Genomic DNA, 52,458 nt, shown 5'->3' on the forward strand with positions numbered 1-52,458 from the left:
TCGCATGATCCTGGGACCACTGACAACGCGCTCTCTGAGCGCGCCGTCGTCATTCGGAAATATCCGCGCTACGGCGTGCAACTTCCGATTTCATTCTCGGTCGGGAACGTCGAAGGCGACGGCACGATCTCGAACCTTTCGTTGGGCGGGTGCCGGTTCGAAAGCGACATCGAGCTGGCGCGAGGTGATTATGCGCGATTGCGGATCTATATCGCGATGATCGAACCGCCGGTCATCGTGGAGAGTGCGGCGGTGCGATGGGCGTCGGGCAAGGATTGCGGGGTCGAGTTTCTTGCCATCGCCCCGGGCGAGAAGGAGCGCTTGCGTCGGTTTTTGGACTCCCAAGGAGGGTGGTGATGCCACGACCGAGAATCCTGATCATCGACGACGATCTCGACACCGTCGCCCTGCTCAAGAGCAGTCTGGTGCGGGAGGGCTTCGAGATTCAGGCGGCGCCCGATCCGCGCACCGGCTGCGACATGGTGGATGCGCTCCGACCGAATCTCGTCATCGCCGACCTGCTCTTCCCGGGCTCCGACGGACACGTGATCCTGGAGCATCTCAAATCGCACCCCGACATTCCGGTCATCGTCTTGTCGGCGGCGATCACGGAATCGCAGGGCGCCGAGCCGGGGGCCGCTCACCACATCATGTACGTTCGAAAGCCGATTCGCCTGGCTGATGTCCATCAACTGGTGAAGCAAACGGTGGCGGCAAGCCGGCCATGACGCCCGCCGTGCTCGTTCGTCTGATGTTGGTGCTGTTGCAGTCGCTCCTGCTCCTCGTCGTGGTGCAGGCCGCTCCCCTCTTGCCCTCCGGTCAGGAGAGGCTTCTGGCCCTGATCGCTCTCGTCACGCTCATCGCTGCGGTCGGCACCGCTCCCGTGCGCCTGCTGCAGTCCCCGGCCTTGCTGACCGCCCTCGTCCTGATCGATACGGCGATCGCGGCGCTGTCCGCTCACCGCCACGCGGCGCTCGAGCTCACAGGGCTCGCATACCTGGTCCCCGTCCTCGTCGCCGGCGTTGGACTCCGCGCCGGCCCGGCCGTCGGGTGTGCCGTCGTCGTGGCAGCCGCCTTCGGTCTCTTCGAATGGCGGCACGCGGGGCTGGAGGCGCAGTGGCCGGTGATTCCCGTCCTGATCGCCACCGCCTTGGTGTTCGTGGGCAAGACTCGGGTCAACGAGACCGAGCTCAAGCGTCTAGCCGAAGCCAGTGAAAAAGAGCGCCACGAGAGCATGTGCGATACGCTCACTGGCCTCCCCAACCGGGCTCAGTTCATCGAACGGGTGTGGCGGTCGGTGAAATGGGCCAAGCAGAACGAAGAATTTCTCTTCGCCGTACTGTTCGTGGATCTGGACGGATTCAAACCGATCAACGACAAGCTCGGACACAAGGCGGGGGATGCCGTTCTGATCGAGACCGCGAAACGGCTGCAGTCATGCCTGCGCCGCGGCGACATCGTGGCGCGGTACGGCGGCGATGAGTTCACGTTGTTGGTCAACCACATCACCAGCCGCGCGGACGTGGTCAGAATCGCCGAACGCATTTTGGCCAAGGTGAAGGAGCCGATTCTCGTGGGGCAGCGCGTCCACGTCGGCGCCAGCATCGGGATTGCGGTCAGCACGAATCTCCATGAGCGGCCCGAGGACCTCATCCGCGATGCCGATCTGGCCATGTACCGTGCGAAGGCCAAGGGAAAGGGGCAGTACGAAGTCAGCTGCCAATTGCGCGATGCGGCCGGGATACCGCGCGGAAGCCGCCGGGATGAGCCGGAAAACGCCCTTCGTCAGGGCTGATGCACGATGGAGAGGGCCATGAAAGCCGAGCCGAACCGTGTGCTGCCGGGTGACACGCAGGACGCCGCAAAGGGAGCGTGGATGGTCCGGTCCAACTTCCTGCAGTTGCAGGCGCTCGTGAGCATCGTCCTGGCCTATCAACTCCTCCTCTCGCCGACATCGAAGCCTTCACACGATTTCGAGCTGCTCATCATCCTCGGGCTCATGTCCGCCTGCGGCCTCATCATGGTCATCCCGTTGCGCTTGCTCACGACGGAATGGTTCCCGGGAGCGCTCGCGGTCTTCGACACCGCGGTCACCACGACCATGATGTACGGGTCGGGAACGGCCGGATCGGACCTCTATCTCGCCTTCTTCGTGATCATCCTCATCGTCACCGCCACGCGCACGGCCCTGACGATGACGATCTTCTTGGCGCTCGTGACCGTTATCTACGGGTTCGTGCTCTATCAGGAGGTCAAGGCGACCGGACAGGTGCTCGAGCACCACCTCATCCGCATTCCCTTTCTCCTGATCATGGCGATCTTCTATCGCCGCACCGCCGAGACCGCGCGCATGCTGACCTATTACGACCAGTTGACGGGGTTGCCGAACCGCCGCCACTTCGTGCGCTTGGCGGCCCAGCACCTGCGTTCACGCCTCGCGGGCGCCCGCGCGAGCGCGATCCTGGCGGTGGATCTGGACGGGTTCAAGCGGATCAACGAGACGCTGGGCCATGTGATGGGGGATCAATTGCTGAAAGCGGCCGCGCTCAGATTGAAGGAATCCTTGCGCGCCAGCGACACCATCGCACGGTTCGGGGCGGATGAGTTCGTCATCCTGCTGCAGAAGGTCGGCTCCGCCGAGACGGCGGGGCGTTTGGCGGAGCGGCTGTTGACGACCCTCCGGCGTCCGTTCCTCATCGGGGGGCATGAGGTCTTCGTGACGGCCAGCATCGGGATCGCGCTGACCGAACCGGACGCCGCCGATCCCGGGAATTTGCTCAAGCACGCCGATGCGGCCATGTACCGTGCGAAAGAGCGCGGGAAGAATACCTACGAGTTCTACTCGCCGGAGTTGAACGATCGCGCCTATCAGCGGCTGGTTCTGGAGTCTCGGCTGCACAAGGCCATCGAGCGGGGCGAGATCGTGGTCCACTATCAGCCGCAGATCAACTTTGTGACGAACGAGATCATCGGCGTGGAAGCCTTGGCGCGCTGGAAGGACCCGGAAGCCGGTCTCATCCCGCCGGGAGACTTCATCCCGCTCGCCGAAGAAACGGGCCTGATCGTCGAGATCGGCACGAACGTGCTGCGGCAAGCATGCGTGCAACTCAGCGCCTGGCATGATGCCGGATTCGTCCCGCTGCGGTTGGCCGTGAACATTTCAGCCAAGCAGTTCAGGGACGCGCACCTGGTCGCGAAAGTGTCCCACGTGCTCAAGGAGACGAAGGTCGCCGCGCAGAACCTCGAAATAGAGTTGACGGAAACGAGCATCATGCACGATGCGGAAGTCGCGCTGAAAACCTTGCAGGAGTTGAAGACGATGGGCGCGCAGTTGTCGATCGACGATTTCGGCACCGGCTACTCGTCGTTGGTGTATCTCCGCCGGTTCCCGATCGATACGCTCAAGATCGACCGCGCGTTCACGCATGATTTGAGCGCCAGTCCCGACGCCCAAGCGATCGTGCATGCCATCATCGCCATGGCGCAATCGCTGAAGCTCCGCGTGATCGCCGAAGGCATCGAAACGCAGGAGCAAATGGATCTGTTGCAGCGTTACGGGTGTCACTGCGGGCAAGGCTTTGCCTTCAGCCGTCCATTGCCCGCCGAGGAGGTCACCGCCTTCCTGCAGCAGTGGTCGGCGGCTCCGCGGGGGGAGATCGGAGCGGTGCGATGACGGGCAGGCCCCTCAGCGCTCCGAACGTCCCCGCGCTCGCGCCGGACCCCGAGATTGCCGAGCTGATTCCCGAGTACGTCCGTCGGCGTCGAGACGAGCTGCCGGTATTACGCCGGGCCATCGATGCACGCGACTGGTCCACCGTCCGCCTGATCGGACACCGCTCCGCCGGCCACGGAGTCTCTTTCGGCTTCGATGAAATCAGCCGAATTGGCCGTGCCCTGGAGCGGGCGGCCCTGGAAGGTCGAGCAGAGGAGGCCCTCCGCCTCGTGGACGAGTTGGAAGGATATGTCCGGAGCGTTCAAGACGACGATCGGCCGCGCGTGGGCATGAACCCCTTCGGCTGATTCGTCCGCTCCATCGGCCGAGCGGACGCTGAACCCTCGAAGCTTCCCCCGAATCATGCGCCTCGATGCAGTCCCGCGACGCTTCACGGCATAGGGGGTCGTTGCCGGAACCCGCCGGGTCTTGGAAGCAGTGCTCGGTTGTCTGCGTCAGCGGATCGGGTCACCACTGCTCGGTTCCGTGGGAGTGTAGATTCGCACGTGATAGTGCTCCAGCAGAAAAGCGCGGGCCTGTTGATCGCCCCGTCTCGCGCGGGCCAGCAGGTCTCGTCGGGTTTCGAGCTCTTCCTGATCTTCGATCGGCATGAACATGCGTGCTCCTCCTTGGAGATGTCGAGCGCGGGTGGATGAGTCAAACGGCCGGTGATCCTACGGAACCGCAGCGGCTGGATGCAAGTGGGGTTTCTACGAATGCCGTGCTCCGCCGCCTTCTGCTTCCGGCTGACGGTCGGGGAGCCCCCCATCCGACAGCGGATACAACGCGGCGGCATGGTAGGCTGCGTGGAAGAGGAGAGGAAACGATGCCACCCAAGACACGCAGCGGCAAATCAGCGTCGGGCGGTACGCGCCGGCAAGAGTCCGGCCGCGGACTGTCGACGACGGATGCACCGACTTTCCGGATGCGGACGACCGAGGGCATGCCGATGGGCGTCGACGTGTCGACCGAGATCACGGGCAACCCGAGCGCCACGCCGAACGCCGATGCCGGTGGGCCGAGCTCGACCGAGAACATCGGCGACCATCGATCGAGGAGCACAGAGCCGGAGAAGGGGCGACCAGGACGCCGGCCGGCAAGGGAGGAGCGGTAGGAACGACGGCCGTCAGAGGGGCTTGTCGGCGCCCACCGGCTGTTCCACGGGGTCGACGGCCCGTGCACAGTTCCGCCCTTCGTGCTTGGCCTGATACAGCGCACGGTCGGCGGCCACGGTGAGACTCGACGGCTGAAGGTGGCGGTCTGGGCTGCAGGAGGCGACGCCGAGGCTGATCGTAATGCCGATGGCCAGCGCCTCGACCTTCGCGCGAAGGGTTTCGGCGACCTGAAGCGCCCCGTCCTTTGACGTGCCCGGCAATGCCACGACGAATTCGTCTCCCCCATAGCGCGCCAGCAGGTCGCCGGGGCGGTGTAGCGCGCCGCGAACCGTCTGGACGACTTGGCGCAAACATTCGTCGCCCGCCAAGTGCCCGTACGTGTCGTTGTAGGCCTTGAAAAAGTCGATATCGAAGAAGATCAGTGAGAAGGGGAGTGCATCCCGCGTCGCACGCCGCCACTCTTGATCGAAGAATTCGTCGAACCGCCGGCGATTCGCCACCTCGGTCAAGCCGTCGAGGCTGGAGAGCTGTCGGAGACGCTCGTTGGCATCTTCGAGCCGCTGCATGACCTGGAGGAGCTCTTGCTCGCGCGCCTTTCGCCGACTGATCTCCTGGGCCAGCCGCAAGACCGACCGGACGCGTGCCAACAGCTCCACTTTGATCAACGGCTTACGGATGTAGTCGATGGCACCTTCGGCAAAGGCCAACTGGAGATCGACGGGATCCGTCTGCACCGTCACGATGATGATGGGGATGTCGCGGAGCCGTTCGATCGATTTGATACGGCGGCAGACTTGAATGCCGTTGGTTGCAGGCATGAGGACATCCAGCAGGATCAGGTCGATTTTGGGGGTGACCTGTGTCGGATCTTTGACTCCCAGGATCTGGTACGCGCTGTCGGCGGATTCGGCGGTCAGGACGTCCCGATATCCGGCGCCCTCCAGCATCGCCTTCAAGAGTTGGGTGTCGTCACGGGAGTCATCCACGATCAGAATGCTCATGCTCTTCGCGCCTCGATGTCCGGATAGGAGAAAGAATTCGTGTCAAAAAGATAGCAGTGGCAGGGGGTTCGGTCAAATCCCGCCGGAGAGTGGAGAGAGAAGAGCCTGGCGGAAAGAGTAGGCTAGAGTTTGGAACGAACGAGGTCGCTGAGCTGTTTGCCGTCGACGTGCTGGCCGGTCAGCCTGGCCAAGGCGGCCTTCATCACCGTGCCCATGTCCTTCGGGCCCTTGGCGCCTGTCTCCCGAATCACGGCATCGACGAGCTCTTCCAGCTCTTGCGGCGACGGGGCCTTGGGCAGATATTGCTCGATGATCTCGATTTCCCGTAATTCCTTTCCGGCCAGGTCCGCCCGGTTGGCTTTTTGATACTGTTCGACCGCTTCACGCCGTTGCTTGACCAGCGTCGACATGACCCGGCTCATCTCTGCGTCGTCCAGCTCTTTCTTGAGCTCGATTTCCTTGTTGAGAATCGCGGCCTTGACCATCCGGATCACGTCCATCCGGAGCTGGTCTTTGCTTTTCATGGCCTGTTTGAGGTCGTCCTCGAGACGATCGCGCAACGACATGGGTGGCTCCTTGTGAGCGAGCATAGTCGTCTGTACATGGCCAGTCAAGGAGCGGCGAGCCAGGATCTTCTTGTAGTCTTTCCCCAACCGGTGCAGTAAGATACGCATAGATGTCGCGCCAGGAGGTGCTGATGAGAAAGCTGACGGCATGGCTCGTGGGCCACGCGATCCTGTTCACCTCATTGTCGCTCACGGCGTGTGGCTCAAGCTCCAAGCCGGCGACGCCGCCCCCGCCATCGCAGACGCGATCCGACTCCGACCGGTTCTTCGAGAAAATGAAGCAGGAGGAGCGGGAACGCGGGAGATCGTCGGATCCCTCCACCCGGTGAAGCCCGGCCTTGCCTCGGCAGTTGCGCCCTCCTGCTCGCTCGAGTGACGTGGAGTAAAGAGTTGCTGTTGAATCGAACGCAGAGGTGCGTTATGAATCGCATGATCGGACAGAGCCGAGTCGGGCGGAAGATGTCGGCCGTGCTCGCCGTTCTCCTGCTGTCGCAACTCGCGGTTGGTGCAGCCCAGGCCAGAGATCTTCTGCCTCCCAAGGAACAACAGGAAACCGAGTTCGGAGAAACGCGTGCGCCGTCGTTCGACGAGCAGCGGCGGGGCGTGCCGCAGTCGATTTTCATCTCGATTCAGATGGCCCGCGGTTATGAAGTCGAATGGGACAGCTTTGGCCGTCAGGGTTGGTACACGCAGGATCCGAGAATCAAGCCCGTCGACCCCGGCACCTCGGTGTTCACGCCGGACACCCCGGCCATCTACGTGGTGTTCGAGGTGGCCCCGCTCGAGGATCCTGCGCAGTTTTCGGCTCAGTGGTTCCTCGAGGATGCGAGCGGAAAGACCTCCGACAAACCGGTCGGCCGCGATGTGCTCGAGGTGCCCGGCCATAGCCGATGGGGGTTCCTGGAGTTGAAGAGCCCGCCGGGCGGGTGGCCCAAGGGACAATATTTGGTCAAGTTGTACGTCACGCCGCAAGGCCAACAGCCGTTCCATGCCGTGAACCAGGTGGGGACGATGCGCTTCAAGATCGTCGACCAGCCGCCGGTTGCCGGTGCCACGGCGCCATCGCCATGAGTCGGTGCGATCATGCCGATCTATGAGTACATGGCGGAGCGGTGTTTGCGCGACCCCGCCTGTAACCGGCGCAAGGAGTACCTCCAATCGCTCCGTGACGCACCGCTGACCCTCTGCCCGGACTGCGGCGCCGGTCTTCGCCGGGTGATGTCCGCGTTTGCCGCCAGATCCGGCGAATTCGGCGTCTCCACGCCGGATCCCACACCGTTGAACATCACCAACATCCCCGCACCCAGGGACATGCCGGCAGGCGAAGGCGGCTGCAGCGGGGGGCACAGCCATGATCCGTGACCAGGAAGTTGTGTGACGCCACGACTCGAGGGAAGGAAGGCATGAAGGAAACCGATCCGGAAAAGCTCGCGCTGCTCTACGAACGATTCCGAGACGTCTGCTTGGTGGAAAAGGAAGTGTGGTACGAAATCTTCATGCCGCGGGACCAAGGCAAAGGTCTCGTCCTCACGCGCCTGCAGGATCGATACGAGGTCGTGATCGATGACAAAGAAGTGGAGGCGACGCTCGAAGCCAATATCCCGCTGGGCGCCAAAGCCCTGGACGCGGCCATCAGGGAGTACCGCGATCACATCAGCTTCATCAAGAAGACGTGACGGCGCCTTCCGGTCTTGCCGCTCGGGATCACCGACCCTTCACGTTAGGGTAGGGTGAGCGTCCGTTCGATGTCCCGGACGATCTCGTCGGCCAGGGGCTTCATCCGGTGGGGATAGCGACCGACGATTTCTCCACGCCGATCGACGAGGTACTTCTGGAAGTTCCATTCCACTTCACCCGGGAACGGACTCTGCTCGGTGAGATAGCGATAGAGCGGGTGCTTGTCGGGTCCTTTCACGCTGATCTTGCTGAACAGCGGGAACGTCAGGCTGTACTTGGTGTAGCAGAAACTCTTGATCTCTTCATTCGTCCCCGGTTCCTGCTGTCCGAAGTTGTTGGCAGGGAACGCGAGGATTTCGAGCCCCGCCTCGTGGTACCGCTCGTAGAGGCTCTGGAGGTCGGCATACTGCGGCGTGTTCCCGCAAAAACTTGCGGTGTTGACGAGCAAGAGGGCCTTGCCGCGGAACTGGCTCAGTGAGACCGGCTTACCGTCGATATCATCCAGCGTGAACTCATAAATGCGGCTCGAAGGCATCAGGTCCCCCCTCGGCAGCCTCCCGCTTCCGGCGAACACGGGGTCGGCGAACAAGACGTAGCCGGGTGAACACCCGGCGACGAGCAGGACGGCGAGCCAAAACGCGCCCCCGGTTCTTCTCACGACTCCCCTTCCCCTAAAACGGCAAGCGCTGGAGCGCCGCCACCCGCTCTTCCACCGTCGGGTGCGAGGCGAACAGACGCATCACCCCGCTGGTCTTTCCCGAGATCTTGAACGTGACCAGCGGATCCTGGGTGCTGTACTCGGGCTGAGCCCGGTCCACCCAACGCTGGATTGCCCGGAGCGCGGAGATCATCGCATCCTTGCCGTAGACTTTTGCCGAGAAGGCGTCCGCTCCGAACTCCCGCCGGCGGGAATGCCACATGATCGGGATCATCGCGAGGAAGCCCAGGACGATCTGGAGCACGATCGAGAGCGCGAAGCCGAGCATCGCCTGGTCTCGCTCCGCGAAGATCCGGCGGATCCACATGGCAATGAAGTAGACGAAGGTGTTCATCAATCCGGCCAGTACGGTGGTCGTGAACATGTCGCCGTTGTACACGTGGCCCATCTCGTGGGCCAAGACGGCGCGGACTTCCTGCTCGTTGAGGTTGTTCAGCAGCCCGGTCGAGACCGCCACCATCGAGTTGTTCTTGCTCGGCCCGGTCGCGAACGCGTTGGGGTCCGGCGACTCATAGACCCAGACTTCGGGCATGCGAATATGGAGACGCTGGGCGATCTCCTGAACGGCGCCGTAGATCACCTGCTCGGCGTGGGTTCGCGGCTGCGTGATCGGATAGCAATCGAGCATCGCCCGGGCCATCTGCTTGGACATCGCCAAGCTGATAAAGGCGCCGCCGAACCCGATGACCAGGGCCCACAGCAGATCCTGCTGGTGAACGGCCCCACGCAGGTCGATCCCGAAGGCCGGCAGGATGAATTCGGTGAGGACCGTGAACGTGATCGACAAGGCGACGAAGATGAGGACGTTTGCGATGAGCAGCAACGCGATCCCCTTCAGCGATTTCAACATGGCATCTCCTTTTCCACTTGGATCACCGCGGACGGTGATCCTCAATACTGCGGCCCTATTATACAACCCTGCCGCGCGAAAATCATCGCGCCCGTGCGGCGTCAGCCGTGCAAGTACGCAAGAGATAGGGTCGTTTGGGACGATGTCAAGCGCCGGCTGCGTTGACCGGCCGGCACCGATGTGTGATAGAAGAATCCATGCCGAAGGGTCCCGCCTTGCGAGGAGCCATTCTCATCGCCTGCGTCGCCGCGGCGATCGTCCTGCCCTCATATGCCCGAACGCAACCCCCTGGCTCACAGCCCCCCTTTTCTGTACCATTGGACCCGGACGGCGTCCAACGGGCGACGATCATCCTGGACAGTTACTCCTACGATCCGCCGCATCTCATCGTCCAGGCCGGGAAGCCCGTCGAGCTCGTGCTTCGCAGTGTGACGACGTTGACGCCGCATAACTTCATCCTGAAGGAGCCTCAGGCCGGCCTCGTCGTCGAGGCCGATGTGGGGGCCGGCAAGACCATGACGGTGCGCTTCACGCCGACGGAGCCCGGAGTCTATCCCTTCTACTGCGACAAGAAGCTCCTCTTCTTCCCCAGTCACCGGGCCAAAGGGATGGAAGGGCTGCTGGAAGTCCGCTAGTGACGCTCGCCGACGATACGCAGGACTCCCTGCTCCGGACGATCCTCGCGCAGGTCTCGCGCTCGTTCTACTTGACCCTCGCCGTCGTGCCTCGGGCCATGCGACCCCAGATCGGGCTCGCCTATCTCTTCGCCCGTGCAGCGGATACGATCGCCGACACGGACCTCATCGAACGTAGCCGGCGGCTGATCCTCCTCAAGGAATTCAAGAGCCAGTTCGCGAGCGAGGCGGTCGATTGGGCGGTGCTCCGCTCGATCCAGTCGGCGCTGGTCCCGCACCAAGCCTTGCCCGGAGAACGGGCGCTGCTCGCGCGCCTGGACGACTGCTTCAGGCTCTACCGGGCCCTTTCCAGCGACGACCGTGCGCGCATTGCGTCACTGATGCTGGTCCTGACGAACGGGATGGAGATGGATCTGACGGTCTTCCCGGGCGACTCCGCACACGACCTCGCCGCGCTGGCGACCGTCGAGGATCTCGATCGGTACACCTATTACGTAGCCGGATGCGTCGGCGAATTCTGGACACGGATGGCATGCGCCCATGTTCCGGCTCTCCGGAGCTGGGACGGCGTTCGAATGGCCGCGGTGGGGGTGCGTTTCGGAAAGGGTCTCCAGTTGACGAACATCGTCAAAGACGTGGCACGCGACCTTCAGCGCGGCCGGTGCTACGTTCCCGAGGTGCTGCTGCAGGAGGCCGGGCTCGAGCCGCGTGACCTGCTCCCACGGGAAGCGCTGCCCCGATTCAGGCCGGTTCTCGGGCGATTGATCGCGACGGCGCGCGATCATCTCGACCACGGCTGGCTGTACACGATGGCGATTCCGCGCCGGGTCGTGCGGCTCCGCCTGGCCTGCATGTGGCCGATCCTCTTTGCCGGAGAAACGCTGCACCGGGTCGCCCAGTCCCCGGACTTGCTCGATCCAGAGGTCAACGTCAAGATGCCGAAACGCAGAGTCTACGGGATCATGGCCTTGACGGCCGGGACGTTGGGCTGCGGGTACGTCGGCACCGCCTATTGGGGGCGCCTTCGAAAGCGACTAGGCTGAGGCCGGGGGGATTCCCAGGTGAGACTCGACGAGACTCGAGAGGAGGCCAGCGGCTCCGGGAAATCCTATGCGCCCTGCTGCTTCGGCGGCTCGAGCACTTTGTCGCCTTTTCGGAAGACGGCGTAGATCGCCTGTGAAGGGCAGGCGTCCAGGCACAGGCGGCAGGACTCGAGGCAGCGCGAGGCGTCGAATTTGTACGGGGGCGTGGAGAGCCAGGCGCCGGTCGGACACACGGGGATGCAGATCGCCTGATGCCGGCAGCGGTCGGGGTGGCGGACCAAATGGTTTCGGACGACCATCATCGGTTTGACTCCCTCGAATAGGGCTTGAGAGAACATTTCCAGCATGTTCATGGGGGCGACGCCTCACTTCCAGTCTTTGACGAGCTCGCGCAGGCGGTCCTTCAACTCGGGGATCTGCTCGAGGTTGTTCTGGATGGCGCCAAGGATTTTTTCCAGTCGCGCCGTCCGCAAGGCTTCTTTGTCGGCCCGTACCAGTCGATCATACTCGGCGAACGCCTCGCCATGCCGAGGCTCGAGCACGGCCCGGGCCGCGGTCAACGCTTCAGTCAATTCCCATGGCTCGGGGGCCAACGGGGGGACGACCGTGAACGAGCCGTCCTGGAACACGAGGACGGCCGCGCCGGGTTTGGACGGCAACGGCGTGACGGACTGAACGGTCTTGCCCGCGAGCGCATCCCACGTCAAGGTCAAGCCGGGAAATCGCTTCATGAAGGCGACCTTTGCCTGATTGGCCTTCCACTTTTCCTCAACGGGCATCGCCGCCTCCCGGGCGAGAGGGAGTCATGAGCGCGGCCTGAGCCGAGCGCGGCGGGTGGTCGGGCATCAGCAACCGCTCCACGATCTCGCCTTTGACGATGTGGCGCTCGACGATCTCGGTGACGTCCGCTTCGGTCCCCACCCAATACCAGGTTCCCTCCGGGTAGATGACGACGCTGGGGCCATATTCACAGTGGTCGAGGCAGCCGGCCTTGTTGGCCCGCACCCGTCCTTTCAGCCCCAGCCGCTCCACCTCCTTCTTGAAGAACGCGTGGAGTCGCTCCGAGCCTTGGTTGGCGCAGCATCCGCGCGGATCGTCCTTCGGACGTTGATTGATGCAGACGAAGATGTGATGGGTGAAGATGGACACGGCCTACGCTGAGGAGACGGCGGCGTGGGCGTGCAGCCGTTCACTGAGTGCCAGGACTTCGGCTGCGTTCAGGAGCCGGGAGCCGTTTCCCTCGCTCTGGAGGATCGTCGAGATCTCATGGAGGCGCAGCCGCGCCCGCTGCATCTGCTCGGAGACGGCCAATTCGGAATGCTGGCCGGCGGCCAGTTTGTCCATCTCCGACCGGATATCCCGGACGTCTCGCTGGAGGTTCTTGTGCATCGAGCAGGATTCGCAATACCACTTCGGGCTATGGTCCGCGGACGGCGAGAGCCGATCATAGGCTCGGCCGAAGAAATCCTTTCCCATTGAAAGCTTGAGAAAAGGACCGTGCTCGGTCTCGCATCCGTCGCAGCGACCGACCGGCATCGTTGTCTCGCCTTCCATCATCGCTCGCCTCGGAGAAAGGCCGAATCTTACACCAAGGTTTCAGGACGTGTCCAGCGAGCGTCCGTCCATTGACGGCGCTCTCCCGGCCCTCGGCTACCGGCGAGCGTACCTTGGTCTTCAAGAAACGATCACGACGCGGGTATAATGCGCCCGCGACTGGTTCAAACTGATCCGGCGAAATGATCATCGGGGTCCCCAAAGAGATCAAAGACCATGAATACCGGGTCAGTGTGACTCCGGACGGTGTGCGGGTGTTGGCGCAGGCCGGTCACCGGGTCTGGGTCGAGTCCTCGGCGGGAGCCGGCAGCGGCTTTCCCGACGATGAGTACCGCCGGGCGGGAGCGGAAATTTCGACCTCGAAGGAGCACCTTTTCAAAGAAGCGGATCTCGTCGTCAAAGTCAAAGAACCGCAGCCCAGCGAGTACACGCTGTTCCGGCCGGGGCAAATCCTGTTCGCGTTTCTCCACCTTGCCGCCTCGGCCGAGTTGACGCGCGCCCTCCTGGACGCCGGCGTGACGGCGATCGCCTACGAGACGACCGAAGCTGAGGACCACACCTTCCCGATGCTCGGCCCCATGAGCGAGATCGCCGGCCGTATGGCCGTCCAGATCGGAGCGCATTATCTGGAGCGGCTACACGGAGGGCGGGGCGTGTTGCTCTCCGGTGTCCCGGGGGTCGCACCGGCGCGCGTGGTGATTCTCGGGGCCGGCGTCGTCGGTACGGCCGCCACGCGGATTGCCGTCGGGATGGGGGCTCAAGTGACCGTGTTCAATTTGGATCTCCAGCGGCTCCGGCACCTCGACGAGCTGTACCAAGGTCGGATCGTGACGCGCGCGTCCAACCAAGCGTGGATCGACCGTGACGTCGAGCATGCCGATCTCGTGATCGGGGCCGTCATGGTTCCCGGCGCTCGTGCGCCCCGGCTCGTGTCCCGAAGCGTGGTGTCGCGCATGCGGGCCGGATCGGTCGTCGTCGACGTGTCGGTCGATCAAGGAGGATGCTTCGAGACGACCAGGCCGACCTCACATTCGGACCCGGTGTATTCGGTGGACGGTATTCTTCACTACTGCGTGCCGAACATGCCGGGAATCGTCCCGCGAACGTCGACTTTTGCCTTGACCAACGCAACGCTACCCTTTATAGTCCAGCTTGCCTCTGCGGGGGTCGAGGCGGCCGTGCGATCGCATCGAGGCTTGGCGCAGGGCGTCAATGTGATGCGTGGAACGGTCGCCTGTCGGGGCGTTGCCGAAGCGCACGGCATGCGGTTTCAGCCGCTGTCCTGATTGAGCACGAGCGAATCCCAAGGATCGGGGCGTAGCGCAGCCTGGTAGCGCACCGCGTTCGGGACGCGGGAGTCGGAGGTTCAAATCCTCTCGCCCCGACCATTCATCGGCCGGCAGCTCACGGACAGACGTCAAATCAAGTAGGCCGATCAAGAGCCAGTTGAAATTCCCTCGAATGCCCGAGATCAAGTCGCCATCTACTGATACTGAACGACGAGCAGGCACGCGCGCGAGGAGGCCCTCCGGTCTTCTTTTCGGCTTTCCCTGCCGGGTCGTTCTGAGTCTGGATGTGGGAACATCGGGATGACCGTGGGAACCGGCCGCCCTCCCGCCCGTTCATTCATTCCATCATCACTTCATTCAGTCCTCTCTTTCACCTCGGCACTGATTTCAATGGGTCGGCAACGGGTCAGTCTATGGAGCGGGCCTCGTGGATCAGGGCGCATGTAAGCGTCCGCGGTGACGTGCAAGGCGTGGGGTATCGCGCGTACGCCCACCGGATGGCCAGGGAAGCCGGCCTGTGCGGGGGTGTTCGGAATCTGCCGGACGGACGCGTGGAAGTGCAGGTCGAGGGCGAGGCGCAGGCCGTCGAGCGGTTTTTAGACGCGCTGCGGATCGGGCCGCCGCTTGCACGTGTCGACCAGGTGGAGGTAGAGAGGCAAGCGCCGACCGGAAGTTGGTCAGACTTTCGGATCTGGTATTGAATACACCGTCCAGAGGAGCGCCACATGGGGCACGATGACGAGGATGTAACGGAATCCGTCGAAGCGGAAGAGGAGGAAGGCGAACAGGAAGAGGAGGCCGAGCTGCTCGCCGAATCGAAACGCCGCCGCCGCGCGGGGGCCGTCAAGGAGGAGCGGGATTACGAAGGCCTGGACGCGGTCAAGAGCTATTTGAAGGACATCCGCAAGTCCACGCTCCTCAACTTCGAACAGGAACAGGAGTTGGGCAAGCGGATCAGCGAGGGGGACTTCAAAGCACGGGAGAAGATGATCGAGTCCAATCTCCGCCTGGTGGTGAGCATCGGCAAGCGATACATGAACCGAGGGCTGCCCTTCTCCGACATCGTCGAAGAAGGCAACATCGGTCTGATCAAAGCCGTCGAGAAGTTCAATTACGCCCGCGGCTTTCGGTTCAGCACGTACGCCTCGTGGTGGATCCGACAGTTCATCGAGCGCGCGATCATCAACCAGTCGAAGATCATCCGCCTGCCCGTCCACGTCGTCGAGCGGCTGAATCGCTACCTCTCCGGGCTCGAAGAATTGGTTCAGGAGTTGGGCCGCGAGCCCAAGATCCACGAGATCGCCGAGCGCTTGAAGATGTCCGAGCAGGAGGTCACCGATCTGAAGCAGCTCATCCGCACGACGTACTCGCTCGACAGCCCGATCAACGAGCGGACGGGCACGTTCCTGCGCGACGTCATCGAAGATCCGGTCAGCGTCTCGCCGGCCACCACGGCGGAGGGCGTGCGGCGGCGCGAGAGCCTGATGGCGTGGATCGAAGAGTTGCCGGAGAAGGAAAAGACCGTCGTGATCCTCCGGTTCGGCCTGGACGGCGGCGAATCGCATACGCTGGAAGAGATCGGACAACGACTAGGGCTTACCCGCGAGCGCGTACGGCAAATCGAGACGGCGGCCCTGGTGAAGCTCCGGGCGACGATCGAGCGAAAAACCATGACACAGGAGGATCTCTTGTGAAGCGGCCCGCCATGGATTACAAGCGGTTCATCCGCGAGGTTCCGGACTTCCCGAAGCCGGGCATTCTCTTTTACGACATCACCACGCTCCTGAAGGATGCCGAGGCGCTGCGGCACATCATCGATGACCTCACGGAGCGCTATCGAGATCGGAAGGTCTCGAAAATCATCGGCATCGAGTCGCGGGGGTTCATCTTCGGCGCACCGCTCGCCTATCACTTGGGCGCCGGCTTCGTCCCGGTGCGCAAGCCCGGTAAACTGCCCGCCGATTCGTTCGAGGTCAAATACAACCTCGAGTACGGCTCGAATTCCCTCGCCATTCATCGCGATGCCATCGGGATCGGCGAGCGGGTGCTGATCGTCGATGATCTGCTGGCGACGGGGGGAACGGCCGCGGCCACGGTCAACCTCGTTCGGCAGCTCGGCGGCGATATCGTCGGACTGGCTTTCTTGATCGAACTTACCTCTCTCCGGGGACGGGAGCGGCTCGATGGCTGCGATGTGCACGCCATGATCACGTACGCCTGATCCTCCAGCCGGGTGACATCCGCGACCCGCGCGTGCCGCTCTCGGCCTTGTCAAAGGGACAGGGGCGTGTTAAGAATACGCCTCTTTTTCACAAGAGGGACCTTCCCTATGGCCGAGAAGACCAAGAAGAGCCTTTCGCCTCCCGGGAAGCCGAAAGGCGACAAGAGCGATGGAATGGAAGCCGGGAAAGGGTCGGACGGCGATCACGCGGGCGGCCGGCGCGTCGCGGAGGCGGAAGAACAGCGTCGCGCCAACCTCCACCGGATGTTGATGGCAAAGCGCCAGGAGATCCTGGACGAGATCAAAGGCAGCATCGGGCAGTCGCTGACGGAGGACCAGCAACGCCGGTTGGAAGCGGCCATGGACGTCGGAGACCATGCCTTGATGGATCTCCAGCGGGAACTGGGCATCTCCTTGTTGGAAATGCGCAACCGCAAGCGGCAGCTCATCGACGAAGCGCTGGTGCGGCTCGCCGAAGGGATGTACGGAATTTGCGCGGAGTGCGGCGTCGAGATCAGCGAAAAGCGCCTTGCCGCGGTCCCCTTCGCGAAGCTCTGCGTGGAGTGTCAAGCCCAACAGGAGCTGTTGGAGAAGATCTCCAGAGAAGAAGAACGGGACTAGCGAGAGGGGTGGTCCGGCGACGTCCGCTGACGACCCGGGCGGAAGGCTCGGCGTCCGCGGAGTCATGCCGCCACCCCTTGCCGTTTGAGAAGAGGTCATGAGAGCCGTCGTGCTCGCCAGCGGCGGGTTGGATTCGACGGTCGCCGCCGCCGTGGCCAGGCAGGAAGGTCATGTGCTTCACTTCCTGACCATCCGATACGGCCAGCGGCATCGGGTCGAAGTCGAGCGCGCAACCGACCTCGCACGGGCCCTTGGCGCATCGGCGCATCTCGTCCTGAACGTCGACCTCGGTCCGATCGGCGGCTCGGCGCTCACGTCGGACCTGGCGGTCCCGAAGGATCGCAGGCTCGATCCGGCGGTGCCCGAGATTCCGAGCACCTATGTCCCGGCCCGCAATACGATCTTCCTCGCCTTGGCGGTCGCGTACGCCGAGCGCGTAGAGGCGACGTTGATCTTCATCGGGGCCAATGTTGTAGACTACTCCGGTTATCCGGATTGCCGGCCGGAGTTCTTGCGAGCCTTCGAAACCGTCGCCCGGCTCGGTACGCGGGCGGGCGTGTCCGGTGCGCGGTTCGAGATCCGTGCGCCGCTTCTGTCGCTCACGAAAGCCGAAATCATCAAGCTCGGGGCGTCCCTCGGCGTGCCGTTCGAACTGACCCATAGCTGCTATGACCCGTTGCCGGACGGCACGGCGTGCGGTCGGTGTGACAGTTGCCGGATCAGACTGGCGGGATTCCAAGCGGCCGGCCTCGAGGATCCCATCCGGTACGTGGAGGCCTAGTGTCGCCCGAAGAGTTCTTCATGTATCTGACGATCGCCCTGATCGTCCTCGTGCCGCTGACGGCACGGCTCTACCGGTACTTCACGGTCAGGCAGACGAAGCGGATGCTCCACGAGCAATTCGGAGCCGGGGAAGACAAGCGGGCGCCGACGGACAAGGCAGCGAGGTGAGCATGAGCCAGCGGAGCAGGCGGACATGGGGCGCCGGGTTGGCGGCGGCGGCGCTGTTGGTCCCGCTCGCCGGGTCCGGCGCCGGCAAGTCGGATCCGTCGAAAGTGCCAGCCGAATTCCAAGCGGGGGAGGGCAAGTTCAACGCGCATTGCGCCCGCTGTCATGGGCCGGGCGGCACGGGGACCGACCACGGCCCCCCGCTCGTGCACAAAATCTATGAGCCGAGCCATCACGGAGATGCGGCATTTCACCGGGCGGCGGCGGCCGGCGTACGAGCCCATCACTGGCGCTTCGGCGACATGCCGAAGATCGAAGGGGTAACGCCAGAGGACGTGGAGCAGATCATCAAGTACGTCCGGTGGCTCCAGCGCCAGGCGGGTATCATGTAGCCGTCTCACGGAGCCGCCGCCCCGTCCCCGCTCTTGCTTTCCCCCTAGCGTACTCCTACACTCTGATCATGCCGGATCTTCCGCGATCTGTTCCGCGAACGATCGGGGAGTCTCGTGTCCCGCCTCTCATCCGCCCGCCTTGATCCGGCTTCCAGTGCGGCCTTTTTGGACCTGCGCCCGAACCACCCGCCAGAAGATAGACGAAGGAGGACCTATGGATTCGCTTGCAAGATCAGTCGGCGGCCTCATCGGCTCTGCGCTGTTCCTTCTGACAGGCTGTATCATGCCCGCCATCGATGCCGGCCATGAGGGCGTTCTCGTGGCGAAGCCGCTCTTGTTCGGGCATGGCGGCGTCGATCCGGTCCCGGCGACGACGGGACGGGTCTTCGTCGCGCCGACGACCGAAATGATCGATGTGGATGTACGCCCGATTCAGCATTCGGAGCACTTCGACATCATCTCCGCGGAGAATGCGCCCGTCTCCTTCGATGCGTTTCTCATTGCCAACGTCATCGAAGGGCGGTCCCCGGAATTGATCAGCCGGTTCGGACCGAACTGGTATGTCAACAACGTCAAAGAAGCCTTTCGCACGTTCGTGCGCGAAGAGGTGCAAAAGTATCCCTTGTTCGAGCTGACGACGAAGCCCGCGACCCGTACGAAGCTACAGGACGCGGTGGAGCAGGAGGTGCGCACCAAGCTGGTGGAAAAACAGGGAATCCCGATCCGGTTGAACCGCGTCGTGATCGGCAGCATTCTGCCGCCCAAGGGGGTGCTCGAGCAGACGGCGGAAACGATCAAGCAGGAACAACGCAAGATTACGATGATCGAATTCCAGAAGGCCGAGGAGGCGCGGGAGAAGGCCGAGCGGCAACGCGGGATCGCCGATCGCGCGTATCGGGAGCACCTGGGACTGAGCGCACCGGAGTTCGTGGACCTCCGACGCATCGAGGTGCAGAAGGAGATCGTCCAGCATGCGCCGTCGGCGCTGACGATCATCATGGGGATGGAAAAGGTGGGCATCAACCTGCCCCCGCTTTCCGCCCCGACGCCGTAGGCGCCGAACCGCCCTACTCGAGCGCCCCCTGGAGCTGCTGCAACACCTCTTTCAAGCGGCGTTTCGCCTCCTCGAGGCGCTCCCGGAGGCGGAGCTCATCGGACGTGTCGGTCGGTCGTTCTTGCCCGGCCCGGTCCCGGCGTTTGCCCGCCGACGACTGCTCCTTCTCGATCTTCAATTTCAGCAGCTCGTCGCGTGCCTCCTTCCACTCTCGTTCCACCCGCGCAAGCTGCTCCCGGGACGCCGCCAACGACCCCTCCAGTTCCTCGATCCGTTGCTTGAGTCGCTTGTTCGACGTCGTGAGCTCGAGCAGCTGGCGTTGGTCTTCCTGATGCTGGGCATACGACTTCTGTTGCGCCTGCTCGAAGGTGCTGCTCGCCACGCAGCCTCCCGTCGCGCCCAGGAGCGCGACGGTGATGAACATTGGGATACCTCGTACGATGATCATCGTGTCACCCGCGCCTCATGTCCTCGGTTCGTCCAGCCCCTGGGTGATTGTACTCCACCGAGCCGGCTGCCCACCATGTCGCCTTGACTTGGCGGCATGCTGTTCCTAGACTCGCCGCCATGAACACGGACGAACACCAGCTTCTCGACCAAGTGGCCGAGCGATACGGCATTGAACCGGAATACCACGACATTTATGGGAACCGGCACGTCATCGGTCCGGAGACGAAGCGGGCGATCCTCGGCGCGATGGGGGTCCCGGCGCGTTCCCGAGAGGAGTTGGCGCATGCGCTCCGTGTGCATGATGAAGCGAACTGGACCCGCCCGTGCGACCCGGTAATCGTCGCCCCGGCGGGCCGAGCGGGGAGTTGGTCCTTTCGCCTTCCCGTGCCGGAAGGTGTGGACCATCTCGTTGAGATCGACTGGGTCGTCCGTGATGAAGCGGGCCGGGATCGGCAGGCCGGCCGGCAGGGGAAGGGGGCCGCGCCGGTGGAAACCCATATGATCGAAGACCGGCGCTACGTCCGCTTCGAGCTCCCGCTGCCGACGGAGATCGGCTTTGGTTACCACACGCTCGCGGTATCCGGGCGATGGGGAACGGGATCCATGACAGGAGAGGCGCGTCTGATTCTGACCCCGCCGCGGTGCTATGAGCCGGAATCGTTTCTGCGCGGCGACCGGCTCTGGGGGCTGGCGATGCAGTTGTACGCGCTACGGTCGGCGGGCGATTGGGGGATCGGGGATTTCGGCAGCCTGCTGGACTGGGTCGACTGGACGGCCGGGGACCTCGGGGCAGGGATCGTGGGGCTGAACCCCCTGCATGCGCTCAAGAACACGCGTCCCTATCATATCAGCCCGTACTCGCCGGACAGCCGTTTGTATCTGAACGTCCTCTACATCGACGTCGAGCGTGTTCCGGAGTTCGACCAGTCGCCGGAGGCCCGCCGGCTCATGCGGGATCCGCAGTTCCGGGCACGGCTCGACTCGCTCAGGAAGAGCGACACGGTGGCGTACGACGACGTGGCGGCGGCGAAACGTCGGGTGCTCGAAGTGTTGTTCACGGTCTTTCACACGCGTCACTGGGACCGAAGGCACGATCGACCCGGATCGTCGCGCGGGCGCGCCTTCGACCGTTACCGGCGCGAGGAAGGTGAAGGACTGGAGCGGTTCGCCTTGTTTCAGGCCCTCTGGGAAGAATTTCATGCGCAGTCCCCCTCGATGAACATGTGGCAGGACTGGCCGGAGTCCTACCGTGATCCGGACTCCACGGCTTGCCGCACGTTCCTGGACGCGCATGTGGACCGGGTGCGTTTTCATCAGTACGTCCAATGGCTGGCGCACGAGCAATTACAGGAGGTGGCTCGGCGGACCGCGGCGCTTCGCATGCCGATCGGCCTGTATCACGACTTGGCGTTGGGGAGCGACCGGGGGGGAAGCGACGCCTGGGTGTTTCAGTCGCTGTTCGCGCTGGCGGCCGATTCAGGCTGCCCCCCGGACGCCTTCGCACCGGAGGGGCAGAACTGGGGCCTGCCTCCGGTCGACCCCCACCGCCTTCGCGCCACCGGCTATCAATTGTTCATCGACCTGTTGCGCCACAACTTGCGCTATGGAGGCGCGATCCGTCTGGACCACGTCATGGGGCTGTTCCGTCTCTTCTGGATCCCGCGCGGTCTCCCGGCGTCCGCGGGTGCCTATGTTCGATATCCCTGGCAGGACCTCCTCGGCATCCTGGCTCTGGAAAGCGTTCGCCACCGGGCGGTCATCGTCGGAGAGGATCTCGGCACGGTGCCGGATTTCGTGCGCGAGCGGCTGAACGAGGCCGGTGTCTTGTCCTATCGGGTCTTCTACTTCGAGCGAACGGCCGATGGGGAGTGGAAGGCCTCTCCCCAGTATCCCAGACAAGCGCTGGCCGTGGTGACGACGCATGACCTGCCGACGTTGACCGGCTTTTGGGCCGGCGAGGACCTTGCGGTGCGAGCCCGGCTCGGGATGTATCGGGACGAGAGCGCTCATCGGGCCGCCGAAGAGGAACGCCGGCACGACAAGGCGACGATCGTCCGCGCGCTCAAAGCGGAAGGCCTCTTGACCGAGGAGGGCGAGCCGGCCGCAAGCCCGATCTTGACGCCGGCATTGAGCGACGCCATCCACGCCTTTCTGGCCCGTACGCCGTCGTTCCTCATGCTGGCGTCTCTGGAGGATTTGCTCGGTCAGTCGACCCAGATCAATCTTCCCGGCACGCTGGATGCCTATCCCAATTGGTCTCATCGCCTCTCGCTGACGCTGGACCAGGCGAAGCAGGACCCGCGGCCGGTACGGCTTGCCGCCGTCCTGCGATCGATCCGCTCGTGACCCTCGCCTTGTGACCCGTACGCAGTTCCTTTATCATTCCCCTATCGGCTGCCGCTGCCGCGGGATGAGGCGTATGTGAAGTGGGTATCCTGGCTCAAGCCGCGGGCGACCGGGACGGGGCACCGGATCGTCCTTGCCATTGCGGCGGCGATCTTTCTCCTGATCGTCGTCGTGGAAAGCCGGGCGCCGGCCAACGTCGTCGCGGCGTACGGCTTCGTCCTGCCGATCCTGCTCGTCGCGACCGCACGGAACCGCTGGCTGATGGTCCTCACGGTGGGACTGTGCGTGGCCGCCACGTATGCCGGGCTGCTGCATCCGCACAAGCCCGGCCGCTTCACCGCCGCGTTGATCAACCGGAGCGTGGTCGTCGGTGTGCTGATCGGCGTCGCCTATTTCGCCATCACCCGGGAGGAGCGGAAGGCGAGGGAAGAGGAGGCGAGGGCCGAGTTGTTGCGCGCCAACACCCTTCTCGGCGAAGTGAAAGATGCCTTGAACCGTTCGGAGCGACTGGCCGCCCTAGGGCTGCTCGCGTCGTCCGTGGCCCATGAAGTGGGGACCCCGCTGCACTCGATCGCATGGCACGTCCAGTCGTTGGCCGAAGACCCCCGCGCCACCCCCGAGATGCGAAAGACCCTCGAGATGATCGACGCCGAGCTGAATCGGGTGGTCCGGATCATCAAAGAGAAGCTGTCGATGACACGTCAGCCGAAGCGACCGCATGAGCCGCTCCGGGTCGATGAGCTGGCTCAGTCCGTGGTCGCCCTGATGCGTCCGTCCTTCAGCGGAAAGGGCGTCGCGCTGAAATCGGACTTCGGCGGCGCCCCGGCCGTCGTGCTCGGGGACGTCGAGCAGCTTCGCCAGGTCCTCGTCAACCTGCTCACGAACGCCCTCGCCGCCACCCCCGTGGGCGGTGAGGTCCTGATCGTCATCGGCCGACGCTCGGCGAGCTTGGCAGAGCTGGAAGAACGTCGGCGGTCCGGCAAGCCGTTGATCGAGACGATGGTGACGGTGACCGTTCGGGACACGGGCTGCGGGATGCCCGAAGCCGACATGCGCCGCGTCTTCGAGCCGTTCTTCACCACCAAAGGGGTGGGAGACGGCAGCGGCCTCGGCCTCTTTCTGAGCCGCGAAATCGTCTCGGCCCACGGGGGAACGCTCAATCTCGACAGTGCCGTCGGCAAGGGCACAATCGTGGAAATCGCGCTGCCTTCGAGCGTGGACGGCGAGGGGCGTGGGGGAAACCGATGAGCGCGCCGCTGGGTCTGATCTTGGTGGTGGATGACGACGCGATGGCGAGAGGGTTGCTCGCGGAAGCGCTGCGCAAGGACGGCTATACGGTGGAAGAAGCCGCGAGCGGGACCGAAGCGATCGAGCGTGGGCGCCAACAGCGATTCGACGTCGTGCTCACCGATATCCGGATGGGCGACGTGGATGGATTGGCGGTGCTCCAGGATTTCAAGCAGCACAGTCCGGATACCTCCATCGTCCTGCTCACCGGTTTCGGTTCCATGGAAGGAGCGATCGACGCGATCAAGCAGGGCGCCTATGACTATCTGGCGAAGCCCTTCAAGAAAGACGAGATTCGTTTGGTCGTGCGAAGGAGCCTGGAGCACAGCCGGCTCGTCCGGGAGAACGCCCGGTTTCGGGAGGAGCTGCGGGAGCGATACGACCTCTCCAGGCTGGTCGGCAGCAGTCCCCAGATGCTGGAGGTGTACAAGCTGGTGGCCCGGGTGTCGGGAGGAAGGAGCACGGTCCTGATCGAGGGAGAGAGTGGGACGGGCAAGGAGCTGATCGCCCGGGCGATCCATGCGCACGGCCCGCGCCGGGACCAGGCGTTCGTCCCCATCAACTGCGCGGCGCTCCCCGACACGCTCCTGGAATCCGAGCTGTTCGGTCACGAGAAGGGCGCGTTCACCGGCGCGGTCGGGGTCAAGAAGGGCCTGTTCGAAACCGCCCACGGGGGGACGTTGTTTCTCGATGAAATCGGCGACATTGGGCCGGCGCTGCAGGTGAAATTGCTCCGGGTGATTCAAGAACAGGAGGTCCGGCGGGTCGGCGCGATCAGCTCGGCCAAGGTGGACGTCCGCATCATCGCGGCCACGAATCGGGATCTCGCGCAGCTCGTCAAGGAGGGGCGGTTCCGTGAAGACCTCTTTTACCGGTTGAACGTCGTTCGGATCGTCGTGCCGCCGCTTCGCGACCGCCGTGAAGACATTCCGATGCTCGCCCAGCACTTCCTCGACAAGCTGACGCGTGAGGGCGGACCGATGATCCGCGGGTTCGTTCCCCAGACGATGGCCCTGCTCACGCACTACGCCTGGCCGGGGAACGTCCGAGAGTTGGAGAACGCGATCGAGCGCGCCGTCTCCCTCTCGCATGGCCCCCTGATCCTGCCGGATGATCTCCCGGCAGCCGTCCGATCCGCCGAGGCGTGCTCGATCACGACCGCGCCGTTGCCCGATCAGGCGCCCGAGCTCGTGAGCCTCGAGGAACTGGAGCGTCGGTACCTCATCCGGGTCCTCAAAGAAACCGGCCACAACAAGGTCCGCGCCGCCAAGATCCTGGACATCGACCGCCGCACGCTCTACCGCATGGCCGAGCGATTCGGTATCGACCTCGGCGACGACTCCTGAGCCTGTTCCCTTCTCCTTGGTTTGCCGTTCCGCCGCGGCTCTTCCTTCCCCCTCCCGCGATCCACCTGGTACCCTTTGAGCGGCCAGACATACTAACTTATACGTAGTACTTGAATGGACGACATCGTATTGTCGAGTGGTTATACACGACCGACAAAATTGAACGGCCCGGGCGCCGCCTGTGGCGCCGAGGAGACAGCGAATCGGAGGCGAACCGAGCAAAACGAGCATCGAGAGGGCTGAAGAGGGTTTGCTGAGGTCTCTGTCCCAGCGAGCCTGGCTTCCGTGCCAACCCGTTCATCATTCTTTCAACGCCTTATCTCCTTTGTGCTGATCAGCCCCCCGGGGGATTGCTTCTTGCTTGGTCGCCCGCTTTGGTCCGGCACTGAGCCGCATAGCGGCGGGGCGATGAGCCGATCGCCGGCGAGCGGACGACTGTACCAGGAGGTGCCATGCGCAACACGACCAGGGTGATGAAGCAAGATCTCTCGTCGGAGCAGCGTCGGGGGCCGCGCTTCGTGTGCGAAGCGCCGATTACGTTCGAAGGGGAAGGCCGGAGCGGAAAGGGCACGACCTATAACGTGTCAGCCTGGGGATGTGCCGTCGAAAGCCCGGTCGATGTCCTGCCCGGCATGTACGTCGGGGTGAACCTGCTCCTCCCCGATCACGCGAAGCCGGTGCTGGTGGAACTGGCCGCGGTGCGTTGGACCGCGCCGAGGAAGTTCGGTGTGGAGTTTCTCAGTCTGTCGAGAACCAGCCGCCGCCGGCTCGAGCACTTCTTGGAGTCCCAAGCGGAGTACGCGAGGGCGTAACCGTCCCAAGAGCCGTGCAGAGCTGAAGGTGAACACCCCGGAGGTCAGAGCAGGCCGAGGATCTGCTTGAGCGAACGCACGTACAGTTCCGCCGCTCGGTGGGGAGGCGCCGGGGCTTCCTGCCAGGCGGACCAGAGGTGGTCCTTCTGTTCATAGAGAATGGACAGGGTCAGCTTGGTGGTCCCGTCAGGCTCCGATGAGAGCAGCGCTTCGACCCGGCTTCGCATCACCCCAAAGCGTGAACGGAGCAACGAGTCGACCGGGGAGGAGGTCTCTCGCCGATAGCCGGTCGAGAGGATCGGATCGTCGCCGCTGTCCCGGACGGGGTAGCCGTCGACCTCGAGGACGGTGACCAACGCCCGCTTCACCTCCTCCCGCGGCGCGTCGAGGAGCAGCTCCTCCGAGTCGGGACGAACCTCGAACGAGGCCGTGGTACAGCCGACCGACAGCACCAGCGCGGACAGCCAGATCGTCGCCCCACCCCGACGCATGCCTCTCCTCCAGCTACTTGGTCAAGCGGTACACGAGATGCGTGTCCGTCTGTGCCACACCTTCGATCGCATGGATCTTCGTCAGCACAAGGGTCGAGAGCGCGTCCTGGTCCGATACTTCGACGATCGTAAAAATGTCCGGCTTCCCCCAGCACGGGTCGATCGTCTTGATCTCCTTGATCTCCGACAGGGCCTTGATCACGTTGCCGGTTTGACCCGGCAGGACATTGATCAAGACGTAGGCACGATCAGGCATGGGCGGCTCCGTCATGAGGCGAGTCGATCCTGTGAAACCGGCGGAGAACCTAGCCGAAACCCCGTCCGGAAGTCAACGGTGCGGCTCCGTCAAGGGGCGGCCACCGCGGGGAGCTCTGCGGCCGGCGCCCGCGGAGCGCGCTCATAGACGGCCAGCGCTTCGGGCATGTGCTCCTGCAATTGCTGGATCCGCGTGCCGTGACTGGGGTGGGTGGACAGGAACTCGGGCGGCTGCCCCTTGGCGGCCGCCTCCATCCGTTCCCAAATATGCACCGCTTCCCTGGGATCGTATCCGGCCTGCGCGGCGAGTAACAGCCCGATGTAATCGGCTTCCGATTCGTGCTTCCGGCTGTACGGAAGAATGAAGCCGTAGTTCGCCAGCGCGCCGCCGGCCAACTGGGCCAGCTTCGGATCCAGGCCCTGGCTTGCCGCTCCCACGGTCGCCGCCGTGATCGCCGCCTGCGCAAGCGCCCCTTGGCTCATCCGCTCGGCGCCGTGCCGGGCGAGCGCATGGACCACTTCATGCCCCATGATCGCCGCCAGCCCCGCCTCGTTCTTGGCGATCGGGAAGATGCCGGTGTACACGGCGATCTTGCCGCCGGGCAGCGCGAACGCGTTTTTCATCTGATCGTCCTTGATCACCGTGACGTCCCAATCGAACGTCTTGGCGAGGTCGGCATACTTGGACTGCTTGGCCGCGTCGATGATCCGGGTCGCCACTCGGGTGACCGCCTGCACTTCGCGGGGGTCCGAGGACACCTTGACCTTCGGGTCGCTCAAAACCTGTTGGTACGCCTGCGCGCCCAACTTCTTCTCATAGCTCTCGGGCACCGCCAGGAATTGGCTTCGCTTGGTGTAGGGATTCGTCTCGCAAGCGGCCACCGCCCCCAGCGCCAGCAGCAGAAGGGCGAGAGTGGAGCGGTGCAACCCGGCGATCCTCATGCGCCGTATCCTCTTCATCTCGGCGACTCTATCACAGACCCGCGAAGGCCCGCCAGACGAGCGGGCGGCGTCGCGCTTGTCCGCGTCCCGCTTGCCCGATGCGGCGATTCGTGATAGACACCCCGCATGGCGCTGCTGAAAACCCCTGCCATCGCGCTGAACAGCCGCAAATGGGGCGAGGCGGACCGCATCGTCACCTTCTACACGCTGCGGTTCGGAAAGGTGCGCGGCGTGGCGCGCGGGGCCAGGCGCATCAAGAGCCGATTTGGGAGCGCGCTCGAGCCGTTCGTCGTCTCCGATCTCAACCTCTTTCAGAAGCACCACGATCCCTTGTATCGGATCACTCAGGCGGACATTCGCGAGACGTTTCCCCTGTTGCGCGAGGATCTCACACTGATGTCCGCCGCCGCCCGCCTGGCGAATCTGGTCGCCGCCGTCACGGGGGAGGGCGACGCCGGGCCGAAGCTCTTCGACATGCTGCTGAGCGGGCTGCGCGCCTTGCAAGGCAGCGCGGATGCCGGGCTCGTCGTCCTGCTCTATCAGATCCGCCTGCTCGGTGAGGCCGGCTTTGCGCCTCAGACGGACCACTGTTCGGGATGCGGGGGGCCGGTGGCGAAGGCCGGCCTCGCACGGATCTGGTTCTCGCCGCAGTCCGGCGGCGTGCTGTGCGAGCCCTGCGGCCAGCGGTCTGCGGGGCGTTGCCGCGCCCTGTCTCCGAGCGCGCGGGCCTTGCTGCAGCATGCCCTCCGGTGGGTGCCAGCAGCCTTGACGCGGCTGAAGGCTCCCCCGTCAGTCCAGCTCGAGCTCGAGGCGGCGATCGAGGCGTACGTAACCATCGTGACCGGCAGGCAACTCCCGCCCGCCGACTTCTTGGTCGCGGAGCCGGCCGGAGCCCCGTATCGATCAGTTGTGCCGCCGTGAAAGCTGGGCTATAGTGTCGACAGTGAGGACACGATGAGCACGGCGACGCTCGAGCCCAGAGACATGGAATGGATCGACAAGGGGGTGCTCGGCATCGAATGGAGCGACGGGCACAAGGGCGTCTATCCCGTCCGGTTCCTCAGGCAGCATTGTCCGTGCGCCGCCTGTACCGATGAATGGACGGGGGAGCTTCGACTCAAACCCGACGACGTCCCGTTGCTGATCCGCCTGGAGGACATCGAACCGGTCGGTCGATACGCGTTCAAGATCACCTGGAGCGACGGCCACGATACGGGGATCTACAGCTACACCTTCCTGCGCCGCCTGTGCCAATGCCATCTCTGTCAACCGGTCAGGGCAGAGGAACCCAGGAGCAAGCGATTACTATGAGACGCCTTCTCGCCCGGCGGGTCGTGTCAGGGGCTGTACCCGTTGCGTTGTTGCTCGCCGCCGCGATCGGCTGCCACGTCGTCACGCTCGAGGAGCAAAAGAGCGCGATCCGGCACAGCGACTTCCGCTTGCACGTCCTGTCGCCGGAAGCCTTTCTGGAGACGTGGGGCGACCCGACGTACAGCCATCTCGAGCAGATGCAGTTCTATCCGGTCAAGAACGGCAGCTATGTCCCGCGGTTCCGGACCGCCCCGGCGGAGCCGCCGCCGGATTGGAGGGAAGCCCAGATCGTCTCGGAGCCGGGGCTCTTCTTCGTCTATGCCGACCGGGAAGAGCTTCTGGCCTTCATCGATGGCCGTCTGGTCTATCGGGAGCACCTGCCGGCGGAAGACCTCCACAAGATCGCCAAGACTTGGAAGTATGAGGGCCAGTTCAAGACCCGTCTCGAGACGGGATCGGTCTCTCCCTCCAAGCCCTGATGGCCCTCCTCACCGATCCCGCCCCTGCGCGTGCCTCCCGGATCCTGTTGGTCGCCTCTGAAGCGACTCCCTATGCCAAGACTGGCGGGCTGGCGGACGTCGCGGGGGCCTTGCCGCGCGAGCTCGCCCGACTCGGTCACGATGTCCGACTGGTCATGCCCCGCTATGCCATGCTGAGCGGGCGCGAGGAGACGAAGGAGTGGGGCCGCTTGTCCGTCCCGACGTGGCACGGTCCGGTCCACGTCTCGGTGGAGATGAGCCGGATGCCGGACCCGACCCTTCCACCCGACCGGCAGGCGCGCCTGTACACCGTCCGTTACGATCCCTACTTCGGCCGCGCCGGCCTCTATCAGGAAGCGGGTGCCGACTATCCCGACAACCTCGAGCGGTTCGCCCTGTTCTGCCGGGCGGTGATGGAATTGCAGGCACACTTCGAGGCCTCGGAATCATGGACGGCGGATGTCCTGCATGCGCACGACTGGCAAGCTGCGCTGTGCGTCGTCTATGCCAAGACCCTCCATGCGGCGTCCATTCAACGCCGGGGTACGGCTTCTCTGTTCACCGTCCACAACCTCGGATATCAAGGGATCTTCCCGGCGCCGCAGTTTCCTCGAACCGGTCTTCCCTGGTCGTTGTTCGCCCCGGCGGCCCTCGAGTTCTATGGGTCCTGCAATCTGCTGAAAGGCGGTCTGGTGTTCGCAGACGCGCTCTCGACGGTGAGCGAGACCTATAGCCGAGAGATTCAGACCCCGGAGCTCGGCTTCGGGCTGGACGGCGTCATTCGCGAGCGTCGGGACCGGCTCTCGGGTATCGTCAACGGCATCGACATCGAGGTGTGGAATCCGGCGACCGACGTGCATCTGCCGGCTCACTACCACGCCGAAGATCCGTCAGGGAAGAGGGTGTGTAAGGCCGCGTTGCAGCGCGAATACAAGCTGCCGACGAAGAACGTGCCGCTCCTCGGCATCGTCTCGCGGTTGACGCCGCAAAAAGGATTGGACCTCGTCCTCGGCATCCTCCCGGAGCTGATGGCGCTCGACCTCCAGCTCGTACTCCTCGGCACGGGGGATCCGCCGTTAGAAGCCCGATTCAGAGAATGGCGCGAGCGTTTTCCCAACAAGATCGGGGTCCGCATCGGTTTTGACGAAGGGCTGGCCCATCGGATCGAGGGGGGAGCCGACCTCTTCCTGATGCCGTCGCGGTATGAGCCGTGCGGACTCAATCAGATGTACAGCCTGCGCTATGGGACCGTGCCGATCGTCCGCCGGACGGGCGGGCTGGCCGACACCGTAATCCCGTACTCGCCGCTCGCAATCGCCGAAAAGCGCGCGACGGGGTTCCTCTTTGGTGAGATCAGCGAGCACGCGTTCCTCACGGCGATCCTGCTGGCGGTGCGGGTGTATCGGGACCAGGAAGACTGGCACACGCTGATGCGTGCAGGGATGAAGACCGATGTATCCTGGGCGCGTTCAGCCCGGTCGTACCTTGCACTGTACGACAAGACGAGGGCGTTGGCCGGGCGGACGTAGCGAGAACGGACCGGTTACGGGGAGGGGGCTAGGATGGGTAGCGCCGCCAACTGTTCGGAGAGAGGAACCCCGGACAGCCGCGCTTCGACGGTGATCTGAGCCAAGCCGCCTCGCGCCTGCGTGACATAGTAGCTGTAGCCGGGTTCGGGGTACTTGAGGACAGCCCGGAACATCTCGTCGGCGACGTCCCAACGTCCAGCGGACAGGGCGACATGCCCTGCACGGATGGTACACGCCGCGGCCATCGCTTTGGGATCGACCGCCAAACGGTTCGCCGGTTCGGACACCCATCGGCGAATGACCCGTGGAAGGGGGATGTCCGGATCGAGCATCGCTCTCGGCTGATGGGCGATCGTCTCGAGTTGGACCGCATACAGCCGCATCGTTTCGAAGTCCGTCCCCGCCTGGCACTGCCGGTAGGTCTTCCAAAGACTCATGAACCCCGAGTTGTCCATTGCCCCGACGGCCGCCGTCGGCTTGGCCGTCTGACAGCCGGAGAGGATGAGGAGGAGACCGAGCAAGGCGAATACTTGTTTCATGATCGTGCTCGTCGGACTTTTGGACGTGAGGGAAGAATGCAGCAAGAGGGATGCCGGAGTCGTCGTTATCTAACTAGCTGAAAAGGCGTCAGTAGCTACCGTTGAGGGGTACAAGAACCGTTGTAAAATCTCAACTGGTGTGTTTTTGCAACCACGGCCATGGCGTGACATTTTTGCAACCGACGTCAGCCGATGGAGACGGCGGTGCCGCGCACGTCCTGTGCACTTCCGAACATGGTCGGCGTCCCGGGAAACCGGAGGAAATGCGGCGTCACCTCGAGCAAGCGGCCCTTGTGGCTGTGGATGCGCCCGCTTGCGACGAACACCGTGTCTTCCTTGACCAAATGAATATCGAGCACCGCCGCGCCCGTCTGGGTGTCCAGGATCTTGACCCAAAAGGGATAGGTGAAGAGGGACAAGACCGGACTCGTCTCGAGCTCGAAGCGGGTCTTTGCATTGAACCGCCATACGTTTCGGCGCAGGTGTGCGACATGCACCCCATCCGCCTCGTAGAGATCGAGCGTGAGCAAGAGCCGAGGATCTTCGGCCCGCACCTCGAGCACGATCTGCTCTTTCCCCTCGATCTTGATCACTCCGCTGGCATTCCGAAAGACGTTTGACCCGATGGTGAGTTCCATACTAGCGGTCGCCGGCGGCCCTCCCGACTATCGGCCTCGCAGGGTGTCTTCTTCGTACTGTGCAAACAGCCGTTTCGCCTCGGGATGCAGGGGCGTGTTCGTCCCCTTCGGGATGCCCGTGGTCCGAAACAGCGGCACCAGCTTGCCGTTGGGGTGGAGATACCCGGCGCGCAACGGAACGGACCGTCGGTCGTGACGGACCAGTTGGCAGGGCGTGGGCCGAATGCTCGTGAGCCAGGCCGCGATGTCGTCGGGATTGCCGATCGAGGCGGACAGCAGGAGCAGCCGGGCTTGGCTTGGGCAGAAGATAATGGTCTCTTCCCAGACCACGCCGCGCTCGGGGTCGGCGATGTACTGGGATTCATCGAGGATCACGAGGCCCAAGGTGTCCAGGCGCACGTCGATCTCCCCGCCGGCCGCATCATAGAGGAGGTTTCTGAGGATCTCCGTCGTCATGATCAAGAGCGGGGCCTGCGGGTTGTCGCGCCGGTCGCCGGTGAGGATCCCCACTCGATCGGCACCGAAGATCTTCGCGAACTCGGTGAACTTCGTATTCGAGAGGGCCTTGAGAGGAGACGTATAGATGACTGTACGGTCGGCGTCAATAGCGCGCTTGGCGGCCTCCACGGCCACGTAGGTTTTGCCGCTCCCGGTCGGCACGCTGACGATCACGTCGGTCGTCATCAAATGGGTCAGCGCTTCTTCCTGCCAGGGATCGGGGATGAAGGGCTGCGGCGGAGGGACGCCGATGCCCGTGAGAAACGCCTGGAGATCGACCGGCGGCTCGCTGGGCTCGGCGGGGCGCGGCGTGGGTGCCGCCGCGTCCGGCGCGCGCGCCGGCGTCGGCCGCTCGGACCGGCGTCCGCCTGGATGGGCCCGGTCCTGCTCGATCAAGGTGGTGAGATCCGATTCGAGCCCCGCCCGGTTTTCGGAGGAGTGCTGGAGCAGGGCCTCGATCAGCTTCCGCTTCCCGAGCCGAAAGTGCCGCCGGATGCGGCCGCGCGCCAGGCGATGAAGGCGGCTCACCGGTTGTTGTGCCAGCAACTGTTCCAGCTCTTCCGTGGTCATCCGTCAGCTCGTTTCGTTCCGATCACGTGCTCGTTCCCGTGTCCGTATGACGCCCTCAGGGCAGCTCCTCCAGCACCCCTCTTCGCAAGGCTTTGATGGCCTTCTCCGCGGTGTCTGCGAGGCCCGGGTGGCTCGCATGGAGCTGGTGCACTTGCGAGAGATATTCGAGCGTGCGGGCCAGGAGCCGATAGATGTCGCCTTCGGCCATCGTCGTCAACCGGCACAACCCGATCCACGTCAGGTTTGGATCGCCGATCCATCGCTCCGTGAGGGCGGCGACGTCCGCGCGCAACAGCGGAGGATCTTCGTGGGCCGCGAGGGACTGGGCGAGGTACCGAACTTGGCCCAGCAGCGACAACAGCCCGCTGCTCGCCCGCGGAAACCCACCCGGTCGATCGTCGTCGTGCGCGATGCTGGCCAGCACGCCGGCCAGGATCTGCGGCTCGACGCCGGTGAAGGCTTCCGCACGAATCAGCTCGGTGATGAGCAGCGAGTGGTCGATCCGGATCAAGCGCGCCCATTCACCGGCGTCCGTCAACTGAAAGGACGGGGTGAGATAGCCGAACTCCTGCAACACTTCCGCGCGCGACTGGAACCGGTGCCACAGACCCGTGCGCAACGCTTGAATCATCTTCGTGTGGCGGGTGATCTCCTGTCGCAGCCGATAGGCTGCCGCATGATCCTTCTGGCAGGCGGGCCGCGACGGGCACGTTGGGCACGGAAACTCGTCGGTCAACGTTTCGCCGACATCCGGTTCTTCCCCCTCCGCGGGCACCAGGATCGGGAGCGAGGGGAGGCGAGCGGGCAGCTCCTGGAGCTGCCCGATCAGCAGATCGAGATTCTTATGGGTACACCAGGGATAGCCGGGCGCCTCGACGACGTCGAACGTGCGGTCGTAGACATGGGTCACCAGGTCCGCCGGGCACTCGGTAATCATCCCGCCCGGCCGGAGCACGGTGATCATCGGGTTCCGCTGTCCCCGGCTCCGATACTGCCGCAGGATGACGCCTCTTCCGCGCGGCAGGCCGGCGACCCGACCGGGCGTGAGAAAATGCAGCTTGGCGGTCAGCTCGGGCGGCTCGCGGCGCTTGACCTGCACTCGATGCGCTTTTCGCCGGCGGGCTTGGTCGAAGAGGTGCCACTGGGTGATCCAGTCGGCGCAAACACGCGGGCCGTACGGCGCCATGGCCTCGCGCAGGGCATCCAGCTTGGTCTCGAGCGTTTCCGCCCGCCGGTTGAGCTGAAACTGGGCGAAGCTCTTCGCCAGGATCGAATGAATGTGATCCAGCGGATGGGCCTTCAGCAGGTTCAGGACCATCGGGTACGTGATCACGAACTGGCTGTCGATCGGCTCGGGCTGACCGGTCAGCCCCTTCGCGAGCACCTCGAGATCGATGTAGGGCGAGGGGGTGACGATCGCGAAGCCGACCAAGTCTTTCCCGCGGCGGCCGGCGCGGCCCGCGAGTTGCTGGATCTCCCCCACGGTCAGCTCCGTGAAGTCCTGCGTCTTCCGCACGCTGGACTGGGTGATCACGACGGTTCTCGCGGGAAAGTCCACCCCGGCGGCCAGCGTCGTGGTCGCGAAGACCGCGTCCAGACAGCCCCGACGCATGAGCTCCTCGACCGCGATCTTCCAGGACGGCAGATGGCCCGCGTGGTGGGCCGCGACGCCGACCTGAGTGACGGTGGGGAGCAAGGGATGGTCCGCGATGCTGGGATACTGTCGGATCACGTCCTCGAGCACGGCGGTGATCGCCTCTTGTCGGGGGCGCGGCAGGGCCACGTGGCTTCGCTGAAACGCCTGGATGGCTTCGTCGCAGGCGCGACGGGAGGTCAGGAACACGATGGCCGGGGTGAGGTGCTTGTGGCGAAGGGTCGAGATCAGGTCAACCGGGTGGATTGAGGGCGGCATTCAACTTCATTCCCTTCGAGATGGCCACCAGACCGGAGTCGGTCACCGTAAACCGACGCCGATCGGTCTCATGATCGTAGCCGATCTCGGTCTTCGGAGGAATCACGACGTCCTTGTCGATGATCGCGCGGCGGATTCGCGCGTGCTCACCGATGACGACGTTCTCCATCAGGACGGACTCGCGGACGTCGGCGTGGTCCTGCACGATGACGTTGGGGGAGAGCACGGAGTTCTGCACCCGGCCGCCCGAGATGATGCAGCCGCCGCAGACGATCGAGTCGAGCGCGACCCCCATGCGGCCGCCTTGAAAGTCCTGGGCGAAGACGAACTTCGCCGGCGGGAACTGACCTTGATAGGTCCGGATCGGCCAATGCTGGTCGTACAGGTTGAAGAGGGGATCGACGGCGACGAGATCCATGTTGGCTTCCCAGTAGGCGTCGAGGGTGCCGATGTCCCGCCAGTACTTCACCTCTTTCTTGTTCTCGTCCTGAAACTTGAACGCGAAGACGCGATGGGTCTCGATCATCCGGGGGACGATGTTCTTCCCGAAGTCGTGCAGGGTGTCTTGCTTGGCGTCCTCGATCAGCCGCTCGCGGATCACGTCGGTCTTGAACAAATAAATGCCCATCGAGACGAAGGCATGAGCCGGATCATGGGGCATCGGCGTCGGGTTTTTCGGCTTCTCGTCGAACCGGAGGATTCGGTTCTGCTCGTCGACGGTGATCACGCCGAACCGGGTCGCTTCGGCCACGGGGAACTCGATCGCGCCCACCACGGCGTCCGCCTGCCTGTCTTCGAGAAAGGCCACCATCTCGGCATAATTCATCTTATAAATATGGTCGCCGGCGAGGACGAGCAGGTAGTCGCGGTGCTCGCTGTCGAGCAGGAACAGGTTCTGGTAGACGGCGTCGGCGGTGCCCTTGTACCAATCCTCGCTGATCCGCTGCTGGGGGGGGATCGACGAGATGTATTCGCCGAGCTCCGAACTCAGGATGGTCCAGCCGCACCGGATATGGCGATCGAGGGAATGGGATTTGTACTGGATCAGGACGGCGATCTGGCGGAGCCCGGAGTTGATGCAATTGCTGAGCGTGAAATCGATGATGCGATACTTTCCCCCGAAGGGGACGGCCGGCTTGGCCCGGTACTGCGTGAGCGGGTAGAGCCGCTCGCCCTTACCCCCGGCCAGCACCATCGTGAAGACGTTTTGCATGGCGCGATTCTAACAGGACGGGCGGGAAATAGAAAGATTGACACCCGCCTCGATCCTGACGATACTAGCCATGACGGCGGCGTTCAGAGGAGGATCGTGATGCCCAAGGTGCCTGCGGTAAAGGCGGTCCGTGCAAGCAAGAACGGCGGGGTGCCGGCCGGGTTGCAGGAGGTCTTCTGGCGGCTGGACCGCTTGGAACGGCAGGTTCAGAAGCTCTCCGAGCTCGTGCGCGACCACGCCGAAGACGAAGACCGGTTGGTCAAGATCGTGGCCGAAGATCGCGAAGTCCTCCGGCGAGAGCTGTTACGGCAGCATCAGCACCGGCTGCGCATTCGAAAGCGCGGCCATACCGATTCCTGAGCGGGCGAGCGACGCCCGTGCGTGTCGGCGCCGGCCCGGCGTCCGATGCGCGTTAACCACCCCGATCCTTCCTTGGGTCACTTCAGCGTCGAGATACGAGACCTTCTCAAGTCACACGGCTCGACGGTCGCCGTCGAGCACTGCTCCTTCTCCGTCAAGCGCGGCGAGTTCTTCTCGTTGTTGGGCCCCAGCGGGTCCGGGAAGACGACGGTGTTGCGTCTCCTGGCCGGCTTCGAACGGCCCGACGGCGGCGAGATCCTCATTGAAGGCCGGTCGATGCGGGGCGTGCCGCCCAATCAGCGGCCGGTCAACCTGGTTTTTCAACACTACGCCCTCTTTCCCCATCTGACCGTCTTTCGGAACGTCTCGTTCGGCCTGGAGATGCGCCGGCTTCCGGCCGCTGAAATCCGCCGCCGCGTGGAATCCGCCCTGGACATGGTGCGCCTTGCCGACAAGCACGCGCGGTTTCCCGCACAGCTGTCGGGCGGCGAGCAGCAGCGCGTCGCTTTGGCTCGGGCGCTCGTGAACCGCCCGGCGGTCGTCCTGCTCGATGAGCCGTTGGGGGCGCTCGACCAGCAGTTGCGGCGCGACATGCAGATCGAGCTCAAGGCGATTCAAGAGCAGGTGGGGCTCACGTTCATTTGTGTGACCCATCACCAGGAGGAGGCGCTGACGATGTCGGACCGGATCGCCGTGATGCGTCACGGCCGGATCCTTCAGGTCGGGCCGCCTCGGGAGATCTACGAGTCGCCGGTCTCGCGCGCCGTCGCACGCTTCGTCGGTACGGCCAATGAATGCGAGGGGCGCGTCGACCAGGCGGTCGGACCGCACTGCCGGATCGTCGTCGAGGGCCTGCCGGTGCTCCGAGCCACGCACCCGGGGCTCCCGATCGGAAGCCGCGTCGTCCTCATCCTCCGGCCGGAGCGCGTCTCGCTGGCCCGGGAGGCGGCGCCCGAGTTCGACAATTGCATGCCGGGCCGTGTCGAGAAGGCGGTCTACAACGGCGGCGACATGCACTACTGGATCAGAGTGTCGCCCGCGGTCGTGTGGGAGGCCCACGTCGCGAACCTCCGCGCCGACCAGAAGGTCTTCGTGCCGGGTGAGCCCGTCTACGTCCACTGGAACGCCGGCGACGGCATCGTGCTGACCGAGTGATCACCGACGGCGCACCGTCTCGCAGCAGCCTGTTCAAGCAGCGCGTCCTGAAGTGGCCTTGGCCGCTGCTGCCGCCGGTCGTCTGGATGACGGCGTTCTTTTTCCTGCCGCTCGTGCTCGTCTTCGCCGTCAGCTTCGCCTCGCGCGGCGTATATGGCGGCGTCGAATGGACCTTTACCGCCACGAATTACGCCGTCCTGCTCGACCCCCTGTACGCTCGGATCTACCTGCGCTCGCTCATCCTTGCCGCCCTGACCACCGCGTTGTGCCTGCTCATCGGCTTTCCATTGGCCTACTACATTGCCCGGGCCCCCGTCCGACGGCAAGGGGTGTGGCTGCTCCTCGTGATCGTCCCGTTCTGGACCAATTTTCTCGTGCGGACCTATGCCTGGATGTTCCTCCTTCGAAGCGACGGGCCGCTCAACGCCATGTTGCTGCGCCTTGGGATCATCGAGACGCCGCTCCAGGTGCTCCATACGGACCTCGCGGTCCTGATCGGTCTCGTCTATGGCTATCTCCCGTTCATGGTGTTGCCGCTCTATGCGGCGATCGTGCGGTTGGATCGGTCGGTGGTGGAGGCCGCCTGGGATCTCTATGCCTCCGGGCCTACGGTGTTCCGTCGCGTCGTCGTGCCGCTGATCCGGCCCGGCATCGTGGCCGGATGCCTGCTCGTCTTCATCCCTTCGCTGGGCGCCTATATCACCCCGGATCTCCTGGGCGGGGCACGCAGCATGATGATCGGCAACCTCGTGCAGCACGAGTATCTCGTGGTGCGGGATTGGCCGTTCGGCTCGGCGATCTCGTTCGCCCTGGTCGCCGTCGTCGTCGTGGCCCTGGCGGGCTATGCCAAGTATGGCGGGCTGTTCGAGGACCAGGTGCCGCGATGACCCGTTCGAGGTGGCTCCTCGGGACGAGCGTGGCGACCCTGCTGTTTCTCTATGCGCCGGTCGCGGTCCTCGTCATCTTTTCGTTCAGCGCTTCCCGGCTGTCCACCGCCTGGTCCGGGCCGACGCTCCATTGGTATCGCGAGTTGCTCGCGGATCGGTCCTTGCTGACGGCCGTCCAGAACAGCCTGCTCGTCGCCTCGATCTCGACCGCGATCGCCGGCGGACTGGGCGTGGCCGCCGCGGTCAGCCTGGAGCGGCTCTCGACGCGGGCTCGGCACGTGGTCGAAGGGGCCCTGCTCTTGCCGCTCGTCGTGCCGGAAGTGATGCTGGGCGTGGCCCTGATGCTGTTCTTCGTCACCGTGAAGCTCCCGCTCAGCCTCGTCACCGTCACGATCGGCCATGCGGCGTTCAATCTTCCCGTGGTGATGGTGATCGTGCGAGCGCGCCTGCGGCGGATGGACCCCCGGCTGGTCGAAGCGGCGTACGATCTGGGCGCGACGCGCTGGCAGGCGTTTCGCCGCATCACGTTGCCCCTGCTCGCCCCGGCCATCGTCGGCGGCCTGTTGATGGCCTTCACGCTGTCGCTGGACGACTTCATCGTCACGTTCTTCACCGGCGGTCCGGGCTCGACCACCCTCCCGGTGAAGGTCTATTCCATGGTCAAGTCCGGCGTCGCGCCCACGATCAACGCCCTTTCCGCCATCCTGGTCCTCGTCTCGATGGGCCTCGTCGCCCTGTCAGTGGCGCTTCAACGCGAGAGGCGCGGATGAGCACGTCGAGCGCGACCTGGTGGACACGAGAGACGCTGTGCGCGGTCGCGATCGTATGCGCGCTCCTGCCGGCGTGCCAGCCCACCCCCGAGGACCCGCCGACATCGGTCCCCACGGCGGTGACCCTGTATTACTTTACCTGGTCGGATTATGCGGGCCAGGACCTGCTCGAGGGCTTCGAGCGGCAAACGGGCGCCAAGGTCGTGGTGGATACGTTCGGCAGCAACGAGGAATTGCTCGCCAAGCTGCAAGGCGGGGCGGGCGGGTACGACGTGGCCGTGCCGTCCGATTTCATGGTTTCGATCATGGCTCGGCTGGGCTTGCTCGCCGACCTGGACCTCTCGAAGATCCCGAACGCCGCGCTCGTCCTTGACGACCTCAAGCGGTTGCCGTTCGACCCCGAGAATCGCCATTCGGTGCCCTACCTCTGGGGGACCGTCGGGATCGGGTACGACTCCGAGGCCGTGGCCGAGACGCCCGACAGCTGGGACGTGCTCTGGGATCCGCGGTACCAAGGTCGGATCAGCGTGCTGAACGACCAACGCGAGGTGTTCGGGATGGCGCTTCGGTCGATCGGCGAATCGATGAACACCCGGAATCCCGCCGCCATCGAGCGAGCCAAGCAAAAGCTGTTGGCGCAAAAGCCGCTCGTGAGAGCCTACACGAGCGAACACTACGATCAGCTCTTGGCGTCCGGCGAGGTGGTGCTCGCCCACGGATGGGGCGGGCAGGTGGCGCGGGCGATGGCGCAGCGGCCCTCGATCCGGTACGTCGTCCCGAAAGAAGGCGCGACGATCTGGTCCGATTGTCTGGTCGTGCTCAAAGCGTCGCCCCACAAAGACCTGGCGATGCGCTTTATCAACTACCTGCTCGACCGTGACGTCGCCGCACGCACGACGGAACGTCTGCGTTTTGCGTCGTCGAACCGTGAAGCGAAAGCGCTCGTCCCCTCCGAGCTGCGCGACAACCCGGCCGTCTATCCCCCGGAATCGGCGTTCGATCGCCTGGAGTGGATGCGGGACGTAGGGGAGACGATCCGGGTCTACGACCGGGGGTGGACGGAGCTGAAGCTTCGTTGACGGCGACTGTCCTACGAACGAAAAAGTCGGTATAATGAACCGCTTTTGCGTCCTTGGCCTTTGACGTCCTGGACTGGAGCCCGAACGCCTCGATGAGGCACGACCGCTTCACCCGCCGCCGTCCTTTGCGTATCCGAGTCCGCCTCCTGGTCGCGATGCTCTTCACCGGGTGCTGTATTGCCGGGACCGCCGGCCTGTCGGCCGCTTGGGCGCAGGGCAACGAAGTCAAGGAGTCGGTTCGGCCCGAGGCGCTGCAGCCGAGCGCGTTGCGGCTCAGCCTCAACGATGCGCTGGCCTTGTTCCTCCGGCAGAACCTCGATTTGATCATCACGGGCTTCGGCATCGACACCGCCCGAGGCCAGCAGATCACCGCTCGGCTCTTTCCCAACCCGGTGCTGGCGGTCAATACCGTCGCCTCCGTCACTCAGAACCTTGCGCGGAGCGGGCAGGTGTTCCCGAACGTGCAGCAACTGTTCGAGGTGGCCGGCAAGCGCGGTTATCGGATCGAGAGCGCGGCCTTCGGAACGCAGTCCGCGGAAGCGAACTTCGAAGACGCCGTGCGGCAGCTCGGCTTCACCGTGAAGGACAGTTATTACCGGGTGCAGCTCGCGCAACGTCGCCTGGCGATCGCCGAGGAGAATCGAGACCGGTTTGCCCGAATCCTCGAAGTCAACACGATCCGGTTCAAGAAGGGGTATATCGCCGAGGTCGATCTCATCCGCATCCGCCTGCAGGTCGTCGACTTCCAGTCCCAGGTCATCCAAGCCATCCAGGAAGCGGACACCGCCCGCAACGATCTCCGGCTCTTGCTGGGGCTGTCCCCCTCGGTCGAGCTGCTGTTGACCACCGAGCTCGACTACCATCGCGTCGAGCCCGACATCGAGCTGTTGCGCGGGCTGGCGATCGAAAGCCGTCCCGATATCCGCATGAAACGGCTCACCCAGTCGCAGCGGATCGCCGACCTGAAGCTCGCCAAGGCCTATCGCTATCCCGACGTCACGATCGGGGCGGGGATGGCGGTGCAGGGCTCGCGCGGTCCCGACAACCCGCAGCAGGGCTCCGTGAGCCTGGGCCTGCCGCTCCCGATCTTCAACCGCAACCAAGGCGGCATCCTCCAGGCGCAGGTGGCTCTCCAAGTCGCCGATGCGGATCTGCGGAAGACGATCCTCCAAGTCGAGAGCGAGGTGGACATCGCCTATCGCAACCTGGTCCAGAGCCGGCGTCTGGTGGAAGCGTACCGCGCGGGTGTCTTGGAGGACGCCCGCCTGACGCTGACGATCGTCGAAAAGGCGTACGAGCGCGGCGGGGCCACGATCTTGGATCTGCTCGATGCGGCCCGGACCTCGCGGACGATCCAGCAGAATTACATCGAAACCCTGTTCAACTATCAGCGGACGGTCTTTCTGCTCGAAAGCGCGGTTGGCCGGGAGATTCCCTCATGATGCGCTCGACGGCCGGGGTCGCGGTGCTGTTGGGCGTCCTGCTGACGGTGGGATGCGGCCGGCACGAGGAGCCGATGGCGTCGAACGCCGCGACGCCGACGCCCGCGGCGGAGCCGCGCGTTCAGCCGGAGCCGGCGAACCGGATCGAAACGGCCGTCGTCGCGTCCAGCCAGCAGTCCTCGACGCTCACGCTCGTCGGCAAGGTCGCCTACGGCGAAGACCGGTATTCGAAGATCTCCTCGCCCGTGCAGGGCCGGGTCCTCGAGGTGCGCGCCAGGCTGGGGGACCAGGTCAAGGCGGGGCAGGTTCTCCTGATCATCGACAGCCCGGACATCGCGCAGGCCTATTCGGACTTCATCAAAGAGAACTCGGAATTGACGTTCGCGACCCGGGCCTACGAGTTGGCGAAAGACCTCTACGAGACCAAGGCCCTCGCTTTGAAGGATCTCAAGCAGGCCGAGAACGACTTGATCAAGGCGAAGGCGGAGTTTCGCCGGGCGAAGGAGCGGCTGCTGTCGCTGCGCGTTCCGGCCGAAGAATTGGACAAGCCGCTCGACAAGCAAAAGATCACCTCCCGGTTCGAGATGCGCAGCCCGTTGACGGGCACGGTCGTGGAGCGCACGGTGACGCCCGGCCAGTCGGTCGGCGGGGATGCCTCCCAAGTCCTGTTCACGGTCGCCGATCTGGACACGCTGCAAGTCGTCGCCGACGTCTATGAACGGGACCTCGATCTCGTCCATGTCGGGCAAACGGCGACGGTCACGGTCGAGGCGTATCAGCACGTGAAGTTTCCCGCGGCGATCGCGGCGATCGGGGACGTCGTCGACCCGGTCAGCCGCACGATCAAGGTCCGGGCGTGGGTCAACAATGAAGCGCACAAGCTGAAACCCGAGATGTTCGCCCGCCTCCATGTCGAGATCGGGGACGGCACGGACTTCATCGCGGTTCCAAAGGAAGCCGTCCTGGAGATTGACGGCAAGGAATACGTCTATCTGGCGCGAGACGACGGGCAATACACCCGGCAAGAGGTGAAGGTCGGGACCGCGTCCGACGGCCAAGTCCGGATCGTGGACGGTCTGAAGCCCGGTCAGCGGATCGTCACCAAGGGCGCCATCTTCCTCAAGGGCAAGGAGTCGAACGCGTCGTGACCGCGAGGGGCCGCGTGTGATCGGCGTCCGCTCGGCTTCGAGCCCCGGGGTCTTCGTGCTCGATCGTGTGCATCCTTCCGTGTTCCTCCCCTCCTCGGTACGCTTGATCCGATGATCCCACGCATTGTCGAGTTCGCGCTCGCCCAACGCGTCCTGGTCAGCATCCTCGGGCTCGCGATGCTGGTCGGCGGCCTCTATGCCTTCCACATCCTGGACGTGGTGGCCTACCCCGATCCTTCCCCCCCGATGGTCGAGGTGATCACGCAGTTCCCGGGCTGGTCGGCGGAGGAGATCGAACGCCAGATCTCGATTCCCGTCGAAGTGATGCTGACCGGCATGCCCGGGCTGACCGACGTCCGGTCGCTCTCGATTTTCGGCCTCAACGACATCAAGATCTATTTCGATTTCGGGACGAACTATTTCTTCGACCGCCAGGAAGTCCTGAATCGCCTCAGCATGGTCAATTTCCCCGCGGACGTGCAGCCCAGCCTCTCCCCGTGGTGGGCGCTGGCGGAGATCTACCGGTACGAAGTCACCGGAGACGGCCGCAGCCTCACCGACTTGAAGACGATTCAAGATTGGCAGCTCAGACGCGAATTCAAGCGTGTGCCGGGCGTGATCGACGTGACCGCATTCGGCGGGACGACCAAGCAATATCACGTGGATCTGAATCCCGGTGCGCTGTCCAGTTACGGCGTCAATCTGTCGCAGGTGGTCACCGCGTTGACGAACAGCAATGCCAACGTGGGAGGCAACTATCTGACCATCGGCGCGCAGAACTACAACGTGCGGGGCGTCGGGCTGATCGACAGCCTGGACGACATCGAAAACGTCATGGTGGCGGAAAAGGAGGGCACGCCCGTCTTCGTGAAAAATCTCGGCCGGGTCAGCATCGGCCATCAGGTGCGGCTGGGCAAGGTCGGGATCGACGACCGGGACGACGTGGTCGAGGGGGTGGTGCTCCTCCAGCGCGGGGCCAGCGCTCTGAACGTCCTCGAGCGGGTCAAGCACAAGGCCGATGAGCTGAACTCCTGGAAGCTCCCCAAGGGCGTGCAGATCAAGACGGTCTACGACCGTACGGTCCTGATCCATACGACGATCGAGACCGTGACCGACATTCTAATCAGCGGGATCATCCTCGTCTTCGTGATCCTCTTCGTCTTTCTCGGCAATCTGCGGGCGGCGCTCGTCGTGGCCCTCACGATCCCGTTCTCGTTGCTCTTCACGTTTACGATGATGGTGCTGATCGGACAGTCGGCGAACCTGATTTCCCTCGGCGCCATCGACTTCGGGATCATCGTCGATGCGACCTTGATCATGGTGGAGAGCATTTTTTACCACCTCGGGCATCACCGCGGTCCCGGCTTGACGACCCCCCAGGTGATCTTGCGCGCCGCCCGCCACGTCGGTCGCCCCATCTTCTTCTCGACGGCCATCATCGTCGTGGCGTTCATTCCGCTCTTCACGATGACGGGCGTCCCCGGAAAGATCTTCGCACCGATGTCGATCACGTACGGCTTCGCCATGGTCGGTGCCCTGATCATGGCCTTCACGCTGGCCCCCGCGCTGTGTTCGTTCCTGCTGACCGGGCCCGTGAAAGAGGAGGATACGGCGTTCGTGCGGCTCAGCCGACGGGGCTACCTCTGGGTGTTGCGATGGGCGCTGTCCCACCAGACGCTGGTCGTCGTGACCGCCGTGCTGCTGCTGGTCATGACGCTGGTCGCCATGCAGTTCATCGGCGGCGAGTTCATGCCGGCCTTGGAAGAGGGCAACCTCTGGGTCCGGGCGACGATGCCCGTGGACATCTCGTTCGAGGAGGCCGGGCGCGTCGCGGCCGACGTCCGACATATCTTTCGGCGCTTCCCCGAGGTGGCGAACGTGGTCTCCCAGCTCGGGCGGCCGGACGACGGGACGGACCCGACGAGCTTCTTCAACGCGGAGTTTCTCGTCGGCTTGAAGCCCAAAAAGGAGTGGCGCCCCGAGGTGACGACCAAGGAGGCGTTGATCGAGGAGATCGAACGACTCCTTGAGGACATCCCCGGCGTCACCTTCAACTTCTCCCAGGTGATTCAGGACAACGTCGAAGAGGCGATGTCCGGCGTCAAGGGCGAGAACTCGATCAAGCTGTTCGGGCCCGACTTGAAGGTCCTGGAGGAGAAAGCGCTGGAAATCGAGCACCTCATGAAGGGGATCCGCGGCGTCCGGGACTTGGGCATTTTCCATTTGATGGGTCAGCCGAATCTCCTCATTCAAGTGGATCGCCAGGCCTGCGCCCGCTACGGCCTGCTCGTCTCCGACGTGAACGCGGTGGTGCAGGCGGCGATCGGCGGCCAGGCGGTCACGCGCGTGTTCGAAGGCGAGCGATGGTTCGAGCTGGTCGTGCGGTTTCTCCCGGAATACCGTGAAAACGTCGACGTGATCGGGAACATCCAGGTCAATACGCCCGACGGCGCCCGGATTCCTCTGAAGCAGCTCGCGGCGATCTCCGTTCAAACCGGGGCGTTCATCATCTACCGCGAGAACAACGAGCGCTACATCCCCATCAAGTTCAGCGTGCGCGGGCGCGATCTCGCCACCACGGTGGAGGAGGCGCAACGGCGCGTCGCCGCGGAGGTGCAGCTACCCGAGCGGTATCGGATCGAATGGGCGGGGGAGTACGACCAGCTCACCCGCGAGCAGCAGCGCTTGACCGTGATCGTACCCCTGAGCCTCCTGATGATCCTGTTCCTCCTCTATTTGACCTTCAATTCCCTCCAGGATGCGTTGCTCGTCCTCGCCACGGTGCCGTTCGCGCTGATCGGCGGCTTGATGGCGCTGGTGTTGACCGGCACGCACTTCAGCATCTCCGCGGCCGTCGGCATCATTTCGACCCTCGGCGTGGCGATTCTCGGCGGGGTCTTGCTCATCTCCCGCATCAGCGAGTTTCAAGATTCCGGGTTTTCGCTTGAGGAGGCGATCCTCAAAGGGGCGGACGTCCAGATGAGGCCCGTCCTGATGGCCACACTGGGCGCCGCGATCGGCCTGCTGCCCGCCGCGGTGGCGACGGGGATCGGCTCCCAGGCCCAGCAGCCGCTCGCGCGCGTGGTGGTCGGCGGCATGTTGACCGCCGCCGTGCTCATCCTGGTCGTCCTGCCCGTCCTCTATCAAATCGTCAATCGGGCGGGTCTCCGCTGGAAAAAGTTGCGGGGCATCGAGTAACGACGGGCGAGGATGGTAAGATAGGCCATCGGTTCAACCAAAGGATGATGCCATGACCGTATGGATGCGAACGTTCCTGGTGGTCGTCGCCGCGTTCGTCTGGCCCGTGCTCGGCGCCGTACCGGAGGGCCATGGAGCCGGGGTGTCGGCGATTCCGGTTCAGATCCCCTATGAGCCGCCCCCGAGATCCGAGCCGGTCCCTGATACGTCGATTCCACCGTCGACGAAGGCGCTCGGTCCCGAAGAGCTGAAGCGGGCGGAGGCGCTGCTGCCGCTCTTGGAAGGCAAGCAGGAGTTTTGGGCGATGGGGGAGTTCGTGCACTTGGGACCGGGCGTCGTGCCCGTGCTCGTCAAAGGGCTCACGATGCCGGGGGCGAGAGTGCGCTACAACACGATCGAAACCCTGTCGATGATCAAGGATCCGACCGCGGTGCCGTCGTTGATCGAGACGGCCAAGCAGCCTCAGGAGATGCCGCGCATTCGCGAGCATGCCTTGCGGGTGGCGGTCCGTCTCGACCCGTCGCAGGCTCCGGAGGCCATTGCGTCGATGGCCAAGGACCCGAATCCCAGCATCAGGAAGAGCGCGGCCTTTGAGGCTCGATACGTGCGGCACAAGACCGTGGTCCCGGTGCTCATCGAGCTGCTGTCGGACGACGAGCGCTTCGTCGCGATGAGCGCGATCAACTCGCTGTGGATCCTCACCCGACACGAGAGTGAGATGCACGACTGGGACGCCTCGAACAAGCAGGAGCGCGCGGAGTGGGCTCAGGAGTGGATCGATTGGTGGAACGCGAACAAGGACTCGTTCGAATTGCCGGAGCCGAAGAAGCCGCGGCCGGCCATCCATTAAGGTGGTGAGCCGGGTTGCGGCTCTCAAAGAGCGTGTGCTATAAAATCAAGGCGTTCGGGAGCTAACGAGACGAGTATGGCCGTGTTGGAAATTGCAAAACTGGGCAATCCGGTCCTTCGAAAAATCGCGGAACCCGTGCCGCTCGAGGAGATCGGCAGCCGGGCCTTCCAGCAGTTCATCGACGACATGTTGGAGACGATGTATCGCGCGGAAGGCATCGGGCTGGCCGCGCCGCAGGTGTCCCGCTCGCAGCAGCTCGTCGTCATGGAGTGTCCCGGCGAAGGCGGCTTTCCGCAGACCGTCCTCATCAATCCGAAGATCGTTTTTTACGGCCCGCAACAGGTCGAGAACTGGGAGGGTTGTCTCAGTGTCGACGGTCTCCGGGGCAAGGTGACACGCCCGTCGGCGGTCCGCGTTCAAGCCCTGGACCGGGAAGGCTTGCCGCTCGACATCGAGGCGACCGGGCTCTACGCCGTGTGCATTCAGCACGAGATGGACCACCTCATCGGGAAGGTCTTCCTCGACCGGATGACCGATTTGTCGACGCTCACCCAGCTCGATGAGTTTGACCGATACTGGCGCCAAGAACACGCCACGGTCATCTAACCGCCGACGCACGATGAGTGAGGAACCATGAGCGGGAACCAGGCGGCGTTCGCCGTTGCTCGTTCAGCGTTCGGCGCTTCGTGAAGTCCCTCCTTCGCATTCTCCGGTACATCGCCCCGTATCGTACGCTCGCGGTTGCCACCCTGCTCTGTGCGGCGTTAACGACCGCGTTGGAGCTCGTCCCGCCCTGGCTCATCAAGGTCGTCATCGACGACGTGATTCAGGCCAAGCAGATGGCCTTGCTGCCGTGGGCGATCGGCGGCCTGCTCGGGGCCTACGGCCTGCGCAACCTGTTCGCCTCGCTGCGCATTCGTTTCAACAACACGCTCGAGCAGAAGATCATCTATGATCTCCGGGCCGAGGTCTTCTCCGCCTTGCAGCGGCTCTCCTTGAGCTTCTACGAGAACCGCTCGACCGGGGAGATCATGTCGCGGGTCAACAACGACACCGAGCACGTCGAGCGGATTTTCGTCGACGGCATCGAAGGCCTGCTGATGGCCTCGCTGACCTTGTCCGGCATCACCGTCCTGCTGTTCGCCCTGAACTGGAAGCTCGCGCTCCTGGCGCTCGTTCCGATCCCGGTCCTCGCCCTGTCGGCGTTGTTGTTCACCCGACGGGTGCATCGGTACTACCACGACATTCGGCAGAGTGCGGGCGACTTGAACGCGTACCTGCAGGACGCGATCTCCGGGGTCCGTGAGACCATGGGGTTCAACCGCCAGAACGCCGAGCGGGACCGATTCAACGCCTTAAGTGCGAAGTACAGCGGCAGCAATCTGCGCGCGATGCTGCTCTGGTCCAAGTATTCGCCGGGGATGATGTTCGTCGGCAGTCTCGGGACCGTGTTGACGCTGTGGTACGGTGCGCACGAGGTGGTTGCGAACCGGCTGACGGTGGGCGAGCTGGTCATGTTCGTCGGGTACCTCGCGCTCTTCTATGTGCCGATCAATCAAATTCATTCCGTCAATCACATGCTGCAGCATGCGCTGGCGGCCGCCGAACGCGTCTTCGAGGTCCTGGACACCGAGCCGGACGTGCGCGAAGAACCCGAGGTGCAGGAGCCGAGCGAGCCTCTCGTCGGGGCCGTGCGGTTCGAGCACGTCGACTTCTCCTATCGCCCGGACGTGCCCGTCCTTCGCGACGTGACGTTGGAGGTACGCGCCGGGGAGCGGATTGCGTTGGTCGGGCCGAGTGGCGCCGGAAAGAGCACCCTGCTCAAGCTGTTGATGCGGTTCTACGATGTCCGTGCGGGCGCCATCCTGATCGACGGGTACGACCTTCGCGAGCTCCCTCTGGCTTTCGTCCGCAACCATATCGGCCTCGTGCAGCAAGAACCCTTTCTCTTCAACGGGACCGTGCGAGCCAACATCGCCTATGGCGACGCGGCCGCCGACGATCGCCGCATCGAGCATGCCGCGCGCGTGGCCCGTGCGCACGACTTCATTCAGGACCTGCCGGAGGGGTATGAGACGTGGATCGGGGAGCGAGGGGTCAAGTTATCCGTCGGGCAGAAGCAGAGGGTCTCGATCGCCCGCGTGCTCTTGAAGAATCCGCCCATCGTGATTTTCGACGAGGCGACGTCCAATATCGACTCTGAAACGGAGGTCAAGATTCGAGAGGCGCTCAACGAGTTGACCCGGGGGCGGACGACGTTCGTCATCGCCCACCGTCTGTCGACGCTGCAGGACGTCGATCGCATCGTGGTGCTCGACCGCGGGCGATTGGTCGAAGAAGGGACCCACGCGGCCCTGCTCGCTCGGGGTGGGGTCTATGCGGCCTTGTACGAGGCGCAGTTCCAGATCTGAGCGGAGCGCCGTCCGAACGGCGAGGCGCGGAGTGCGAGCAGGCGGATTGCGATTCGGCTCGCGGGCTCGATATACTCGACGAAGAAGACGGAAGAGGACGGAGCATGGTGCTGAAATTCGAGTACGACCCCTTGGACAGCGAGCATGCCGGCGGCCATTGGTTTCACGTGTGCATGGGCCGGATCGAAGACCAGGAGTTGCGGGTGCCCCCTCCAGACAGGCCCTATGAGTGCCCTCGGTGCGGCATCGAGCTGGAATACGAAGACTTTTGGGTGGCTCAGCAGCGCGGCAGTGTCTAGCCAAAGAAGTCGGCGGGTCATCGGGTCAGGATGACCGGGCCGCCGTCGCGCAGTGACCGACGACTCACTCAGTTGGGTGGCAACTATGCCGAGCAGCGCAGGAAGAAAAACCGTGAGCGTCATGCGCGGATTGATGATGCTCTGTGACACCTGTTACGACCAAGTGATGGCCGAGAAGCTGGCCGACGGCCGGAATTACGTCGCCGACCACGAGGCTCTGTTCGACGCGATCTGCCCGGGCTGCAGCGACATCAACCGCCCGCTCATCGACGACATGCTGGGCAGCTCGGAATGAGGCCCGTTCAACGTGAACCGTTATTCGTCAATCGTCTGGCATTCATCAGCGCGTCACGATTAACGATCAACGGTTAACGCCCTCTCACGTCCCTACTTGCACGTCTTTCCGTCGAAGTGTTTGCAGGTCGATTCCCCGCTCATCAGCTTCCAACTCTTCAGCAGGGGAGCATTGCCGGGCCTGATCTCGGCGATGATGTCGATCATGCCGGACACCGGGAGCTTCTCCAAATGCGGCTTGGCCGCCTCGCTCGCCTCGACCGGGAAGACCTTTCCGCTGTCGGAAATGACGATGAAGCCCTTGTCCTTGTCGATGAAAATGATGGGACTGTAAAAACTCTTGTCCTCTGCAGCGGCAGGAATGGACCAGGTCAACGCAGCGATCGCGGCAAGCATCAGGCTGGCTCTCGGACTGCTCACGGGCGCCTCCGTCGAAATGGTGAACAACGCATGAACCGTGGGATTATGTCACCCTTCGGCTCGGCGTGCCAGCGGATTTTCTCTCCGGCGGTTAGACGATCTTGAACTCGGCTGGAGTCACCACCTGGTCCTTGATCCAGTAGGCCCGAACCGAAGGTCTCGTCTTGTCCTCGAGGGAAATGATGAGATACGCCGCCTCGGGATAGTAGGCGAGTCCGACGTCGGTGGTCGACGGATACGCCGGCGAGTGGGTGTGGGAGTGATAGATGACGAGCAGGTCCAGGCCGTGCTCGCGCATGTGCTTGAAGGCGGCCAGCATTTCCTTCGGATCCATGAAGTAGGCCACCTCGGCCCTGGTTCTTTCCGAGAGTTGGCCGAGCTGCTTGACGTGAGCCTGTTCGAAGACCTGAACCGCCTGCGCATCCTTGGCCACGGTGTTGGTGATCCGGTAGTGCCGCATCACCGCCCCGTCTTGACCGGCCAAGAGGCCGCAGCACTCGAAAGGATCAAGCGCCCGGGCGTGCGCGATCATGTCGTCGAGGATCGCCTGGGGAATCGTCAGCATGGAAATCGCGAAATCCGCCGGCTCCGGGTCCGACGGATCATGCAGGCTACAGAGTGCAAGAGACGGTGTAGTCGCCCTGCAGGCTCGTCAGAGTCGGCTGCGGACCGCACAGCCGGCAGGCAGGGTCTTTCGGCCGGGAGACCCTCCGGAACTTCATCTCGAGGGCGTCGTAAATGAGCAGGCGGTCGGCCAACGTCTCTCCGATACCGAGAATCTCCTTGATCGCTTCCGCGGCCTGCAGCACGCCGATGGTGCCCGCCAGCACGCCCAGCACTCCCGCCTCTTGGCAGTTGGGGACGAGCCCGGCGGGCGGGGGCTCCGGATAGAGGCACCGATAGCACGGATAGCCCTGGTGCGGTTTGATGGTCGTGAGCTGCCCCTCGAAACGGAAGATGCTGCCCGACACGAGCGTCTTCTTCGCGAAGAAGCACGCGTCGTTGACGAGAAACCGGGTCGAAAAGTTGTCGGAGCCGTCCAGGACCAGATCGTAGTCGGTCAGCAGGCGCAAGATGTTGTCGACGGACACGTTTTCCTGATAGGTCTTGACCGTGACATCGGGGTTCAGCGCGGCCAGCATCTGGCGCCCGGACTCGACCTTCGGGACGCCGACGCGGGCGGTGGTGTGGAGAATCTGCCGCTGCAGGTTGGAGAGATCGACGACGTCCCCGTCGACCAGCCCGATCGTGCCGACGCCGGCAGCCACCAGGTAGAGCGCCGCCGGCGAGCCCAACCCCCCGGCTCCGATGATCAAGACCTTTGCCTGGGCGAGCTTTTTCTGCCCCTTCCCGCCCACTTCGGGCAGGATGATGTGGCGGCTGTACCGCGCTATCTGCGAGTCGGTGAAGTCCATGTTCGTTAATCGTGAATCGTTATTCGTTAATTGCAAAGAGCATCCTTCTCAGGAAAAGCCTCGTCCCGCGATTAACGATTGACATGCTATCGATTCACTTCCCTATTCCACCACGTTCAACTCGATCGGGTCGACGAGCACACCCTTCTTGCGCAGACCCTCGACCGCGCGCTCGATCTCGGCCGTCTCGCCGGTCAGCTCCACGTCCATCCACCCGGTCGTCTCCCGCACGTCGGCGCGGCGGACGTTCGTCACGACCTTGAACTCGTGGCCGATCTGATAAATGATCGGTTCCTTGATCTTCTCTTCGGGAAATCGGATATGAAATCGTAAGCTCGGCATGTCAGCCTCCCGCGATCGCGGGAACGATCGACACTTCATCGCCGTCTTTCAGCACCGTGTCCTTGCCTTTCAGGAAGCGGATGTCCTCTTCATTCACGTACACGTTGACGAAGCGACGGAGCTCGCCCTTCTCGTCGCACAGGCGGTCCTTCATACCCGGATGCGACGCATTCAAATTGTCGATCATCTCCTCGATGCTCGAGCCCTTCACTTCGACTTCGCCCTGGCCCTTCGTCAGCGTCCGAAGGGGGGTGGGAATCCGGACCTTGATCATGCGTCTCCGCCTCCATTCCTGCCCATATTGAACGTCTTTTGAAAGCTCACCAGACTCGGTTGGATGCGGACGGGACGGCCCACCGAGTCGATGACCGCCT

General features: G+C 63.9%; 66 protein-coding genes and 1 tRNA gene (2 of these 67 running past the window's edge). 43 read left to right on the forward strand and 24 right to left on the reverse strand.

Translation table 11 applies throughout. From position 1 onward, the window contains the following. The 5 genes in view from ACWHYV_RS08900 to ACWHYV_RS08920 are tightly spaced (at most 18 nt apart) and all read left to right on the forward strand, a layout consistent with a single transcriptional unit that may run on beyond the window. A protein-coding gene (locus tag ACWHYV_RS08900; protein ID WP_447980282.1) for a PilZ domain-containing protein crosses the window boundary here: on the forward strand, positions 1-357 show its 3' portion. 9 nt of this gene lie to the left of the window's left edge; the window shows 357 of its 366 coding nt (coding positions 10-366); its start codon lies off the left edge, out of view; the stop codon is at positions 355-357. Next, a complete protein-coding gene (locus ACWHYV_RS08905; protein WP_447980283.1) occupies positions 357-728 on the forward strand; it encodes a response regulator in 372 nt (123 codons plus the stop codon). Before ACWHYV_RS08900 ends, ACWHYV_RS08905 begins: the two co-directional genes overlap by 1 nt. Continuing rightward, positions 725-1,795, forward strand: coding sequence for a diguanylate cyclase domain-containing protein (locus ACWHYV_RS08910; protein ID WP_447980284.1), 1,071 nt, complete (start codon positions 725-727; stop codon positions 1,793-1,795). Before ACWHYV_RS08905 ends, ACWHYV_RS08910 begins: the two co-directional genes overlap by 4 nt. An 18-nt stretch (positions 1,796-1,813) precedes the next feature. Next, positions 1,814-3,673, forward strand: coding sequence for a putative bifunctional diguanylate cyclase/phosphodiesterase (locus tag ACWHYV_RS08915; protein WP_447980285.1), 1,860 nt, complete (start codon positions 1,814-1,816; stop codon positions 3,671-3,673). Continuing rightward, positions 3,670-4,020: an Hpt domain-containing protein gene (locus tag ACWHYV_RS08920; RefSeq protein WP_447980286.1), complete on the forward strand. Its 351-nt coding sequence runs from the start codon at positions 3,670-3,672 to the stop codon at positions 4,018-4,020. The genes ACWHYV_RS08915 and ACWHYV_RS08920 overlap by 4 nt, the downstream gene beginning before the upstream one ends. 147 nt (positions 4,021-4,167) lie before the next feature. Here the strand turns inward: ACWHYV_RS08920 and ACWHYV_RS08925 are convergent, their stop codons facing one another. After that, positions 4,168-4,329 (reverse strand): hypothetical protein, encoded by a 162-nt coding sequence (locus ACWHYV_RS08925; protein ID WP_447980287.1) that lies wholly within the window; start codon positions 4,327-4,329, stop codon positions 4,168-4,170. A 209-nt stretch (positions 4,330-4,538) separates the two neighbouring features. Between ACWHYV_RS08925 and ACWHYV_RS08930 the strand changes: the two genes are divergently transcribed. Then, positions 4,539-4,826, forward strand: a complete 288-nt coding sequence (locus tag ACWHYV_RS08930; RefSeq protein ID WP_447980288.1) for a hypothetical protein — start codon at positions 4,539-4,541, stop codon at positions 4,824-4,826. 12 nt (positions 4,827-4,838) lie between these two features. On the opposite strand, the gene ACWHYV_RS08935 is transcribed toward ACWHYV_RS08930, so the two are convergent. Both ACWHYV_RS08935 and ACWHYV_RS08940 read right to left on the reverse strand, forming a co-directional pair. After that, positions 4,839-5,828 (reverse strand): GGDEF domain-containing response regulator, encoded by a 990-nt coding sequence (locus tag ACWHYV_RS08935; protein WP_447980289.1) that lies wholly within the window; start codon positions 5,826-5,828, stop codon positions 4,839-4,841. Positions 5,829-5,950: 122 nt separating this feature from the next. Further along, positions 5,951-6,394, reverse strand: coding sequence for a GatB/YqeY domain-containing protein (locus tag ACWHYV_RS08940; RefSeq protein ID WP_447980290.1), 444 nt, complete (start codon positions 6,392-6,394; stop codon positions 5,951-5,953). Between the two features lie 131 nt (positions 6,395-6,525). On the opposite strand from ACWHYV_RS08940, the gene ACWHYV_RS08945 reads away from it, so the two are divergent. The 4 genes from ACWHYV_RS08945 to ACWHYV_RS08960 all read left to right on the forward strand — a co-directional run bounded on the left by ACWHYV_RS08945 (position 6,526) and on the right by ACWHYV_RS08960 (position 8,070). Continuing rightward, positions 6,526-6,723 (forward strand): hypothetical protein, encoded by a 198-nt coding sequence (locus ACWHYV_RS08945; RefSeq protein ID WP_447980291.1) that lies wholly within the window; start codon positions 6,526-6,528, stop codon positions 6,721-6,723. 91 nt (positions 6,724-6,814) lie between these two features. After that, positions 6,815-7,465: a hypothetical protein gene (locus tag ACWHYV_RS08950; RefSeq protein WP_447980292.1), complete on the forward strand. Its 651-nt coding sequence runs from the start codon at positions 6,815-6,817 to the stop codon at positions 7,463-7,465. Between the two features lie 12 nt (positions 7,466-7,477). Beyond that, positions 7,478-7,756 carry an FmdB family zinc ribbon protein gene (locus ACWHYV_RS08955; RefSeq protein ID WP_447980293.1) on the forward strand — a complete coding sequence of 93 codons (279 nt, stop codon included), beginning with the start codon at positions 7,478-7,480 and terminating at the stop codon, positions 7,754-7,756. 41 nt (positions 7,757-7,797) lie between these two features. Further along, on the forward strand, positions 7,798-8,070 hold the full coding sequence (locus ACWHYV_RS08960) for a hypothetical protein (RefSeq protein WP_447980294.1): 273 nt from the start codon (positions 7,798-7,800) through the stop codon (positions 8,068-8,070). A gap of 44 nt (positions 8,071-8,114) precedes the next feature. Here the strand turns inward: ACWHYV_RS08960 and ACWHYV_RS08965 are convergent, their stop codons facing one another. Further along, positions 8,115-8,729 carry a glutathione peroxidase gene (locus ACWHYV_RS08965; protein ID WP_447980295.1) on the reverse strand — a complete coding sequence of 205 codons (615 nt, stop codon included), beginning with the start codon at positions 8,727-8,729 and terminating at the stop codon, positions 8,115-8,117. 13 nt (positions 8,730-8,742) lie between these two features. After that, positions 8,743-9,639, reverse strand: coding sequence for a protease HtpX (gene htpX, locus ACWHYV_RS08970; RefSeq protein ID WP_447980296.1), 897 nt, complete (start codon positions 9,637-9,639; stop codon positions 8,743-8,745). Between the two features lie 197 nt (positions 9,640-9,836). Here htpX and ACWHYV_RS08975 point away from each other — a divergent pair, with 197 nt between their 5' ends. Both ACWHYV_RS08975 and ACWHYV_RS08980 read left to right on the forward strand, forming a co-directional pair. Beyond that, positions 9,837-10,274, forward strand: coding sequence for a cupredoxin domain-containing protein (locus ACWHYV_RS08975; protein WP_447980297.1), 438 nt, complete (start codon positions 9,837-9,839; stop codon positions 10,272-10,274). Further along, on the forward strand, positions 10,274-11,317 hold the full coding sequence (locus ACWHYV_RS08980) for a phytoene/squalene synthase family protein (RefSeq protein ID WP_447980298.1): 1,044 nt from the start codon (positions 10,274-10,276) through the stop codon (positions 11,315-11,317). The genes ACWHYV_RS08975 and ACWHYV_RS08980 overlap by 1 nt, the downstream gene beginning before the upstream one ends. A 65-nt stretch (positions 11,318-11,382) precedes the next feature. Here the strand turns inward: ACWHYV_RS08980 and ACWHYV_RS08985 are convergent, their stop codons facing one another. From ACWHYV_RS08985 to ACWHYV_RS09000, 4 genes are read right to left on the reverse strand one after another with little or no spacing between them, the layout of a single operon-like run. Continuing rightward, positions 11,383-11,670: a hypothetical protein gene (locus ACWHYV_RS08985; RefSeq protein ID WP_447980299.1), complete on the reverse strand. Its 288-nt coding sequence runs from the start codon at positions 11,668-11,670 to the stop codon at positions 11,383-11,385. A gap of 12 nt (positions 11,671-11,682) precedes the next feature. After that, positions 11,683-12,096, reverse strand: coding sequence for a hypothetical protein (locus ACWHYV_RS08990; RefSeq protein ID WP_447980300.1), 414 nt, complete (start codon positions 12,094-12,096; stop codon positions 11,683-11,685). Then, entirely contained in the window at positions 12,086-12,466 is a 381-nt protein-coding gene (locus ACWHYV_RS08995) for a (2Fe-2S) ferredoxin domain-containing protein (RefSeq protein WP_447980301.1), read from the reverse strand. Before ACWHYV_RS08995 ends, ACWHYV_RS08990 begins: the two co-directional genes overlap by 11 nt. A 3-nt stretch (positions 12,467-12,469) precedes the next feature. Continuing rightward, positions 12,470-12,874, reverse strand: a complete 405-nt coding sequence (locus tag ACWHYV_RS09000) for a hypothetical protein (RefSeq protein ID WP_447980302.1) — start codon at positions 12,872-12,874, stop codon at positions 12,470-12,472. Between the two features lie 179 nt (positions 12,875-13,053). Between ACWHYV_RS09000 and ald the strand changes: the two genes are divergently transcribed. From ald to ACWHYV_RS09050, 10 genes are all read left to right on the forward strand, one after another. Beyond that, positions 13,054-14,157: an alanine dehydrogenase gene (gene ald, locus ACWHYV_RS09005; protein ID WP_447980303.1), complete on the forward strand. Its 1,104-nt coding sequence runs from the start codon at positions 13,054-13,056 to the stop codon at positions 14,155-14,157. A 25-nt stretch (positions 14,158-14,182) separates the two neighbouring features. Next, positions 14,183-14,259 (forward strand) — tRNA-Pro (locus ACWHYV_RS09010). A 314-nt stretch (positions 14,260-14,573) separates the two neighbouring features. Then, entirely contained in the window at positions 14,574-14,861 is a 288-nt protein-coding gene (locus tag ACWHYV_RS09015) for an acylphosphatase (RefSeq protein ID WP_447980304.1), read from the forward strand. Positions 14,862-14,885: 24 nt separating this feature from the next. After that, a complete protein-coding gene (locus ACWHYV_RS09020) occupies positions 14,886-15,854 on the forward strand; it encodes a sigma-70 family RNA polymerase sigma factor (RefSeq protein ID WP_447980305.1) in 969 nt (322 codons plus the stop codon). Between the two features lie 11 nt (positions 15,855-15,865). Beyond that, the gene (locus tag ACWHYV_RS09025) at positions 15,866-16,381 is read left to right on the forward strand and encodes an adenine phosphoribosyltransferase (protein ID WP_447980707.1); all 516 of its coding nucleotides are present in this window, start codon (positions 15,866-15,868) and stop codon (positions 16,379-16,381) included. A 108-nt stretch (positions 16,382-16,489) separates the two neighbouring features. Next, entirely contained in the window at positions 16,490-17,002 is a 513-nt protein-coding gene (locus tag ACWHYV_RS09030) for a TraR/DksA family transcriptional regulator (RefSeq protein ID WP_447980306.1), read from the forward strand. Positions 17,003-17,099: 97 nt separating this feature from the next. After that, a complete protein-coding gene (queC, locus tag ACWHYV_RS09035; RefSeq protein WP_447980307.1) occupies positions 17,100-17,783 on the forward strand; it encodes a 7-cyano-7-deazaguanine synthase QueC in 684 nt (227 codons plus the stop codon). Then, complete coding sequence (locus ACWHYV_RS09040) at positions 17,783-17,953, forward strand: hypothetical protein (RefSeq protein ID WP_447980308.1); 171 nt, start codon at positions 17,783-17,785, stop codon at positions 17,951-17,953. Before queC ends, ACWHYV_RS09040 begins: the two co-directional genes overlap by 1 nt. Positions 17,954-17,955: 2 nt before the next feature. Next, positions 17,956-18,342 (forward strand): c-type cytochrome, encoded by a 387-nt coding sequence (locus ACWHYV_RS09045; protein WP_447980309.1) that lies wholly within the window; start codon positions 17,956-17,958, stop codon positions 18,340-18,342. A gap of 283 nt (positions 18,343-18,625) precedes the next feature. Beyond that, positions 18,626-19,396: an SPFH domain-containing protein gene (locus ACWHYV_RS09050; RefSeq protein ID WP_447980310.1), complete on the forward strand. Its 771-nt coding sequence runs from the start codon at positions 18,626-18,628 to the stop codon at positions 19,394-19,396. 13 nt (positions 19,397-19,409) lie between these two features. Here ACWHYV_RS09050 and ACWHYV_RS09055 read toward each other — a convergent pair whose 3' ends face one another. Beyond that, on the reverse strand, positions 19,410-19,844 hold the full coding sequence (locus ACWHYV_RS09055) for a hypothetical protein (RefSeq protein WP_447980311.1): 435 nt from the start codon (positions 19,842-19,844) through the stop codon (positions 19,410-19,412). Positions 19,845-19,963: 119 nt separating this feature from the next. Between ACWHYV_RS09055 and malQ the strand changes: the two genes are divergently transcribed. The 4 genes from malQ (at position 19,964) to ACWHYV_RS09075 (ending at position 25,637) form a co-directional block, all read left to right on the forward strand. Further along, a complete protein-coding gene (malQ, locus tag ACWHYV_RS09060; RefSeq protein WP_447980312.1) occupies positions 19,964-22,192 on the forward strand; it encodes a 4-alpha-glucanotransferase in 2,229 nt (742 codons plus the stop codon). Between the two features lie 75 nt (positions 22,193-22,267). Beyond that, positions 22,268-23,440, forward strand: coding sequence for a sensor histidine kinase (locus tag ACWHYV_RS09065; RefSeq protein WP_447980313.1), 1,173 nt, complete (start codon positions 22,268-22,270; stop codon positions 23,438-23,440). Further along, positions 23,437-24,825, forward strand: a complete 1,389-nt coding sequence (locus ACWHYV_RS09070; RefSeq protein WP_447980314.1) for a sigma-54-dependent transcriptional regulator — start codon at positions 23,437-23,439, stop codon at positions 24,823-24,825. The genes ACWHYV_RS09065 and ACWHYV_RS09070 overlap by 4 nt, the downstream gene beginning before the upstream one ends. Before the next feature lie 452 nt (positions 24,826-25,277). Then, complete coding sequence (locus tag ACWHYV_RS09075; RefSeq protein ID WP_447980315.1) at positions 25,278-25,637, forward strand: PilZ domain-containing protein; 360 nt, start codon at positions 25,278-25,280, stop codon at positions 25,635-25,637. 44 nt (positions 25,638-25,681) lie between these two features. On the opposite strand, the gene ACWHYV_RS09080 is transcribed toward ACWHYV_RS09075, so the two are convergent. The 3 genes from ACWHYV_RS09080 to ACWHYV_RS09090 form a co-directional block, all read right to left on the reverse strand. Continuing rightward, the gene (locus ACWHYV_RS09080) at positions 25,682-26,128 is read right to left on the reverse strand and encodes a hypothetical protein (RefSeq protein WP_447980316.1); all 447 of its coding nucleotides are present in this window, start codon (positions 26,126-26,128) and stop codon (positions 25,682-25,684) included. 13 nt (positions 26,129-26,141) lie between these two features. Continuing rightward, positions 26,142-26,384: an Lrp/AsnC ligand binding domain-containing protein gene (locus ACWHYV_RS09085; RefSeq protein ID WP_447980317.1), complete on the reverse strand. Its 243-nt coding sequence runs from the start codon at positions 26,382-26,384 to the stop codon at positions 26,142-26,144. Between the two features lie 89 nt (positions 26,385-26,473). After that, positions 26,474-27,325, reverse strand: a complete 852-nt coding sequence (locus ACWHYV_RS09090; protein ID WP_447980318.1) for a M48 family metallopeptidase — start codon at positions 27,323-27,325, stop codon at positions 26,474-26,476. Positions 27,326-27,451: 126 nt separating this feature from the next. Between ACWHYV_RS09090 and recO the strand changes: the two genes are divergently transcribed. The 4 genes from recO to glgA are packed head-to-tail and all read left to right on the forward strand — an operon-like array spanning position 27,452 to position 30,644. Continuing rightward, the gene (gene recO / locus ACWHYV_RS09095; RefSeq protein ID WP_447980319.1) at positions 27,452-28,246 is read left to right on the forward strand and encodes a DNA repair protein RecO; all 795 of its coding nucleotides are present in this window, start codon (positions 27,452-27,454) and stop codon (positions 28,244-28,246) included. Between the two features lie 33 nt (positions 28,247-28,279). Then, entirely contained in the window at positions 28,280-28,636 is a 357-nt protein-coding gene (locus ACWHYV_RS09100; RefSeq protein WP_447980320.1) for a gamma-butyrobetaine hydroxylase-like domain-containing protein, read from the forward strand. Next, positions 28,633-29,115, forward strand: a complete 483-nt coding sequence (locus ACWHYV_RS09105) for a hypothetical protein (RefSeq protein ID WP_447980321.1) — start codon at positions 28,633-28,635, stop codon at positions 29,113-29,115. Before ACWHYV_RS09100 ends, ACWHYV_RS09105 begins: the two co-directional genes overlap by 4 nt. Beyond that, a complete protein-coding gene (gene glgA / locus ACWHYV_RS09110) occupies positions 29,115-30,644 on the forward strand; it encodes a glycogen synthase GlgA (RefSeq protein WP_447980322.1) in 1,530 nt (509 codons plus the stop codon). The genes ACWHYV_RS09105 and glgA overlap by 1 nt, the downstream gene beginning before the upstream one ends. Before the next feature lie 14 nt (positions 30,645-30,658). On the opposite strand, the gene ACWHYV_RS09115 is transcribed toward glgA, so the two are convergent. The 5 genes from ACWHYV_RS09115 to glgC form a co-directional block, all read right to left on the reverse strand. Next, complete coding sequence (locus tag ACWHYV_RS09115) at positions 30,659-31,183, reverse strand: hypothetical protein (protein WP_447980323.1); 525 nt, start codon at positions 31,181-31,183, stop codon at positions 30,659-30,661. Positions 31,184-31,368: 185 nt separating this feature from the next. Next, complete coding sequence (locus ACWHYV_RS09120) at positions 31,369-31,821, reverse strand: hypothetical protein (RefSeq protein WP_447980324.1); 453 nt, start codon at positions 31,819-31,821, stop codon at positions 31,369-31,371. 27 nt (positions 31,822-31,848) lie between these two features. Next, positions 31,849-32,889, reverse strand: coding sequence for a DEAD/DEAH box helicase (locus ACWHYV_RS09125; RefSeq protein ID WP_447980325.1), 1,041 nt, complete (start codon positions 32,887-32,889; stop codon positions 31,849-31,851). 55 nt (positions 32,890-32,944) lie between these two features. Continuing rightward, on the reverse strand, positions 32,945-34,801 hold the full coding sequence (locus ACWHYV_RS09130) for a helicase-related protein (RefSeq protein WP_447980326.1): 1,857 nt from the start codon (positions 34,799-34,801) through the stop codon (positions 32,945-32,947). Further along, entirely contained in the window at positions 34,776-36,014 is a 1,239-nt protein-coding gene (glgC, locus tag ACWHYV_RS09135) for a glucose-1-phosphate adenylyltransferase (protein ID WP_447980327.1), read from the reverse strand. Before glgC ends, ACWHYV_RS09130 begins: the two co-directional genes overlap by 26 nt. A gap of 99 nt (positions 36,015-36,113) precedes the next feature. Between glgC and ACWHYV_RS09140 the strand changes: the two genes are divergently transcribed. The 13 genes from ACWHYV_RS09140 to ACWHYV_RS09200 all read left to right on the forward strand — a co-directional run bounded on the left by ACWHYV_RS09140 (position 36,114) and on the right by ACWHYV_RS09200 (position 49,908). Continuing rightward, positions 36,114-36,374 carry a hypothetical protein gene (locus ACWHYV_RS09140; protein WP_447980328.1) on the forward strand — a complete coding sequence of 87 codons (261 nt, stop codon included), beginning with the start codon at positions 36,114-36,116 and terminating at the stop codon, positions 36,372-36,374. 72 nt (positions 36,375-36,446) lie between these two features. Beyond that, positions 36,447-37,529 carry an ABC transporter ATP-binding protein gene (locus ACWHYV_RS09145; RefSeq protein ID WP_447980329.1) on the forward strand — a complete coding sequence of 361 codons (1,083 nt, stop codon included), beginning with the start codon at positions 36,447-36,449 and terminating at the stop codon, positions 37,527-37,529. Continuing rightward, positions 37,526-38,416: an ABC transporter permease gene (locus tag ACWHYV_RS09150; protein ID WP_447980330.1), complete on the forward strand. Its 891-nt coding sequence runs from the start codon at positions 37,526-37,528 to the stop codon at positions 38,414-38,416. Before ACWHYV_RS09145 ends, ACWHYV_RS09150 begins: the two co-directional genes overlap by 4 nt. After that, entirely contained in the window at positions 38,413-39,186 is a 774-nt protein-coding gene (locus tag ACWHYV_RS09155) for an ABC transporter permease (protein WP_447980331.1), read from the forward strand. Before ACWHYV_RS09150 ends, ACWHYV_RS09155 begins: the two co-directional genes overlap by 4 nt. After that, the gene (locus ACWHYV_RS09160; RefSeq protein WP_447980332.1) at positions 39,183-40,265 is read left to right on the forward strand and encodes a polyamine ABC transporter substrate-binding protein; all 1,083 of its coding nucleotides are present in this window, start codon (positions 39,183-39,185) and stop codon (positions 40,263-40,265) included. Before ACWHYV_RS09155 ends, ACWHYV_RS09160 begins: the two co-directional genes overlap by 4 nt. Positions 40,266-40,357: 92 nt before the next feature. Then, positions 40,358-41,707 (forward strand): TolC family protein, encoded by a 1,350-nt coding sequence (locus ACWHYV_RS09165; protein ID WP_447980333.1) that lies wholly within the window; start codon positions 40,358-40,360, stop codon positions 41,705-41,707. After that, positions 41,704-42,855, forward strand: coding sequence for an efflux RND transporter periplasmic adaptor subunit (locus ACWHYV_RS09170; RefSeq protein WP_447980334.1), 1,152 nt, complete (start codon positions 41,704-41,706; stop codon positions 42,853-42,855). The genes ACWHYV_RS09165 and ACWHYV_RS09170 overlap by 4 nt, the downstream gene beginning before the upstream one ends. 111 nt (positions 42,856-42,966) lie before the next feature. Beyond that, positions 42,967-46,053: an efflux RND transporter permease subunit gene (locus ACWHYV_RS09175; RefSeq protein WP_447980335.1), complete on the forward strand. Its 3,087-nt coding sequence runs from the start codon at positions 42,967-42,969 to the stop codon at positions 46,051-46,053. A 52-nt stretch (positions 46,054-46,105) separates the two neighbouring features. Next, positions 46,106-46,903 carry a HEAT repeat domain-containing protein gene (locus ACWHYV_RS09180; protein WP_447980336.1) on the forward strand — a complete coding sequence of 266 codons (798 nt, stop codon included), beginning with the start codon at positions 46,106-46,108 and terminating at the stop codon, positions 46,901-46,903. A gap of 75 nt (positions 46,904-46,978) precedes the next feature. Further along, positions 46,979-47,509 (forward strand): peptide deformylase, encoded by a 531-nt coding sequence (gene def, locus ACWHYV_RS09185; RefSeq protein WP_447980337.1) that lies wholly within the window; start codon positions 46,979-46,981, stop codon positions 47,507-47,509. A gap of 80 nt (positions 47,510-47,589) precedes the next feature. Next, positions 47,590-49,314, forward strand: coding sequence for an ABC transporter ATP-binding protein (locus ACWHYV_RS09190; RefSeq protein WP_447980338.1), 1,725 nt, complete (start codon positions 47,590-47,592; stop codon positions 49,312-49,314). A gap of 104 nt (positions 49,315-49,418) precedes the next feature. Further along, the gene (locus tag ACWHYV_RS09195) at positions 49,419-49,613 is read left to right on the forward strand and encodes a hypothetical protein (protein WP_447980339.1); all 195 of its coding nucleotides are present in this window, start codon (positions 49,419-49,421) and stop codon (positions 49,611-49,613) included. 112 nt (positions 49,614-49,725) lie between these two features. Beyond that, positions 49,726-49,908 (forward strand): hypothetical protein, encoded by a 183-nt coding sequence (locus tag ACWHYV_RS09200; protein WP_447980340.1) that lies wholly within the window; start codon positions 49,726-49,728, stop codon positions 49,906-49,908. Between the two features lie 92 nt (positions 49,909-50,000). On the opposite strand, the gene ACWHYV_RS09205 is transcribed toward ACWHYV_RS09200, so the two are convergent. The 6 genes from ACWHYV_RS09205 to thrC all read right to left on the reverse strand — a co-directional run. Next, positions 50,001-50,327, reverse strand: a complete 327-nt coding sequence (locus ACWHYV_RS09205; protein ID WP_447980341.1) for a hypothetical protein — start codon at positions 50,325-50,327, stop codon at positions 50,001-50,003. Positions 50,328-50,418: 91 nt separating this feature from the next. Then, entirely contained in the window at positions 50,419-50,892 is a 474-nt protein-coding gene (locus tag ACWHYV_RS09210) for a M67 family metallopeptidase (protein ID WP_447980342.1), read from the reverse strand. A gap of 46 nt (positions 50,893-50,938) precedes the next feature. Further along, on the reverse strand, positions 50,939-51,742 hold the full coding sequence (gene moeB / locus ACWHYV_RS09215) for a molybdopterin-synthase adenylyltransferase MoeB (protein ID WP_447980343.1): 804 nt from the start codon (positions 51,740-51,742) through the stop codon (positions 50,939-50,941). Positions 51,743-51,844: 102 nt separating this feature from the next. Further along, a complete protein-coding gene (locus ACWHYV_RS09220; protein WP_447980344.1) occupies positions 51,845-52,084 on the reverse strand; it encodes an NIL domain-containing protein in 240 nt (79 codons plus the stop codon). A 1-nt stretch (position 52,085) separates the two neighbouring features. Continuing rightward, entirely contained in the window at positions 52,086-52,358 is a 273-nt protein-coding gene (locus ACWHYV_RS09225) for a ubiquitin-like small modifier protein 1 (RefSeq protein WP_447980345.1), read from the reverse strand. Further along, on the reverse strand, positions 52,355-52,458 hold the 3' portion of the coding sequence (gene thrC / locus ACWHYV_RS09230) for a threonine synthase (RefSeq protein ID WP_447980346.1). 1,147 nt of this gene lie beyond the right edge of the window; 104 of the gene's 1,251 nt are visible here — the last part of the coding sequence; its start codon lies off the right edge, out of view; it ends in the stop codon at positions 52,355-52,357. The genes ACWHYV_RS09225 and thrC overlap by 4 nt, the downstream gene beginning before the upstream one ends.

Source organism: Candidatus Nitrospira bockiana, assembly GCF_965152565.1.

What these genes read in the sequence shown, in the direction of transcription:
- ACWHYV_RS08905 (WP_447980283.1), top strand. Translation starts at nt 357, where the DNA reads ATGCCACGACCGAGAATCCTGATCATCGACGACGATCTCGACACCGTC.
- ACWHYV_RS08910 (WP_447980284.1), top strand. Translation starts at nt 725, where the DNA reads ATGACGCCCGCCGTGCTCGTTCGTCTGATGTTGGTGCTGTTGCAGTCG.
- ACWHYV_RS08915 (WP_447980285.1), top strand. Translation starts at nt 1,814, where the DNA reads ATGAAAGCCGAGCCGAACCGTGTGCTGCCGGGTGACACGCAGGACGCC.
- ACWHYV_RS08920 (WP_447980286.1), top strand. Translation starts at nt 3,670, where the DNA reads ATGACGGGCAGGCCCCTCAGCGCTCCGAACGTCCCCGCGCTCGCGCCG.
- ACWHYV_RS08925 (WP_447980287.1), bottom strand. Translation starts at nt 4,329, where the DNA reads ATGTTCATGCCGATCGAAGATCAGGAAGAGCTCGAAACCCGACGAGAC.
- ACWHYV_RS08930 (WP_447980288.1), top strand. Translation starts at nt 4,539, where the DNA reads ATGCCACCCAAGACACGCAGCGGCAAATCAGCGTCGGGCGGTACGCGC.
- ACWHYV_RS08935 (WP_447980289.1), bottom strand. Translation starts at nt 5,828, where the DNA reads ATGAGCATTCTGATCGTGGATGACTCCCGTGACGACACCCAACTCTTG.
- ACWHYV_RS08940 (WP_447980290.1), bottom strand. Translation starts at nt 6,394, where the DNA reads ATGTCGTTGCGCGATCGTCTCGAGGACGACCTCAAACAGGCCATGAAA.
- ACWHYV_RS08945 (WP_447980291.1), top strand. Translation starts at nt 6,526, where the DNA reads ATGAGAAAGCTGACGGCATGGCTCGTGGGCCACGCGATCCTGTTCACC.
- ACWHYV_RS08950 (WP_447980292.1), top strand. Translation starts at nt 6,815, where the DNA reads ATGAATCGCATGATCGGACAGAGCCGAGTCGGGCGGAAGATGTCGGCC.
- ACWHYV_RS08955 (WP_447980293.1), top strand. Translation starts at nt 7,478, where the DNA reads ATGCCGATCTATGAGTACATGGCGGAGCGGTGTTTGCGCGACCCCGCC.
- ACWHYV_RS08960 (WP_447980294.1), top strand. Translation starts at nt 7,798, where the DNA reads ATGAAGGAAACCGATCCGGAAAAGCTCGCGCTGCTCTACGAACGATTC.
- htpX (WP_447980296.1), bottom strand. Translation starts at nt 9,639, where the DNA reads ATGTTGAAATCGCTGAAGGGGATCGCGTTGCTGCTCATCGCAAACGTC.
- ACWHYV_RS08975 (WP_447980297.1), top strand. Translation starts at nt 9,837, where the DNA reads ATGCCGAAGGGTCCCGCCTTGCGAGGAGCCATTCTCATCGCCTGCGTC.
- ACWHYV_RS08985 (WP_447980299.1), bottom strand. Translation starts at nt 11,670, where the DNA reads ATGAACATGCTGGAAATGTTCTCTCAAGCCCTATTCGAGGGAGTCAAA.
- ACWHYV_RS08990 (WP_447980300.1), bottom strand. Translation starts at nt 12,096, where the DNA reads ATGCCCGTTGAGGAAAAGTGGAAGGCCAATCAGGCAAAGGTCGCCTTC.
- ACWHYV_RS09000 (WP_447980302.1), bottom strand. Translation starts at nt 12,874, where the DNA reads ATGATGGAAGGCGAGACAACGATGCCGGTCGGTCGCTGCGACGGATGC.
- ald (WP_447980303.1), top strand. Translation starts at nt 13,054, where the DNA reads ATGATCATCGGGGTCCCCAAAGAGATCAAAGACCATGAATACCGGGTC.
- ACWHYV_RS09015 (WP_447980304.1), top strand. Translation starts at nt 14,574, where the DNA reads ATGGAGCGGGCCTCGTGGATCAGGGCGCATGTAAGCGTCCGCGGTGAC.
- ACWHYV_RS09020 (WP_447980305.1), top strand. Translation starts at nt 14,886, where the DNA reads ATGGGGCACGATGACGAGGATGTAACGGAATCCGTCGAAGCGGAAGAG.
- ACWHYV_RS09025 (WP_447980707.1), top strand. Translation starts at nt 15,866, where the DNA reads ATGGATTACAAGCGGTTCATCCGCGAGGTTCCGGACTTCCCGAAGCCG.
- ACWHYV_RS09030 (WP_447980306.1), top strand. Translation starts at nt 16,490, where the DNA reads ATGGCCGAGAAGACCAAGAAGAGCCTTTCGCCTCCCGGGAAGCCGAAA.
- queC (WP_447980307.1), top strand. Translation starts at nt 17,100, where the DNA reads ATGAGAGCCGTCGTGCTCGCCAGCGGCGGGTTGGATTCGACGGTCGCC.
- ACWHYV_RS09045 (WP_447980309.1), top strand. Translation starts at nt 17,956, where the DNA reads ATGAGCCAGCGGAGCAGGCGGACATGGGGCGCCGGGTTGGCGGCGGCG.
- ACWHYV_RS09050 (WP_447980310.1), top strand. Translation starts at nt 18,626, where the DNA reads ATGCCCGCCATCGATGCCGGCCATGAGGGCGTTCTCGTGGCGAAGCCG.
- ACWHYV_RS09055 (WP_447980311.1), bottom strand. Translation starts at nt 19,844, where the DNA reads ATGATCATCGTACGAGGTATCCCAATGTTCATCACCGTCGCGCTCCTG.
- malQ (WP_447980312.1), top strand. Translation starts at nt 19,964, where the DNA reads ATGAACACGGACGAACACCAGCTTCTCGACCAAGTGGCCGAGCGATAC.
- ACWHYV_RS09070 (WP_447980314.1), top strand. Translation starts at nt 23,437, where the DNA reads ATGAGCGCGCCGCTGGGTCTGATCTTGGTGGTGGATGACGACGCGATG.
- ACWHYV_RS09075 (WP_447980315.1), top strand. Translation starts at nt 25,278, where the DNA reads ATGCGCAACACGACCAGGGTGATGAAGCAAGATCTCTCGTCGGAGCAG.
- ACWHYV_RS09080 (WP_447980316.1), bottom strand. Translation starts at nt 26,128, where the DNA reads ATGCGTCGGGGTGGGGCGACGATCTGGCTGTCCGCGCTGGTGCTGTCG.
- ACWHYV_RS09085 (WP_447980317.1), bottom strand. Translation starts at nt 26,384, where the DNA reads ATGCCTGATCGTGCCTACGTCTTGATCAATGTCCTGCCGGGTCAAACC.
- ACWHYV_RS09090 (WP_447980318.1), bottom strand. Translation starts at nt 27,325, where the DNA reads ATGAGGATCGCCGGGTTGCACCGCTCCACTCTCGCCCTTCTGCTGCTG.
- recO (WP_447980319.1), top strand. Translation starts at nt 27,452, where the DNA reads ATGGCGCTGCTGAAAACCCCTGCCATCGCGCTGAACAGCCGCAAATGG.
- ACWHYV_RS09100 (WP_447980320.1), top strand. Translation starts at nt 28,280, where the DNA reads ATGAGCACGGCGACGCTCGAGCCCAGAGACATGGAATGGATCGACAAG.
- ACWHYV_RS09105 (WP_447980321.1), top strand. Translation starts at nt 28,633, where the DNA reads ATGAGACGCCTTCTCGCCCGGCGGGTCGTGTCAGGGGCTGTACCCGTT.
- glgA (WP_447980322.1), top strand. Translation starts at nt 29,115, where the DNA reads ATGGCCCTCCTCACCGATCCCGCCCCTGCGCGTGCCTCCCGGATCCTG.
- ACWHYV_RS09115 (WP_447980323.1), bottom strand. Translation starts at nt 31,183, where the DNA reads ATGAAACAAGTATTCGCCTTGCTCGGTCTCCTCCTCATCCTCTCCGGC.
- ACWHYV_RS09120 (WP_447980324.1), bottom strand. Translation starts at nt 31,821, where the DNA reads ATGGAACTCACCATCGGGTCAAACGTCTTTCGGAATGCCAGCGGAGTG.
- ACWHYV_RS09125 (WP_447980325.1), bottom strand. Translation starts at nt 32,889, where the DNA reads ATGACCACGGAAGAGCTGGAACAGTTGCTGGCACAACAACCGGTGAGC.
- ACWHYV_RS09130 (WP_447980326.1), bottom strand. Translation starts at nt 34,801, where the DNA reads ATGCCGCCCTCAATCCACCCGGTTGACCTGATCTCGACCCTTCGCCAC.
- glgC (WP_447980327.1), bottom strand. Translation starts at nt 36,014, where the DNA reads ATGCAAAACGTCTTCACGATGGTGCTGGCCGGGGGTAAGGGCGAGCGG.
- ACWHYV_RS09140 (WP_447980328.1), top strand. Translation starts at nt 36,114, where the DNA reads ATGCCCAAGGTGCCTGCGGTAAAGGCGGTCCGTGCAAGCAAGAACGGC.
- ACWHYV_RS09155 (WP_447980331.1), top strand. Translation starts at nt 38,413, where the DNA reads ATGACCCGTTCGAGGTGGCTCCTCGGGACGAGCGTGGCGACCCTGCTG.
- ACWHYV_RS09160 (WP_447980332.1), top strand. Translation starts at nt 39,183, where the DNA reads ATGAGCACGTCGAGCGCGACCTGGTGGACACGAGAGACGCTGTGCGCG.
- ACWHYV_RS09165 (WP_447980333.1), top strand. Translation starts at nt 40,358, where the DNA reads ATGAGGCACGACCGCTTCACCCGCCGCCGTCCTTTGCGTATCCGAGTC.
- ACWHYV_RS09170 (WP_447980334.1), top strand. Translation starts at nt 41,704, where the DNA reads ATGATGCGCTCGACGGCCGGGGTCGCGGTGCTGTTGGGCGTCCTGCTG.
- ACWHYV_RS09175 (WP_447980335.1), top strand. Translation starts at nt 42,967, where the DNA reads ATGATCCCACGCATTGTCGAGTTCGCGCTCGCCCAACGCGTCCTGGTC.
- ACWHYV_RS09180 (WP_447980336.1), top strand. Translation starts at nt 46,106, where the DNA reads ATGACCGTATGGATGCGAACGTTCCTGGTGGTCGTCGCCGCGTTCGTC.
- def (WP_447980337.1), top strand. Translation starts at nt 46,979, where the DNA reads ATGGCCGTGTTGGAAATTGCAAAACTGGGCAATCCGGTCCTTCGAAAA.
- ACWHYV_RS09195 (WP_447980339.1), top strand. Translation starts at nt 49,419, where the DNA reads ATGGTGCTGAAATTCGAGTACGACCCCTTGGACAGCGAGCATGCCGGC.
- ACWHYV_RS09210 (WP_447980342.1), bottom strand. Translation starts at nt 50,892, where the DNA reads ATGCTGACGATTCCCCAGGCGATCCTCGACGACATGATCGCGCACGCC.
- moeB (WP_447980343.1), bottom strand. Translation starts at nt 51,742, where the DNA reads ATGGACTTCACCGACTCGCAGATAGCGCGGTACAGCCGCCACATCATC.
- ACWHYV_RS09220 (WP_447980344.1), bottom strand. Translation starts at nt 52,084, where the DNA reads ATGCCGAGCTTACGATTTCATATCCGATTTCCCGAAGAGAAGATCAAG.
- ACWHYV_RS09225 (WP_447980345.1), bottom strand. Translation starts at nt 52,358, where the DNA reads ATGATCAAGGTCCGGATTCCCACCCCCCTTCGGACGCTGACGAAGGGC.